Source organism: Leptothoe sp. LEGE 181152, from assembly GCF_032906605.1.
In the GTDB taxonomy this organism is placed as follows: domain Bacteria; phylum Cyanobacteriota; class Cyanobacteriia; order Phormidesmidales; family Phormidesmidaceae; genus Leptothoe; species Leptothoe turfae.
Window position 1 is genome coordinate 1 of sequence record NZ_JASATU010000026.1, and the last position, 54,491, is coordinate 54,491.

Below are 54,491 nucleotides of genomic sequence, written 5' to 3' on the forward strand. Positions count from 1 at the left end.
CCCAGATTGCCAGGGAGTTATACCACTCTGGTTTGCTAGGTCAGAGTGAGGCGGTGAAGTTAGGCCCCAGGGTAAACCAGCATAAGCCAACACCCAAGCAGTTAGAGGTTAAAGAACAGGTAGACAAGATCGGGACTGAGTTAGAGAAATGGGTTGAGGAGAACCCCGCCCCAATGAACCTGCTTGAGCGGCCACAGTATAAGCGAAAGGCCACTGAGTTCGTGAGAGAACGCCTGAGTGGGACAAAGCGAATTACGGTTTCCTGGGCTGAGGGGGTTGGCGCTGAAGAGGTAGCCGGGAAGCTGTTTGAGCGCCTAGATCATGAGCTGCTGGTTCAGGTGGTCGCGATTTTGAATAATGCGTTAGTAGATGAGGGCTAAAAGATGGCCAAAGGGTTTAGAAAGAACGAGATCTTCTCAAATCTAGCTGGCTTATGCGACTATCTCTATCAATCGTTCTCTACTGAAATCTCAATATGGAATCCATATCAATAGAAGAAAAGGCTCCTGTCCTTGTAAGAGTAGCAACTTGCCATGATGTTTCTATCCTTACGGGTCTTATCCTACTGTTTAGAGATTTTTTAAAGCAAGATAAGCCTTTGCGAGAGGTTCTTTATAGGTCTATTGAAATCGCACTTTCAGACACAAGTATTGAGTTCCTTTTGGCTATTTCGCATAACGGTAATGCTGTAGGATACACTCAGAGCCGAGACTACTATTCTATCTGGCTTTCTGGAATAGAAACTAAAGTTGAAGATGTTTTCGTAATTCAGGAATATAGAGGTCAAGGCATTGGCTCTTACCTTCTAAAATCTGTAATAGCACGTTCAAGGAAGAGAGGTTCTAAGTTATTGGCTTTAAACACTAACGAAAAAAATTCTGCTTCACTATTTCTGTACAGAAAGCACGGTTTGATTACCAACCGTTCTAGGTGGAATGGTGGAAAACAACTTTGGTTAGAAAGAGAGTTATAGGGTTCTGTTTTTGTTGTGCTATCCTCTGACCAAAGTCACCTACCAAGGGACAACGCCAACGAGCGCTTAACGTTTTGCTAACAAGCTTCAATACAAAAAACTAGGTAGTCCTGATAAACCCACCACTGCTAAAGAATGCCTGGCTGTCGTTGAGGTAGCCGCAAAAGCTGATCCGACACTAGAGAGAAGGCAAGGGCAGCGTACGGATTTACAACCTCGTAGTCATGACTACGAGGTTAAGCAAGAAAGAGGATCTGAATACCTCGCCCAACGCATAGCTGAGGCTGCCCCAGAGATCCACCAGAAGATGCTAGCCGGTGAATATACATCAACTAGGGCGGCTGCCATTGATGCGGGTATTGTCAAGCCTCGGCAGACATTTTCTGTAGGTCCTACGACTGAGGCTAGTGCGTTCGCGGGGCAGTTGTTTGAGCGTTTGGATCAGGGTTTTCTAGTTCAGGTGGTAGCGATTTTGACTGAGGCATTGGCATAACCCCGCCAGAGGTCACATGAGATCGCGATTCATCCCCGCATTTTTAAAGTGTAAAGTTAATCAACTGTGAGGATTTTTTATGGCCTATGATTCAAAAACTGACACAACTCGGCATGCGGCCTGTAGTCGTCGTGACTGCGTTGATATGGAAGCGCGAAATAAATGGAAGTTAATAGATGTTGAAACACTACCTAGCGCCCCATCATCTAGTTCAGTATTGAAGGTTAACTGTGTATTTCAGGGAGACTGTCAATTTGACAAAACCCGTATGGACCTGACTCAAGGAGACGACTGATGCCACGTAAGACTTACCTTTTCTATGCCAATAGCGGTGACGATGCTAAGGATGTATCGCGGCTAATAAAGCCTAATGGCAATGAAAGCCTGCATTATCTGCTTGAGCAGCATTTTGACTCTACACCAGAAGGCAAGATTCCTGAGATGGGATATCGCTTGTCTGAGCGCAATGCAGAAGGCACTCATATCCGTCCTGGCCCATGGGTGGTTGAGTCGGTAGACTCGTACCTACCAGATTTACCCGTAGGTTCAGGATTCGCTGAAGTCGTTATTTGCGAGTGTGGATATGCTCCTTTGCCTGAGGATGAAAATCCATGGACTGAGATTGCTCGCAGCAACCAGGTAACGTTTGATGACTCCTTTGGCGGTAATGAAGAGTTATTTCTGAAGTTTCTGCAAAGTGATGAAGCCGCTCAGTATGAGCTTCGGGGACGCATTCCCGTTAAGTTCAAAGAAGAAATAGAAAAGTCGGGCATAGCTGTAGGCTGAAAAGTTTGGAAACGGGCCAAGTATGTGTCGCGAATCGGTTGGAGTGTAAATGCGATCGCGCTAGCCCAAACTTTCAGAGCAGTAGAGGGCAGCGTCAAAGGTTGGTTGGGGAGTGAGAACCAGGCACAAAAAACCCGGCTGTCTGGGACGGGGCCGGGTTTATTGGTTGGGTTGAGTTGGGGGGTTGGTTTTTGTAGTAGATCCCTCAACTAAGATAGTTTCAGATTAAGACTGTACATTACTGAATACAAAATACTGCATTTACTCCAGTATTTTGTCTGACTTATCTGGCTGAGAATCCAATCTAAAACCTAAAAAAGCAGTAACACCAGAAACAGCAAGGGATATGCCCATAACATTTGTTAGCACGTTCTGGGTTTTTTCATCCTGATCTGTCAAGTCTCTTGTGTTGCGCGCTAGCCAATCACTCTCTAATTCTCTCTCATAAGCACCCTTTAGATAAAACATAAAACCTCCGACACACAAGGAAATAGCGGAGACAGCTAGGACTGCTCCTTTTGCAACTTTTCTATTCATAAATAATTTTTTTATTTATTGACTATCGCAATAGCCATAACACTTAATGATCAATATATATCAACAATTTTATTTGTATGTGTGCATTGGGTGAAGAAGCTACGAAATAATAATATAGGTGCTATTTACCCCGATCACGCTGAACGCTGAAGCCATGACCCTTGTCGTAATCAGCTACCTCAGGGTGGACCACAAAGTCAGCCTTGATAGTGCCATAACGGGAGCCGGACAGGTATCTAACGTTGGCCTCAGACAGCCGATACATCTGCCCTAATTCTTTGCCTTCGTTGTAAGCCTGAATAGCCTCAATCGCTTGCCTTCATTCTCGGCCAGACCTTAGTGGAGAGTTTTGGAGACTTTAGGGCTGAGATATGAGACTAAGGTCGGGGGTGGGGGTATCTGGGGGGGATGTTAGTTAACTGAAGGTCTGAATGTAGTTATCTAATGCTAATTGTTTTGACACCCTGCTGAATAATAAGAGCGCTGGTTTCTGTGTTCTCTTATGTCTGACGGTCAAAAGTTCAAAGCCAAAAGCTTGGTTAGTAAACCCGCTAGCAACTGGAAACGTCCTGCGCTCATTACAGCTGGCTGTCTAGGATTTTTGATCTTGGTCGGCGGGGTGGGCGTTGCCTGGCTGGAGCATCGTCAAACTGAAGTCAGGCGTGCTGAACTTAGATCTGAATGGAAAGCTAGTCAGGGAAACGCAGAATTACAAGAGCAGGCTAGGGCAGCAATAGCAGCACAGCAGGAAGCAGAAAGGGAAAAGAAGGATAAGAGAGGATTTGATGCTGAAGAAATTAGAGCTTTTAAGGATGTGATTTCAGAATTAGACCCTACAGAGGCTTTGATTAATGAGATCAGTATTGAAAATGGCAGGGGACTGGTCGATGTTGTAGTAACTCCGTTGGCTTATAAGCAGAGTGATTTAGAGCTAAAAGAATTTGGTACCAATATGCAAAATGCTGCATCAAAAATTTGTGAATGCAGCCCGATAGTTAGATTTAGGACAGCTAGCGGTAAAACTGTGATTATAGTAAACGCGTTTGGTTATAGCATTAGGGAGAAAAACCGCTAAGCCGAGTAACATATAGGGAGTTCAGAAGGGCCGTGCGTCATGCGTATGCCCTGTTTTTGTGTGGGTAGTTTCCCCTTTCGGGGTAGTGTGTTCTGAACATTATGAAGCGTTGCTTTTGGCAATCGAATTGAATGGTGTTTCCGTCCCCTTGCGGGGTAATAGATTCTGAACCATACACCATCCCTATCAAAAGTACCTCCAACGTAGGTTTCCGTCCCCTTGCGGGGTAATGGATTCTGAACGCATTCTTAATCGTAACTGGCATGCGCGGCATTACAGGTTTCCGTCCCCTTTCGGGGTAGTGGATTCTGAACCAGAACTGGAAGACCTGCTCCACACTGCACAATTGAGGGTTTCCGTCCCCTTTCGGGGTAGTGGATTCTGAACTTCCTGACAACGCAGCAGCTCTTCACCTATCCAGAGAGTTTCCGTCCCCTTTCGGGGTAGTAGATTCTGAACCCTTTAAACTACCAATATCTTGTTTGGCAGCACCGAACGTTTCCGTCCCCTTTCGGGGTAATAGATTCTGAACGCATTCCGGCACAGACTTTAGGTGGGTGGTTGCTAATAGTTTCCGTCCCCTTTCGGGGTAATAGATTCTGAACCCCGAGCCTCCTACGGTAACTCCTGAGCCTCCTACGGTTTCCGTCCCCTTTCGGGGTAATAGATTCTGAACCCCCACCTTCTGGAACCCTTACTATACAGGTCCTCTAGAACCCGATTTCTGAGGGGGTCTGGAAAAGCCCAGATAAATAGAAGTTATTCCCAATAAAGCCCTGTGGAAAACGTCTGAAGCCCTTGCCCAGCAATTAATCTGAGGGGGTCAACGAAATAATGCAGTTTTCGAGGTTCGGCAGACCCCCTCAGAAAATGAGGTGGTTTCGCCCAGCATAGCCAACCCATTCAGCTATGTCCATAGGCTTTCAGGAAACCTAGAGACAACGAGGGCTGAAGCCTAAGCATCCCGTGATTATTACGTACATATTAAGCATAGTTGCGCGGTTCTGGTCGACTGGGTTAAGGTGATCGCTAGCTGAGGTACACGCTTCAGTCAGATCCTTGAAAACCGCATAGCGTCGTTGCGAAGTGTGTAGGCCTTGGTCCGTAAGGCCTCTGCATCGTAGGGTTAAGGCTTAAGGCTATCAGAGGCCATGGATTGCGCTTCGGATTTCTGACGTGTGTATTCGGTGGCTGAAGTCGTTGAGCGGTAAGGCGTCTGAATAGGTGCCTTTCATTCCACTTACCCCGAAAGGGGACGGAAACATGTTATGGCAGCTTGATAGAGCTCTCTGACATATTTTAGCTCTTTCATTCCACTTACCCCGAAAGGGGACGGAAACAATCCCAAAGGGATAACCCAATGATGACGCAAAACCCTAGACTTTCATTCCACTTACCCCGAAAGGGGACGGAAACAATCCCAAAGGGATAACCCAATGATGACGCAAAACCCTAGACTTTCATTCCACTTACCCCGAAAGGGGACGGAAACTATCTGGCCTAATGTTACCTGCATAAGTAAGGGCAGATGACCCTTTCATTCCACTTACCCCGAAAGGGGACGGAAACCGATCAGCTTCCGGCACAGTAACGCTGAACCGACCAAAGTTCAGAATCTATTACCCCGAAAGGGGACGGAAACGAAGTGGTGCGCATTGTAACTGGACAAAACCATGTGAACTTTCATTCCATTTACCCCTCACGGGGATTGAAATTTAGATAGCAAAAAAGACGCAGATTAATCGAAATAGCCTACGCCTTTTTGTTTTAGAGTGACCTTGTTTTTAGCTATTCATCTCGTAAATTCAAAAGCATCAACCAAGGAGAGATAAAGCTTTCAATACCTAAGAGGCATTAAAGGCCATTTCAGCGCTTCCATACAAGGGGACTAACCAGTTCACAACCCCCGCCGAAACAGAGCCAACATTCCCCCGTAAGCCCCAACAAAAAGCCGCCCCCGAAGAGACGGCTGAGATGTGCGCGTGTAGGGGGTGAGTCAGTCTGTGACGTCCTGGGGTGCCTCTCGGCCATTGATCCACCGAGACTTAACCTGATCCTGGGCGTAATGCAGCCAGAAATGCCGTTGAAACGGGAAGACAACACCCCAACTACTGCTTGGGACTGCCCAATTCTTACCCAGTATCTTTTTGCCAGTGTGGATGAACGGGAATGGCAGATCGTCGGACAGTACATTTAGCGGGGAAGACTGCGCCCACTGGTTGATCGCGATCGCTGTTCTGGCGTCAATGTCCTCGACTGTTGGCGTTTTTGTAGCCTCAGCGATCGCCCTTAGCCCAACCCTGGTGGCTAACTTTCTCCAGTTCAAGCGGCATCACCTCCTAGTTTCTCGCCAAAGATCTTGATTGACCATAGTTGAGCTGCACTCTTGATCAGTTCAGCGACCTGGCCCTCAGTCAGGGAAGTCGTCTTAGCGATACTCTCGGCGGCTTCTCTGGCAACATCCACAATATTGATACTACCAATCTCTAAATCAGCCCGACCCACGAGCAACGTGTCCATGAGCCCAAGAATCTGGGCCAATACTTTAGCGTCCGGGTTGAATTGAGTGAGTTTTCTATTGATAAATGGCAGGGCTTTAGTGATCAGCACCATGCCAAAGCCAGCGACCCCAGCCACAACAGCATCATGCAGCGTGGGGGAAGTGAAGATTGCAGGAATGTTCATGTGAGAATCCTGGGTGAAAGCGGAGACACATTAAGAATAGCTCATACGTCCTGAATAGTTGTTCTTCTTTAAAGACATGAAAAAACAGCCGCGATGAGGACGGCTGCTGTCTTAGATATAAAGTTTCTTGATTCTAACAAAGAAGCGCCACCCTGAGAGGCAGCGCCGCGAGTTCCCTATTCACTCGGATCTTAGATCCGTGTAAATTTACGCCCCCATTCTAGCGAGAAAGTTGGGTGGTTTGGCTCACAGGCATCCGCACCACCAGCCCCTCACACATAGGCTCGCCATCTTCCACGACGACAAAAACAGCCTTCCGTTCGCTGGGAATTGTATCTGCTGTAATGCGCCAACTTAGGTTTGTGCCTCCTGGGCACCACTCAGCCTTGACCTCAAATGAAGAATCAAAGTTTTCAACTATTTCTCGGCATTCCTGGACAGTTGTAGGCTCAGCAGATTGCAAAGATCCATCTTCGTTTATCTCTAGGAAACCATGACTGCCAAAGCGTGCTGTCCTTCCTTCCCAGGCACTGCATTCATCACGGATTAACCCGTCAACCTCTAGCAGATCGTCGCTCTGCCCCCACAGGACAATCAACATGTGGTGCTTGGCTAATTCTCTATCTTCCAATTCAAACGGGTATTCCTGCCCTGTAATTTTTTCTGCAAACTCTTGTGGGGTCATAGCCCTATCCTCTAAATTTCAAAACCAGAAATCACTCGAAAAGATCGCATTCAAACGGAAGAATTACCTGTCCTTGGTCATCCTTTTTAGCCTCGCAATCAAGCGTAGCCTCATTGTTGGTTGTTCGGATGCGCACATCTTCAGGAGTTTCGGTTCTCGTAGTTACGACGCCCTCCTGATCCGTGGTGGTCGTTGTTTGACTGCCTTGAGAATTTTGCTGCCCAGGGCGATCGGCAATAGCTGGTGACGCTAAGCCGAGGACTGCCAACATTAGGGTAATCTGAACTATTTTTTTCATCGAAAAAATCCTCAAAAAACAATTAACATCATCAACGCCACCACCCCAAAGCCTCGCGCCATCATCGGCAGCCGACACCAGCAATGGAAAATCCTCTGCACTGGATTCGGATATCGCCACAGCCATGGGCAAGGTAGCCGCTCAGCTCTGCGATTTTGGATCGTCACCGCTCGCTTATCCATGCCCAGCATTGGCACACCGCCCAGAGTATGGACTAGTCGGTGAGCCTTGGGGGTGAGTAGCAGAAGATTCCAACCAGGCTTCTCATGTCCATAAGCACCGCTGTGAGTGTGGTGGAAGTTATACCCACGGTACTTGCCCTGGTGGGTCTTCCCCACGGGTGCGCCAGTGAATTGGCAGGTGTGGCGGAGGAGATCGAGCCAGGCGTGGTGGTGGCGGCGGAGGCTGTAGTATTTAGGCATTTGATTTCCCTTAGCTAAGCATTCCGGGCCCAACACGAACCGCTGGATTCTCAATCTCGTATTCTTCAAAGCGGGGAGCACGCAACGCCCACCCACGCTGGGGGTTATAACCTTCGACAATACGAATCTGATCGTTAATAAGCAAAGCATCCCCAGGTTGAAGCTGAGCGGGGGTAATTTGTATCGTTTGGCCATTTCTGACCACTTCGATGACATCCGAGAATCTAGTGTTATTCATTGGGTTTAACCGCGTATAGGCCAGGTTTGGATGGTAGGTTGGCGCGATCGCTCAGGGGGATTGTGCGCCAGAGAAAAATGGGTTTCATCGATTCTCCTCCACCTTGTAATTGGGCGACTTGAGATAAGCAACGCGCCACTCGCTGGCGATGCCCTGGAACACCTTGAACTCAGAAGGGTACATAGATGCTAAGGCTTGGCAGTATTCAGGCATTTTGGGGTAGTATTCTTTTCTCTTGCTCCCCTGGATGAACTGAGCCGCATCTCTAACAGTGATGTGCCCTTTCTTTTTCTGGGATGTTTGCTTTTTGATCTCGTTAGCGATTTTCGCTAGTAATTCAACTAACTCGCTGTCTTCTTTTTTTTTAGATTCTTTCTTGGAGCTACCTAACCCGCACCATGATCCATCAATCCAAGCGATCCGAGACTCGCCAGGGACCATGGCAGCCGTAGGCCATGAAATAACATTCCCAAAATTACGATTAACTTCGGTATGCAAACTAGAGTCAAACGTCAGCTGTTGCCCTTGCCATTCTTCGGTATAACCTGGAGCGATCGCAACGACTACTGGCTTAAGTGACTTGATTCGCTTACCAGCCTCTTGAAGCTCACTTGCTACCATGCTTGGGGATAGCGCCCAAAGCGCATGCTCTCGTTTCATCCCTGACGATGCAATAGCGCCTAGTTTATCCGCGATTAGTGTCAGCAGGGGAGCGGTTTCAGGAACGGCTAATGAAGCTGCATAAGCATATTCATCAAAAATTAAAATCGCTTCGCCATCATAGTCCCACCACTGCTGAACCACCTTGATGCAGTCAGCAACAAGAATAGACCGCTTATTCGAATCAACTTCATGACTGAAATCAGCTCTAATGGACTTCTCGCAATGAGCTGTATACTGAGCATCCTCATCACCTTTACCTGTATAGCTAAGGAGATTGATGTGGTATATCTTGGTGCCTTTTTGAGCCAACTTAGAGCTTGCGACCGCAACTAAGTTGGTCTTGCCCGTTCTCTGTCCACCAAAAATAACTCGCGACAAATAAGGGCTTAACAATAATCGTTGCAAAGCGGTATCCGGCTCTACTTTATTTTTTTTCTTGGTGTCTGAATCCTGTTCTTTATTTTCTGAACCTGCCAAGGTTTCTGACTGATCGGCAACTTCTTCCGCCTCAACATCAACAGCAGGACTATCGCCAGCCTCGTTGAATTCGTCAGGTGAGTTAAACAATGAATCTAAGGTCAACTTTTCTGCTTTATGTCCCGCTAATTCCAGATATTTTTGAGCAGCCTTAGTCAAAGGGTGTCCGTCCTGGCTAGCCTCCATAAGCTGATGGGCTACGGAATCTTTCCCGATAGCGTGCGTGAGTTGGACTAACTCCGACTCCTTTAGTAGATGCGCAAAATTAGCAGACTTCCTAAGGTAGATCGCCTCTTGGCCATTTTTTAAAGCTTTTTTGATAGCGCTGACCAACAGAGGGCTTGCCGCTAAACCTGCAATATAAAGACCCAGTGGCCCAACAGCCAGAACAAACACACCTACACTCCACAGGATTCTCCCAGTAGGTGATTCGTTGGTGCGAGATAAGGCAGAGCCTTCCAGGTCTTCTAAAAGATTAACTTGCTTGTTGTTCAGCTCTATTTCAGCGCCGTCCGTTGGCCTCACGTAAACCATTTGCCTATACTCCCTGACTCCGGTGATACTGCCATTGCGCTACAACCACGGTCGGTATAAGCAAAAGCTCAAACGAAAACATCATAGTGAGCAATTGCAATACATTTTTGCCGTCGATCTGATTGGTCATTCCACTGCCCAGTGCAAACAAAAAAGTTTGCAAGCTGTCAGCTGGCGGGAACACAGAAACGCCTAAAACCCCATCAAAGGCATAGGCTCCTAATGCCAACAATGCGGACCACTTCAAGAAGAAAAACGGAATGGCTTGAGCTTTTTTACTCATTCGCTTTTCGTAGCTAGTCGCGTCCTTGTTATCCACACGAGAAGCACGGGCCTCTCTCAACGCATTGCCATGGGCGCGACGATCGAGCCCTACGATCACCCATAGCGTTTGAAGGGCTTGCACCAGCCCCCATAGCAAAATGCCTGCAATGCCATGGACAAAACCCATAAAGCCTTTGTGCAATGTCCCTATCACAGGTAAATACTCAACCCACATCTGGTTTGTTTCATGCCCAAAGTTCTTCACAAACCAGATGTACGGGACGATATTCATGCTAGCCAGCTTGATAAGCGCTACCACCAAGCCCAGTAGAACAACCCATGAAACAACATTAACTACCCAGTGGTCTTTGATTTCGTCAATCACTTTATCTGTCATTGCCATACCTCTAAAGCGCAGACAGCTCTTTTGAGCCGCCATTTTCTTCAATAAACGTCTCAATCCGCACCCGATCACTGGTGGAGGCTAAAGGCCCTACCACAGGTATTTGCGCCGTCTCTTGAATCAGCGCAGTATTGCCATACGCATCGCAAACCGGTGTACCAGCTGGCAGCACATTGGATCGGCTCAGCGTTGCGTCGGGGTTTTCGCGAAAATACGCGACCGCATCCCCTTTGATGACCGGCTTCCCTGGCGTCAATGCGGTGTAGATCCCTTCTTTGTCAAGGGTGAAGATTGCTTCGCAGTAGCCGTCATAACGAAGGTTTGCAAGCTCCTCAAATTGTTTACGAGATGTTTCGCTAGCTAGCTGTTGATTGAGTTCCACCTGCTGGGAGGCAACATAGTCTCGCAATTCAGCATTCGCAGCCATATAAGCACGAATGTCTCCAAAATTTAACGACGCCATCACAACAGCGCCAGCAGCCAAGACGCATTCCAACCGGTGTTCTGAGAAAAAACTTTGAATATCCATAGGTAACAGGAAAATACAGGAGCAGGAGCAGGAGGTCACAGGAGCCAACAGGGGGCACCCTATACCCCCTCACCCTTAGGGCTCCTGCTCACATTGAGGGGCCAAGAACAGCCTGATCTAGTCGAGCTTTTTGAGCAGGCGTGAGGTACTTAAGCATGCTGTCAGTAGACGGAAATGCACGCTTAGGGGCCTCGGTCATTCCCTTAAACTCATCTTCCAAAGCCTCAAACTCAACCGTGATAACGGCTTGATCTACAGCATTTTCCGCTAAATACTGTTGGCGTCTTTCAGCCAACATCGACTCCAGCGTGACACCACTGACAATGTTTTGCTCACGTTGCGCGATCGCTTCAGCCGCATTATCTAACATGTCTTCAATCTCTCGAAGCCCTGAAACCTTTGCAGCAAGCTGGCTTCGTAGTGAATCTTTAGCGATTCGAGCCATATCACCCACGTGTTCCTGTGCAGCGGCAATACCTTGGTTAGGTTGGAACATACTATCCTTGCCCTGCGGTGGTGTACTGGGTTTGGTGGCTCCACTAAACCCCTGGCCTTTAGTTGTTTTTGCCGCTTTTGCGTTCTTTAAATCTTCAGTCGTCTTCATAATCAAAGCTCCATCAATAAATCGAAATGGACATCAAGGAAGTGATTAATACTTCTGCCTGTACTCAGCCAACCCGCTAGGCTGACCAGAGCGTCAAGCTGTTTGCTGGTGTAGGTTCCATGCTCACAGGGACGAATATCCAGCCTTTGCCGCCAACGGCGAATTGTTCTAGAAGCAACAGATTGACCAGTCTCTGACTTAATGCAGAGCTTCAATTCTGCTGCTGTAAAACCGTCTTCTAAGACCTGGACGTTCATTACCCTAAAACTCTCTCCTTTAAAAGGCTTCAGCGATTTGGTGACCTACCTGTGTCCGCCTGGTGACCTAGGTCTGACCTAGGTCATGCCGCCACTAAAGACAAGGATAGTGCAGCGAACTAGAAATAGCAATGCTTTTTCTATGCTATGCCTATACAATTGCCTAAACACCATCTAGCAGTCAGAATTGAAATGCCCAAAAATATAGAAAAAGCGATGCCTGGGAAGAACCAAGTAAATATCAGCTTGTCGGATGGCGCTGAGTCCGAGTTCGAGTTAGTTGCCAATTGGTTGGGAGTGCCCAAAGCATCACTTTTAAGGCAGAAGCTTGAAGAGGTGCATCAGTCTCCAAATTTTGCCTCTGTGCTGAGGAGAGCTAAGGCTGCACAGCAAGCTAGGGTTGAAATAGAGGCGTTAACGCAAAGTCTTAGAGAGCATGTTGGTGGCGACTCCAAGGCTGTTGAATTAATCAATAAATTAGAAAAACAAATTACGGCTTTAGTTAGCGGTGTCCCTAGGGCATAGCCACATCCTAGGGACACCGCTAACCCCCCACCAAAAAACCTGGGAGCCAGTCAACCCCCAGGCGAAGTGTGAGTTGCAGCCAGGGGCTCGCCGCGTCTTAGCTATGTAATTCAGGCTACCCAAAGTAACCTGATGTATGTCCTATAGTATGACAGTCATTTGCCACCCATAGTGGTTGCGCCCGGTCTTGTACTGGGCTTTTTTGTGTGTGGGCTGACACCCGATCTCGTCCGCTATCATAAGCGCACCGACTGATGGAGAACCTGAATTATGGCACTTGGTAAGCTAGCTGCTGTCTGCTGCTCCTTTTTATTGCTGTGGCCATCCGCTGCAAAATCTCAGCCAACTGAAGGGCCGTGCAACGCCCTGCATCAATTTTCTTCAATGATTGAGCGAGCGAATGCCCCTGGTGTAGATCTTAGCGTTGAGGACACTGTTCTCCTCTCGGACAACGATGCAGATCCACTGACTGAGGATTGGGTAATGATTGATGTCACTCAAGCTACAGCTGGCAGCTACCCGTATGCTGTCACACTCATGATTGAATGGCGGCACAGTAGTCCAGAAGAAGCGAGGGCGACTTACAGCGACTTTGTAGTTAAGGGCATAGAACAGGCACACAACGCCATCACAACTTGTGCAAACGTCGTTGACACATTGCCAAGTAGTACGCGATACCGGTTTTACGACAACGGCGAAGCGTATGGCGTGTTCCTTGAGCCTGAAGAACCGGCTGATTTCTCAGATTCACGGAATACGCTTACCGTGACAATATTCCGTGAGTAATCCACCCCAAACAAAATAAACCCCCAGGGGCGTATTCCTAGGGGGATCAGGTGCTCCGCATTGCGGACGTCTTTTCATGGCCCAAAAAAAGCGCTGTTCCTAGGAGCAGCGCTGGGGTGGGGTTGTGTTGTGGGTGGCGACGATCATTGTTGTAATCCCGTGATCAAGGGTTGGGTATTCCCATTGGCTAGCGGCTCATCAATCCACGCATCCCCGCGTGGCTCATCTCCTGTCCATCCTTTTGGCCAAACTTCTTCACCAATGCATTTACGAATAAATAATTCTTCCATGCTGTTGATGATGGAAATTTGAGGCCTTCCCTGAGCGATCGCAGCAATATTCACACGGGTCTGAACACCTAAAACCTGCTTCAGTAATTGCTCGCGCACATCCAAGCAGATGGGGCCAAATCTCCCCTGGTTTTTAACTAAGCTGCCATCCTTACGAGTTTCACCACCAGGTTTTCGTAGCCGATTCGATAATTTCCGCGCTTCAGCATGAACCGCCCGCAATTCTTTCAAAGGTGATAAATACGCCCATTTCTCCTGAGCACAAACCCGAGCTAGAGCCGTGTCTTCTGTGGACACCAGTGGGCAGCCAATACAGCCGGTGCGTGATGCGATGGGCTCGTCACCCTGCTCAATACTCTCGGTCATTGAGTAGGCTTCAGCTACCGCCATTGTTGGGAAGCCATGCTCAACATCGGCCTGTACCAGCCAATCCCACACATGACAAACCCGCCAGTGCAGCAGTGGGGCAACAGTGTCAGTCTGTGGGGCCGTCATTTTCTGAAACCACCCCTGCCCACACTCGCCGCCATCTTTGGTGCAGCTCATGGCAATTCGCTGATCACGTGCTGCACTCTCCCCCAAACGAACGCCAGTCACCATGAGCAGCCTTTCATCAGAGGCTAATGTCTCCCGGAGATCAGCCAGCGCTGCTGTCATGGGGTCTACCTTAATTTGTCTCGTACACCACCGCAGGGTGCCGTTGTTGGGGCTCGGCACTCCCCTGCCCAAAATGTAGGGCCAAAATCGCTTTTCAAGTGGAGCGCAAACAATATGGGTTTTAAATCCACGCCGTTTGCAGTCTTCTAACATGGACATTGCCGCAAAGTGCAGTGGTGGTAATTCCTGGCGGGTATCTGCATAAAGAACATGCACCTGGCAATCATCAGGCAGATGGACTCGCCCTGTTTTGATCAGGTGAGACAACAGAGTGAGGGTGGCCGACGAATCCTTGCCACCGCTGTAGGCAACGGCAATATGCTTGTGCCCTGGAATATAGGCATTCAAGGATTGTGCAGTGAGTTCAATCGATTCAGTCAAACTCAAGCGCGAGCTGTCGAACAGTGTTTGTTGTTGTCGCATTTATCAAAACTCCTTCTCTTTCAGGCACGATCAATGGTTTTGCTAGCTGAAGCGGTAATTTAATTCTTGGCCTATCCCAACTGTGGCGGCGAGTGTAATCAAGGCTGAAATCATCAGGCGGCGGGACAATTTGCAAAAGAGAAGTGATGATATCTTCATGCCGCAAGCTGGCCAAAACAAAGCTCAATTTATACACCGTGTACTTCCCCGACTTAGAAGGACCCAGTGGAACCCCGCTAACCCGCTTCCTAGACCATTGACCTGTATCGTTGTCCCATCGCACCAAGCGCTTCCAAAATTCCGGCTTACCGTAGTAATCGACCGCGAAAGTATGCGGCTCACTGTAGGCGGGTAGGCGTTTGGAGATCATGTCTAAGCCCCAAACAAACTATCCAAATACACCTCGCTCACCTGCGCTTGATTCGTCCCGTTCTGCAACAGGAACAGAGAAAGGGCTGCCTGCATAACCCGCTCCTGGCTCCATGCGGGGTGAGCTTCAATGTATTGCGTGACTGACGTATGTAGCGCTTCAGGAATCGTGGCCATGATGCTTACATCGCCAGGTTGTTCAGTATTTAAAGTTTTCATTTCTTCTTTTTCCTCCGTGGTCTAAACGTTGCTTGAAATTTACTGGCAGACTCCACCCCTGGCATGAACCCTGGTGATCTCTGCGGCCCCAACGACTGAACGATGGGATCTTCAACAATGCTGTAGTTCTCTTTGAGGAAACCTACGTCCCACCATTGGTTCAGAAGCCACGCCTGCCCTGTAGCAGGATCAAACCCAAGGTTGCGATGTTTATTAGTCTTCAGATTCTTGAATCGTCTTTGAAGCATCGGATTTCATTTTCTCCACAATCTGATCTGCTTTCCTAGAAGCTTTTACCGGATCAGCCCCTCGACTTACCCAGGTCGCTACTAAGGTGTTTTTCAATTTCTGCTCTTTGGTTGCCATTGTTTTTCACCTTTAATTTTTCTTTTGCATGTAGCTTTAAATCCATCAAGTCGGGTCTGGCCCCACACCAAATCTCATCAGCGATCGCAGGGCTCAATTGCAATTCGTAAGCCAGCGCATTAAACATCTGGCGGTGAGTTTGGATGGTCGGTGCTGGCTGGTAGCGTGTGATTAGGTTTTGCATTTCGTTGCAGTAACTGCTGTCGTCGTTGGTTTCGCTGTTTGGCTACTGCGATCGCTTTCTCTAAGCAGCAATCCGCCAGTAGCAGCGCTCCTGTGATTGTCGTGAAGTCGTACATGGCATTTCTCCTGTGATTTGTGGAGATCAGCCTCTGTGATTCTGAAAGCCTTAATTTCTGCGATCGCCCCACGGGCCATCTTTGATGTAATTCACGGACTGCAAGAATCGGCCCCTTGCTTGATGCCAGTCTTTAGGGATGCTTTTAGAGGCTTCCATTTGCTGAACAGATTGCATTGCGGAAGCTCTAGCCGCTAAATTCACCCTAGCGGAATCGTTTTGATAGTAAGAGAGAAGGATTAGGTCTTCTTCAGTCATCACAGCACCTTCACCCTGTCTGGATGGATATAAATCGGCGGATCAGGCAGTCGGGGTAGTGTTGGTCTAGCCGACGTCAGTAGCTTTGGATCGATCCTCTTTTTGACAGGCGGCTGCCATGGTCGGATGGGTTGGTGTTTCATAGCGTTGTTGCTCTACTTAGGTAAATCAACCTCGACTTGATAGCCCTGCTCCTTCCATGTTTTGGAAAGTGCGATCGCCACCTCTTTCGGATCGAAAACAGTGCTTTTCAGATCCAGAGGCTTAAACGTAGCGGTCGAAAAAACCTCCAAGCTGGCACCAACCCCTATCAACCGAGATACAGGCTCTAGCTGGTCTTCGGTGGGAATCTTGCCAAACGAGATATCGACTCGCTGGATCTCCCCTGAATTTACAGCCACCACACGGATGACCTGCTCTTTGCTAGTCAGTAATTTGCTTAATGCATCCATGGTTTTCTTCTTTCCTACTACTACTTGTTCCGGTGCCGGTTGCGGCGTCTTTGGCGCTTAGGGATCAGTTTCCCTGGCATACATCCAATTGCGCTTAGGCTCAGTTCTGTTTCGTAACGGTCGGGGTAGAGCAACACTCGTCCCCCGTAGTCTCGGTACAGCCTGCGCACTGGCCACCACGGGATGTACTCGCTTGAGGGTCCGTATAGGTTCATCACTCCTCTTCCTCCGCGACCTCAATCGTGACTGCGGGCACAATTCCCAGATACTGGATGGCTGCCAAAACGCAAGGGACAGGGATTTCTAGCCATTCATCTGGCTTCTCTACGTCCGGCGTGAGGATGAAGTTCTTTCTGTCAGGAGTCAACTCCATCGCAATTTTCACCTCCTCGCCATCGTGATTCTCTGCCTGTAATTGCACAATCTTCGTTAGTCCTTCCACAATCTTTCCTCCAAAAAACTCAAAACAACACACCCCATCGGCGGGGCTAAAAGGGCACGTCCTCGTAATCAGGAGCCCCATGAGGCTGATTGTTGTACCCTTCCACCGGCTTAGCCTCTGGCGCAGGGGGGCGGGGTTGGGATTTCTGCGAGTCTTGAGGTTTTCCGCCGATCAGCTCAACAAAATTGCCCTCAATAACGTGCTTACTCCGAGGGTTGCCAGTAGTTCTGTCGGTCCACTTTTCTTGTTTAAGCTTGGCGTTATAGATGCAGACCTTAGAGCCTTTCTTGCAATGCTTGGCTACGACCTCGGCAGCCTTACCCCAAAGCTTGCAGTCGATCCATGTAGTCTCTTCTTGGCCATTGCGGTAGTCAGTAACAGCCAAAGTGAACTGAGTTACGGCTTTTTGGTTGGTACTGGTATAGCGCATTTCGGGATCTGCCTTAAGCCCGCCGCTAATGGAGACGCTGTTGATAGCCATCAGTCAATCCCCACACCGTTAAACGTCGTCGGCTGTTCTTTTGCCGCCGGTCGAACATGATTGGGCAGCTCGCTAACGAACATCTCAGCCAATCCTTCATCAACAAGCCCTAACTCATCCTGAAGGCGTACCATGAGCTTCGTTGCATCACGCTGCTGAACCATATGGCCCTCAGCGTAGTGAAGTAGCATTAGCTCGATATACTCTGAAGCGATCGCGGTATCATCGCCGCTGGACTGATCAACGCCACCCCACAGATCTTTGAGGATCTCTGCCTCCAGCTTCAAAACCTTATTCACCTCACCAGCCCGAACCCGTGGCTCACGAGAAAGCATTTCCTCCCGATACTCTGCGGCTGCATCCTGATCGGCGGCTTCGAATGTATCCACAACTGGCTCTGCTGCGATCGCTTTCTGTTCTAAAACCTCCATCTCCTGAAGGATTGGATCGTTGCTAGTGGATGGCGCGATCGCTTTCTGCTCAACTTCAGTAACGGGCAAGGCCTGAGGCGATGCCATGGGAAGCTCTAGAGACTGCATCTCTTGAAGAATCGCGCGATCTTCAGGCTGCAATAGCGCTGTATGACCATCTTGAACCATCTGCAAAATCATCTGACGACGCATATGGTTTTGCCAGAATTCCAGCCACTCAGGGTCTTCAGTGATCACAATGGGATACGCTGTCCCACGACCATAGCCACCTTTGTAGGCCTTAGCCTTGGAATCATACAGAGGGCGAGAGATATCCTTGGGCACCCGTCGCAGAACGAAAGGCACGTAGTTCCAGGTATACGGCGATGGGATCGATGACTTACTAAGGCTTCCGTACTTCTCTTCAAAAGCTCTGAGCTGCTTGGTTACTCCAACTACATCGTTAATGCCCGTGACTGTCTGCACAATCACTTGCTGCATGCCAGTGACGCCAAACAACTCTCGAATGTAAAACTTCAGGTAACCAGTAGAAACACACTGCTTGCAGATCACTTCATCCGGACCTTTCAGGCATGGGCGATCGCAGCCCTGACGATGACGCTTAGGGTAGGGTTTGCCAGCTCTGTAGCTGGTCTTAGTGACAACCTCTTTAGTGATTCGCTCACCGTTACAACGATGTTGCAGACCCTGAATAGTGACCGCATCGTTCCAGGTTTCAAATACTTTTTCCGTCTCCTCATGAGGAAAGAACACTCGAAGCTCGGTAGGCAGCATCGTTCCATATTTCGCCAGGATCACCTTGTCATATGGCGCAGGAATCTCAAGCCGGAACTTATCTTTAAGGTCTTCGCCTGCTCGGTTCTGGGTCTTTTTCTTACCCTTCCAAGCCTTGCCCAGCTGGCTGGTCTCAATCGGCGTGTCTGCCTTCGTCGTTAATCCTAAAATTGGCATTATTCAGAAATCTCCTATAGTTAAGCTTCTGGCAGTTCGCTGTTTTCCAGCAGATATATGTAGCTGTTCTGCTCGTGTACTACCGAACTAAGCGCCTCAGCCGCCAGCACATCAGTGTCGTACTGGCCAACGATTTCGTCTCCGGTAGTCGTGGCAAGGTAGGCTGTCCAGTGTCCCTGAGGTTTGCGACACACCGATCCGATGTACTCGCCGTCGCTGTAAACGTCGTTGCCGATTAGCTCAATCATGGTTAAAAATCTCCTTTATTAATTGCAGAAAAGCCCCAACCAATAAGCCCTCTGGCTGGGGCAAACCCTACGCGGCAACAGCAGCCTGATCCTGTACCCAATCCCGAACAAACCCTTCTGCTTGCTCCATAGTCCCTGCGGGCGATGACGGAACCCCTTCTAGGCAGGCAATAAACCGCCATTTAGCATCAGACCAATACATCACCCAGTCCTCTGGGGTGACACACGTTATATGGCCGATCAAAGTCTTTTCGTCGTCTGCCGCAATCCCGTATACAGGGCGGTCTTGAAGGGGTTGGTTGACGATAAAGTCCTTCATCTTACACACCCTCCACAGCAGACCACAAACCCCAATCCATAAGCTCATGACCGGGGTGGGTCTCATTCAGCCACTTACGCAGAGAAGAGTTTTGCGCTGTCCCGTGGTTGATGTGCAGCCGGAAGACTTGATGTTGGGATTTAACAAACAAATCCACCACTTTGGTGTGGCTGTTTCTGTAAACGGAAGCGTGGGTTTCGATAGTGGTCATAATAAATAATTGCTGTACTACGAATGAGGCGATGGGGCCGAAGCCCCCGAGGCTTACTTAATCTCAGCCGCTTCAATAGCCGCTTCTGTCTGAAGGCGATTAGGCCGACCCTCAGGCAGAACCAACAGCCGGTCAACGTACCAGCCGTTCTCTTCCCAACAAATGTCGTCATCGGTCTCCCAAACAACAACGCGACCAGAGACCAACACACCATCTTCGGTGTCCTCGGCGGTGAACCAGTCGCCCCAAGTAGCGGCGTCTAACTGGGCTTGGATATCTGCGGCGGTGATTGTGGCGGGGGTGACTGTGGAGGGTGTCATGGTGTGGCGGGGTGTGAGTGTTTTGTATCGAGCACATTACTAATGTATATCAACAATATACAAATGTCAAACAGAGAATACAGGCCTACCAAGGCTAAAATCAGAGCCCGTCAGGTCGATACTGCCTGACGGGCTCTGATTTTGCGGCTTTGAGATCAGTAGGGATGGCTAACTTGCGGCCTTCTTGATAACTCGGCTTGACCTTTAACTATTCGGTCTATGAGTAATTAGTTTAAGTGCTAGCCTTTCGAATTTGCTGGATCACTTTCAAGAGTTGTAATTTTTCTTGGCTGTCGCCTTCCAAGAATTTATTTAAAAGGATGCTAAAAACAACCTCAGAGTCAAACCCTAAAACTTTATCTGCAAGAAGCCGTAATCGCTCTTTCAGGTTTGCTTCTTGCAGTATTTCTTGTGGCAACTCTTCCCCAAAAATTTCCGCTGCTGCCGCTTCATCCCAAACCAAATGCTCAGGGGTAGGAGTAGGAAGAAAAAATACTTGCTCTCTAAGGAAAGAAAGGTAGCGTGTCATTTCACCTACATCTACAAAAGACAAACCTTTTTTGTTTTCGTTGAATGTAAAATCTTTGATCAGATCCTCTAACCCCTTCTTCCCTTGAGGCAATGCATCGTCTTTTGGGATTATTTTCTGAGGATCATGGTCTCCGTCAAAAATAATAAATACATCCTTCCTGCCACTATTAGCATAGCTTTGAATATCGCGATATATACGGGCAGTGCCACCTGGGCGAACCAATACACTGAACTCGTTTAGCGTATGACTTGCCGATAGCTCTAAGGCTGACATAACGATGCGCCTTGCTCGCTCATCTTCAACCAAAATTGTTTTCCCAGGCGCTAGAGTGGCGACTTCATGTAATGCTTCATCCGCCGAATAAGAATCTTTTATTACGACAAACCCTTCTTGTTCTCGAATCAGTACTCGAATTGCTTCTTGAGGAAGTTTTTGTGCAAGATAGGTGGAATGAGTGGCTATTACGACTTGAAGCGACTTTCGTACAGCCTGATGTGCAATAAATTCTAGTATTCGTTGTTGAGCCCTAGGATGAAGTGATGTTTCGGGTTCATCAAGCAGTATTAGAGAGCCATCTGGGGCATCCATTATGTTGTGAATTAATATTGTGGCCGCTGATTCGCCACTGCCAGCAAAAGCATCTGAGTAACCACCAAAATCTCCAGTTTCAAACAAAATAGTCCAGCCTTCATGACCATGAAAAATATTATGTTTTAATAGCTTTCCACTAACATAATTGCGCTCTAAAGCATATCTTATAATTTTAAGTTCATAGTTAGTTAAGTCAACACCACTCTTTTCAATTTCTTTTTTTAATTTACTGGATCGAGATCTCAGATAATCCTGCTTACTGTATTTAATAATACGCCCCGTAGAGTCAATCTTCTTTTTGCGATCACGATCACGTTCTGCTAAATGTTTGGGATCAGGAAAGTAAAAGTATTTATCGAAGGCTGGAAGCTCACCTCTAAAGTCAAGATGTCTTACATGAAGTCTTATCGGCCTAACTCGAACGCCAGATTTTTTAAAGCCGTAAAGGAGAACATGTCTTCCAGGTTCCCAGTATTCAGGATCTCCTCTCCTGGTATAACAAAGTTTAAGGCATTCAACTAATTCATCTTTATCTTCATCAAAGTAACGATGAATTACACTTTGGTATAAACCGTTTTTCATCCTTTGGATAGGGTCCATTCGGGTTTCAAACCAGAAATTGCCTATACTTTTACCTCTAACACTCCCGTAAAGAGCATGCAATATAGAGCTCTTATTAGTGCCATTGCGACCTAGTAAGACAGTGATTGGAAAATCAAATATTAATTCGGCATTAGGCTCAAGATTGCGATAATAAGGAAATCTAAGACTATGAATATGTATTTTTTTTGCTTTAAGCGCCCTAATACTTTTCTCCAAGGGATCTAAAGGTGAATTCATTTTTTAGATATCAACTCATGACTGATGACCTTGGCGATAGGCTTAATTAAATTTGGCGGAAAAGCATTTCCGATTTGACGAGCTACATGATCTTTTCCCCGCTCAATGCAGAATTGATAAGCCTCAGGGAAAGTTTGGAGCAATGCGGCTTCTCGTAACGTTATTGCCCTATCAGCTGTAGGATGCAAGAATCTGCCCTTAGAAGGATTAATGCAACCACTGGTGATTGTTGGCGATACCTGGTCCCAAGCCATTCGACCATAAACATCAAAATATCCTTCTTTACCAAGATGGCACTTACATTGCATATCTTCAGGCAAATCACGACGACTCCCTCCATCTTTAGGAGTTGCTTTTATCCGAGCCATCATAGCTGGGGTCCTTTTTTCAGGAATGTCATGCAACTGATCGCCACTAGAGCCAGCTGAAAGCTCTAAATGGGCAATAGCGTCTCTAACATGTTTTTCTGAAAAATGACGGTTATCCGACCAATTTTTGGGCACTTGTTGACCTCTAAAGGCAATAAGCACTAAACGTCGTCGTCGTTGTGGAACACCAAAGCTAGACGCATTCAAAATTGCATAATCAAAGCTATAGCCAGCTTTCTTTAAGCCTGCACAAAAGTTGGCGAATCGATAGTTCTTGGCTAAACCCGGAACATTCTCCATTAAAACTGCGCGGGGTCTTATAGAGCGCACTAAGCGTAAAATTTCAAAAATAAGCTCATTCCTAGGGTCCTCTGAAGATTTTGTAATACGCTTGGTGCGAAGCGTCGAAAACCCTTGACATGGCGGGCAGCCAGTTAAAAGATCTAGCTCGCCGGTGGCGATTCCAGCCCTCTTGAGTAACTGTGGACCGGTTAGGTTCCGTATATCATCAACGACAACCTCGGTATGTGGATGATTCAAGGAGTAGCTTTTCGCTGACACAGGATCAATTTCCACAGCTGAAATCACGTCAAACCCTTCTGCTGTCAGCCCACAGCTGAGTCCACCTGCGCCAGCAAAAAGATCAATAGATGTCAACAATTTCCCCACCTTGCATTAATGTGCAGATTATTAAACCTTACGGTCAATCTAAAAGCAAGCAAACTTCCTTCGAAAGTAATTCATTGTAAAAATAAAAAGTATAGATAGTATCCGCATATGGTCTGTATACGGATACCTAGAAAAAGTTATGCGGCTTTCTAGTAGGTAACTGGAGACTTATACCAAAGGCTAAAATTTACTATTTTCTGATAGAAAATCTAAGGGGCGAAGTATTAGGCTTTACTAATACTTCGCCCCTTATTCTCTTTATATTGATAGCTGTATTGAAAGGCGTCTATTCTAAGTATTGCGTCTTTGTAAGATCCTTTAAGTGTTTAATTAAAGGATTCACATGTATAAGCCAATTATGCAACAGGATTTTCTATGCAATAGTTAATATTAACGCCTTTCCAAATTCTTGAGCTTGGTAGAGAGCACCCTAGTATAACTGAGGAAAGATTATTCAATTCTCACAGCAAGATCAATTAACAAGTGAGTCAGCTTTATTCGATCTTCTCTTGAGAGGTTTTTTGCCGTCTCTAAAATGTTTTTGATTGCTGCCGACATCAAAGGGCCTTCAGGCCCACTTTCCTTTTCGGGTGATTTAATTTTCATGAGTGAGTGATTTCAGGATACTGGCATTTTTACTGCTATGCCTCCGATAGTTTTTACTCGAAGGAAGTCACTAAAAACACATTGTATAAAAAATAATCACTACGTATGTACGCAGGTACGGCGTCATACTTTGGTAGAGTCGGACTGCTGATGATCGAGAAGCATGTGCATTAGTCGTACCTGCTCTTTTTTGCTAATAGATACAGCTATTTCAAACACATCCTCAGCAGTAACGTAGGCTCTTAAGTCTTCCGGTTTTCGCCCTTGACTGATTGCCTTAAGTTCTACGTAAGTATATGGAACGACCTCTGAGATCGCCTCTAACACATCATCGGATACATCGCTTAGAGCTTTCTCAAGACGGTCAATCGTGCCATGGGAAACATCAACAAGGTCAGCAAACTTTCTTAAACTAAGCCCTCTGGATTCGCGAGCAGATTTAACTATTTCGGCTAATTTATCCAGCCCCTCTTGGGAGTCCATAGTCATTGGCAGCTCTAGTCTTTGCATTGTCAAACACATATCACCTCACCCCGTAATCTCCATATAGACAGCTGTATAGTGTTGCTATACAGATGGAAATGTATTACTTTATAGACAGCTGTATATCAACGTTAGACAGTGAAAGATTCAGGCCGCAGGAAAGGGCCAAAAACAAAGCCAGTCCCGATTAGGTTTACCTTGCAACAGCTTGCTTTGATGCAAGGTGCTGCAAGCATAGAAGGGATACCCTTCGCTACTTGGGCGAGAAAAGTTCTCATGAATGAAGCTGCTCAAATCAACAAAACCGAACAAGGGCAGGAAGCCGCTTGATCAATACATCAACAGGAGTCAATACGTTCTATTTAGTTTTGTCTATCTTACACGGGAGGACCTATGAAAGCGTCCGCAACGACAACAGTGTACGCCACAAAGAACGGAACCCCGGTAGGGATGCCCACACTGGGGGGTTTGGGGGTGAGGGGGTGTCGATCCTTTTTCAAGAACATCGCCAACGGGTGGTGGGATTGCAAGGAGGCTACGGCTGATTGGTGGGATTTGTTGTCCACTGAGATGCCAGATACGCGTGAGGAGCGTGGCGAGTTTCGAGTGTTCATGATCAAACCCTTGTTTGATACGTTGGGCGCTCCTTTTGCTCAGCCTGACTACGAGACTCCCTGGGATGCCTTTTTGTACGCAGAGACTTACCGAAAGAATTTACTGATTGCGCTGGGAGGGAAGAGATGATGCGAGAAGCACTCCGCAAGATCCTTGCAGGTTGGCATGGATGCTTTATTGATTTTCAGTATTGGCTAGACCTGATTGGGGTGAGTGACTCTCAGGAGTTCCCTGATGGTTGGGTGACGGATTCAGCCGACTTCTTTAATTACTTGGGTGCGTGGCTAGAAGAGAAGCCGCATAGCCCTACGCCATGGGCAAGTAGCGTTTTGTTTTGTCAGTACGCTTCTATCCAGTGGGTTAAGGGTAATGGAGGTTTCATTTTGAAGGCTGCCCCGAGAAATGTGGAGATAGGAGCAGAACTATGAGCATTCTATTCAGCCCACCAACCACGACCAAATTCGCCTCACTCCACGACAGCACCAATTCCTTCGCTCTGTGGAGTGTTGGGGCTATCGAAGACGATGATCTCTACTGGGTAATCGCAAGCCCAGAGGGTAAGCCGCTGATCCAAGAAACCTATCAACGGTTGAGAGCTGTGGTTGCCTTCCAGAATATTGCGATCGCTCAGAGTGATACGGGGAGGGTGTCATGAGTGTTTACACCTTTAACCTGGATGGCCCCATCGTCCCCAAGGCCAGGGCTCGTACTACGGCCAATGGCACCTACCACCCACACCGGTACAACAATTGGAAGAAAGGCGCGATCGCGTCAATCTCCAATCAGTACCAGGGACAGCCCTTAGAGTACGCCGAAATCACGATCAGTCTCAGTGGCAAGCACAACCGCCAAGGTGATGCGGATAACGTGGCAGGCTCTGTCCTGGATGCGTTGGTGCAGGCCAAGGTCCTGGTGGACGACAACATGAAACGGGTGCCCAGTCTGGCGATCTGCCTGGACTGGCAGAAGAAGGCTGAGCCTAAGGCTGTGGTTGTTTTGAGTACGGGGAGGAAGGCGGCATGACTCACACTCACCCACCCACCGAATGCGATCGCTCGCTAAAGGAACAGGTGATTACAGACGGAGACATCGCCAACTCTGTCTCATGGTACGAGCAGAATTGGGCTCAAATTTCCGAAGCCTTGCCTGTGCCCATCGGGGGCACGACTTACAGCAAGCGCTGGCAAGAGATATTTGACTATCAGACGTTGCCTCAGTGGCGTGCAGGACAGCTGAAAGGCTTGGCCAAGGCCTATGTCTATTTGGCGTTGGGACGGTTGTGGCGGGGGCTTAGAGAAAGGGCCAGCCCGTAGCCGCAGAAGCGTTATTCCTTTTGTAAATCTTAGCGAGAAGTGTCAACCATGAAGCAAATAAGCCAAGGGTGGGAAAGAGTGTATTCAAGGTTTCAATACTGGAAGCTCTTGTTGGCAGGTGGAACCAATGCTCGACTCTACATGAATAGATTAGGGGCTCATTGGACATGCGAGACAGGAGAGCCGCCGTGGGGCCATTGCGCCAATATCACAGCCATGATTAAAGACGGTGACGCCACTGGCATGGCTTGGGTGAAATTCACCAATGTTACGAAGGGCGAGACCTATTTTGATCTCATCCCAACAGGCTTAAACATATAGCCGCAGAGCGTTATTCCGTGCATCTACCGATTGTTGTTTAGTAAGTAATTCCTGGAAATGAAACGAACAGAACAGACCGTGCCCCTGGAGGTGCGGGGGGATTGTGCGGGAAATTTTCCATCGTTAACAGCCATCATCGAATCCGCAGACAAGATTTACCAAATGTTCGGCAGTAGAGATCCTATCGATGTCGCGATCCGACAGGACGCCTACAAGTTATACGACATCTGTTTTGGGGTGCAGTCTGGGACAACCAAAAGAATTTATGGGCTTCGTAGAGCATCGGAGCGTGGGTGGCTATGACAAACACTGCTACCAAAGTGGTCGATTTTGGTATAGCTACCATCATCAAAGAAGTTCAGCGCTTACCCAAGGAGTGGGCGTTGATACCGGTCGGCGGCAAGAAAGCACCTCTTTATTCAGGATGGCAGCAGTCTGGTTTCAAGGCTGGAGATTTTGAAAAAGCAGCTACATCTAATGTTTTTGAGGGCGCTATCTGTAAGGCTGACAAGCCCGACGCATTTACACTTCCTTCTAAATGGGTAAGGGCGGCTGGAGTACTTTGTGGTGAACCATCGGGAGGTCTGCTGTTTTTGGATCACGATGGTCTAACAGCTGATGCAAAAATCCTAGAACTGTCTGGCTGCGAAACTATTCAGCAAGCTTTACCAAGGACGCCAGTCGTAAAAAGTGGAAGGCTGAACAGATACCAAGCTATCTACAAAATAGGTAAAGACTTCTGGTCTGGGATTGAAACCAAAAAGTTTGGGACCAAGTTTGAAACAAAAGTCGATGAAAACGGAGAAGAAAAGCAAGTACCTGTAGAGATGCTTGAACTCCGTTGGACTGGTGCCCAATCAGTAGTTGTCGGCACTCATCCAGAGACTAACGGTTATTACTGGCATTACCATCCTGAAGAGACACCCATTGCCGATGCTCCCATGTGGATCATCGAGGCAATGCTAACCGACGGGGGCTCAACAGACACCCCTCAAAATTGGCCAGACTTTGACAAATCTTTTTCTCTGCCTTGCGATCAGCGTCCCCCTCTGCTAGTCGCCTGTAGCAAAAAAACTCGCGATGCTATCGAGTCTCATAAATACAGCGAAGGGCGAAACGATACCGGTGCTGCGATCGCTCGTGACCTGCTGGGGACTGCCAAATATCTCGACTCTGTTGGGCAGCAATATGACGGTGACCCACGGGCGATCTTCTTTGGGTGGTGTGATGACGTTGGGTTAACTCAGGATCAACCAAAAGGGCAACCCAAAACCATTTGGAAAAGTGCTGAGAAAAACCGCCCGAGCCCGAGTCTTAACCCTGACATGATCGAGGGCTGCATCAAGGCATGGGCATGGAAGAATAAGCCGGTACAGGGAGAATTAAATCTCGCCTCAGCCCCTGTCACTGCTCCAGATAAGGTGTCAACACCTGAGCATAGTGAAGCGCCAGAAACGCCAGACTACGACGACGTTCTTGACGTTGTAGATCAGTTAGAAGAGTCAGAACCTGACGAGTCTAGGCTGCACTGGGAGTTGTCCAACTTTGCCTACGAACAAGGGTTAAAGGCTCGTGGGTTTAACGCTGATTACTTACTGAAGCAAGCCAGGGCTAGACGTGACCGGCTTGGGGTCCTAGAACTTGAAGACACTCACGACATCATGGAGGCTAACCCGGAACGCCGTTGGGTTGTTGGGGGGCTTCTCCCGGCTAATTCAGTGGCCATTATTGGCGCTCCGGGTGGTATCGGCAAAACCGTATTGCTGTACGACATCGCTAAGGCGATCGCAACGGGACACAGTTGGAGCGGACTACCAACAGTGCACGGGAAGGTCTTGATCGTTCAGGTGGACGAACCTAAAACAGATACGTCGGATAAGTTGCACGAGGCTTGTTTTGATGCTGTCCCCAAAGGGGCAATTACCTGGTGTCGTCGTTGGCGGTTTACCCAAACTCGGCAACTGTTTCAAATCATCAACAAACTGAAGCCCAATTTAGTCATTATTGACTCAATTACAGCTGCTCACGCAGGGACTGACACAGACATGATCAGCTCCAAAGCTGGAGATTGTGTCTACAAGCTCAGAGACTTCGCAGAAACAGCCGATTGGGGCGTCTCCTTCTGGTTGGTTCACCATGTCAACAAAGGGGCTGTGGTCGGGCTTAGAGACTCGTCTACGTTCAAGGATAATGCCTCGGAGATTCAACTATTAGCCAAACCCAAAGATGGGGATTGGCCTAAAGATTTTTACTGCCTCAATATCGAAAAGTCACGAGCTGGCCTGCAAGGTGAGTACATGATCGAGCGTGACACACTGAATTATGGCTGGAAATTCATGGGCCTTAAGGATGCGCCAGCTAGTGTTGAGACTATCAGCAACTATCTAGGGAAATACCCCAACAGGCGATTTTCGCCCAAAGAATTAGGGCAGGAGATCGGCATTGAGACGGATGCAGCAGGGACCTGTTTAGAGATTTTGAGACGTATGTGCTCCGTGAAGTCAGAGCGGAAAACATACATCGACAAAAAAGATGGCAAAATGCGGGCCTTCCGCTTGTACTACGCCAATCCTGACGCCAAGCAAATGGGAGGGATACCACCGCCAAAAGCAAAAGCGGTAGAACCCGAGCCGAAACCTCAGGAACTACCGCTTGAAGATAAAGATTTGGATTGGGCTGGTTAACGACTCACAGGAATAAACCCTCAAAAAACAACCCTCAAAGTAAGCCAAACCATCAAAAGAGGCAGCATGACAATACCTTCCCCAAATTATACACAAGTTCCAAATTTGATATTGGACAACATGCAGGATTTGTCTAAAGGCGAATTCAAGGTAGTAATGGCGATATGCCGCTACACCCTTGGCTTTCACAGAAAAGATCATGAGCTAAGCCTGCACTTTATTCAAAGCGCCACAGGACTGTCGGAGTCTACAGTCACCCGAAGTGTTCAATCGCTTTTGCAGCGAAACTGGATTAACAAGACTCCCTGCGTCAATAGCCAAAAACAAAACTCATTTAAATACCAAATCAAATTCGAAGGACTCAAACTGAGTACCCCTAAAACAGGGGATCCCCTAAAACAGGGGATCCCTCATCATGAGGGATCAGGTTCCCCTAAAACAGGGGATCAGGTTCCCCTAAAACAGGGGATAAGAAATAAAGATCTAAATAAAGAAGAAAAAAAAGAAGAATCCCCCTACCCCCTTACCGAAGAATCGGGCGGCTCTGTTGAGCCAGCCGCCCTCATCGGCAACCAATTGGATGAAACAGAAGTAGACACCCCTCCCCAAAGCCCCTCCCCTCAAAAGCCGGTTTTGCGCAGCGAGCGTTACATGCACCCAACGGCGGCTATGGAGGCGCGGTTCAATCGCGACCATTCCGGTGGCAAAACTTATCACCCTGATTACAGCAACATGGAGCAATGGGGCGTTCAATGGATTTGGGATGCCAGTAAGGGCGACAGGCTAAACGGCTGGAGCGATGAAGCGATCAAGGCAGCGATCGCGCAGCTCAAGCAAACAAATCAACCAGCCTTGCGAGGTGATGCGTGCCGATGGCTTGCTATCCGAGTTGCGGGGCAGCGATGGTCAGAATTGGACTTACTAAAGCCACAGACACCTAAGCCTCAGCAAAAGACCGCTACCGATTCGAGGAGCAAGGGGAATATCACCGAAGAGGTCGAACAGGGCTGCATGGCTGAGCTTGATTTAAGCCTTCCTCTGCATCAGTCGTTCCAAGAGTTCCTGGACTTAGCTCATAGCGCCAACGTGACTGTTAGCTACAAGGACATCAGCCGCTGGGCCATCCACTTCTGGGTAGGAGATCGGATGAGAGCCTCTCGCCAGACGTTCTGTCAGCAATCGAAACGTGATGACCTGCGGAGGCTTGAAAGAGATATTGCTGAAACGAGATCCAGGAGGGCTTCAGCATGAGTGAGCTAACTATCGGCGCTTCTGCCCTCAACTACCGCCTTAGCATGATCGATCGCATCGCCAAGCTTGGCACCAACAAAACCACGGGCGAAGTCGAAAAAATCAAGACTGCCAGCGGACAGGTGTGGAACGTAGCCGACCTCACCCCTCAAGGCGACATTATCGGACCACTCGACAAGGAAGCGCTAGATACCTGCCTGCTGATCGTTCGCGAGTGTTGCCTGAGTGATGTCCAGGGGGGTCAGCAAGCCGCTCAAGACCTTGAGCTACTAGGATGCCTCACTCAAGGACAAAAACAGCAGGTGTGGGGGCATCTGAGCGGCGAAGAGAAAACGCAATTGAGAGAACTGCGGGAGGGTATTGCAAGATGATGAATTTACAGTACTGGGACGTAATCCGCGAAGGAAGCAACGTTTGGGTCACCTATGAGGTTTGCCCTGGTTATGTTTACGACCCTTTAGTCAGCTGCTTGGTGGGTAACCCCAAAGAGTTAGACGGGCTTTGCTTTTCAGTAGCTAGCAAGACTTGGGGTAATCAAGCAATGGCGGATGAACTTAGAGCGATTGTCGAGTCGTTGAAGCAAGAAAAATTAACCCCAAGGATTGGGTAGGAGGAGATCATGGATAATTTCCCATCAGCTCAGCTCTCAGTCTTCGACCCGCCGACGGCGGCGCAACCTGACCCCTTAACGAACACCTTGTCAGATCCGCTGAAACCTTTTGCTGGAAAGGATTTAAGACTGTTAACGAACGATGCTCAGGCAGTAAAAAGAGCCTCTACCCTGCCAAAGCCCGAACCTGTTCAAGCGGAATATTCACCCGGTGACCTCGTTGTCCCCAAGGCTCGGGAGGGTCATCCCGTACCGCTGTTTCCCGATCAGGTGTGCGAGGTTGTGAGCTTTGGCCACGATGAACAACGGGAGCCACAGGGACGATTGCCCGATAGAGGGTTTTTGGGAGTTCGGGGGGCAAAGGATGGCGGGGAGGTATGACCAGTTGAGTTTGTTGGAGGCAGCGTAATGAACCCCATCGAGAAGCAAAACATAGAAAACTTTCGGGCCCGGCTCGAAGCCCGGTGGGAACCCCGCCCATGGCATGCGCGCCTGAGATCCCTACTGGTCAGAGCTTGGCGCTTCGTGGTGTGGTGGCGGGCAAAACTGCATCTGGAGCGGTGTTGGGAGATGGCAGCAGCTAGGAGGGTGGAGCGGTGACATCAGCAAAAGAGATATTTCAAAGGCGAGCTAAAGAATTTTATGCAAAAAAATACGGGGCTAGCGATAAAACTCCACCTCCACTCTCCGTGAAAGTGGCAAAGACTTTGCCTTTACAACAGCCCGCTTGACCAGGGTGTCAAGAATTACCCGTAATTCATGCGGTTCTAGTTCTTCCCAAAATTCAGGGTCTGCCGCTACTATTTCATACATTTCGACATCTTCTCTAGTAACAGTTTCTTCAGCGTCCTGTCTAAGTTGAGACAACTGACTCTGTTTGATCCGTATCACTTCACTCAGTAGCGGGTCTTCCATTGACTGAAGTTTTTCGATTTCATTTCCCAGTTTGATTATTTTGGGATCTTCCTCTGTATTTGGTTCGGAAAGTTCCTGTGCGACGCTTATAGCGTGATCGCACACCTGTCTAATTACTTCTTTATAAAAGTCAGCTTCTTTGATTGAGTTTTTATACTCACACGTTCTTTTGATAGCTGAGTCTAGATTCCCTCGGCAGACCAAGTAAGAGTACCGTCGCCCTTTGGTGATTACGCTGCTCCCGTTATGCTTGCCCCCGCATAGCCCGCAAATTATTTTCCCTGCCAGTGGCCTGCGCTGATGCTGTACGTCGTTGACCGGGTTAGGGACTGACGATATGTGTTCAATGGTGGCCTTAACTGCTCGCCACCGGTCAGGGTCCATGATCGCTTCGTGCTCGCCCTCCCGCACTAATTCATTAGGAAGCCCTGGAAAATCAACCAGATAGCCGCGCAATGTTGGGCACTTGATCCACCGCTTCAGTCCATTGGCACTGGCAGGAAAGTTTTTAGCTACTCCTTTCCTATCAGGGTGATGCTCACCATATCGTTTTGCCATCTCCCGGCAAGTTGCCCGGTAGCCTCCGAGTTCAATTAGAGTATCGATCACCTCAATGGCTACTTCCCTGTAAGTTTTGCCATTGCCTCCAGGGAACAAATCCTCGTTGACAATCAATTTTTGCCCTGCATCTTTGGTGTACCCAAACCGAGGATTGACAATACGGTTTTGACTGCGCCGAAATGCATGTCCCTTAGTGCTGTGCTCCCTGGCTTGGTCGCGTTGGTACTGCGCGAAGGTGGCGTCTAAGTTTGCCTGAAGGTTGCCAGCAGCACTAACCAAATCGCGAGGGGATAGACCCTTATCGAGTTCGATTAGCTCGCATCCATTTAATAGGATGGCATCTCTAATCCGAGCCCAAACCCCAATGTCACGATGGAGCCTGGAGTGGTACGGGATTACAAAAAAACGTTTATCGGGCTCCTTTAATCGAGCGAGCGCTTTTTGTAGGTCTTCCCGCTCGTATTTGCCCCCAGATTCCGCATCAAAATATATATCGACTGGATTAATCCCTACGGATTCTAGCCGCTCAAGGTATCGCTCGGGACCATGACCCTCCTCTTCTTGGCGCTGGGTGGAAACCCGGTAATATCCGATAGCTTGGCCTGGATTAAATTCGTTCGTCGTCACTCAACCTTGCTCAGCTCACCACAAAGCAAGGTAGCATCAAGTTAGTGCATTGCGAACTTACCGCAGGCTGCGATCGCAACTAAACCACCGATCAATACAGAACCCAAATATTGTCTGGCTAACACCATCGCTTTTGCTTTACGTGAAAGTACTCATCCTATCAAGTAAGCCATGGCCCATTCTCCGCAATACACAGGAATGTTCACTTATAAAATCGCACCTGGACGTATCCTTAACCCTACGGATGCATTTGTGATTTTGAGAGCCCTATCATCAAAAAGTCTTAAAGGATTTTAAAGAAAATCTCTAAATTTTATGGATAACAACCTCACCCATGCTCTGCAACAGATGATTTTTTCCTATGGTTGGCGGGCAGTTCTCGCAGAATTAGCTCAGCTCTCCATTGACCAAGGTCAGCATACTAATGCTGATTTGTTGTTGCAGGTCTCCTATGATGGTCCTAAACATCCATTGGTGCGTTAAATCCGCCATCGGTAAGTTGTGCTGACCTAATGTTAACCATGTTAAAAAAGTTATGTTTGGCAGGAGAACTACTGGGCCTAGTATTGTTATTCAACTTGTTGCTAGTTCCAGCTATCCAGGCAGCACCCTTATGCCGAACGGTGGATAATCACCAGGTTTGTGTTCTAAAAATCACCCGGAGTGCTAAATATTACTGGGAGTACCGAGCTGTGGTGCAGGTAGACGATACCCGTCGTCCCATGGGTCGGTATAACTGCCATACCCATGAATATATCCGCCGTGATGGTCAGCCCGTAGCCGATGATATTGCGACCCAAGTCATCTGTGCTTTTTTCAAGTCCTAGGGGTTTGACTGTGGTCACCTGATGCAATCACCCCCTAAGTTAGGGATGACCAAGATAGACATTACTTACTACATATTTATTGATTTGTGGCATAACGAATTAAACAATGAGGCATTTATCTTCAATGCTCAAAGGAACTCCATTGACACCTTTCAATTCATCTGAGAACGCAACCACGCCATAGTAGAATCAAAACAATTTGTTAAGCAGCTCTAACAAATATTAAGCAGAGCTGCCCTCCCCGTTGCAGGGGGGTTGGTCCGGCGCATGGCAGCCGTTTCCGGTTGTAGTGTGCTTTTTAGTGGCGTTGTAAATGGCTGCTGAGGACTGCTAACCAAAAACGTCCCAGCACCACCTGGGCGGTAGTTTGCAACGACGATTGTCAATTCAGAGCGTGGAAAATTTTATGACCGCAACACTTGATAGGTTATCAACCGATCGGCTTTCTGATGGGCCGTTGGCTAATGTAACGCTGAGAGATGTGATCAACACCATACCGAAGGAGTGCTTTAAGAAAAATTCTCGCAAGGCATGGCAACAGGTGGGTCTAAGCGTTGTAATGACGATTTTAGGGTATATTGCGATCGCCCTATCACCTTGGTTTTTGCTCCCTTTTGCCTGGTTCTTTGCAGGTACAGCTCTAACGGGTTGGTTTGTCATCGGGCATGACTGCGGTCATCGGTCCTTTGCCAAACGTCGTTGGGTTAATGACATCGTTGGTTACATCTCCTTTGCTCCCCTAATCTATCCCTTCCACCCCTGGCGACTACTCCACGACCATCACCATCGCCATACCAATAAGCAAGATGTCGATAACGCTTGGCATCCCTGGACTATCGATACCTATACATCAGAAAGCAAGTTCATGCAGACGGCTTACTGGCTAATGCGTGGACGTCTTTGGTGGCTGGCTTCCATTATTCACTGGGCCGGCATTCACTTTAATCTAAATAACTTTGCTGAGCGGGATAAGCGTAAGGCTCAAGTATCCATTGCGGTCGTTGTTATATTTGCAGCTATTGTTTTCCCCACAATGATTGCCACCTTAGGTGTTTGGGGTTGGGTCAAGTTCTGGTTGATGCCCTGGATAGGCTATCACTTCTGGATGAGCACCTTTACGCTGGTACACCATACAGCGCCTGATATCCAGTTTTATCCTGAGGAAACCTGGAATGAAGTGGAATCTCAATTGGCCGGTACGGTTCACTGCGACTACCCTAAATGGATCGAATTGTTATGCCACGATATCAGCGTCCATGTGCCCCACCATATTTCTACAGGTATCCCAGCCTATAACCTGCGTATGGCTCACCAAAGCTTGAAGGATGCTTGGGGAGACCGGGTGCATATTCGTGAGGAAAAGTTCACCTGGAAATTTATGCGCAGCATCATTGACCATTGCCATCTCTATCACGCTGAAAAGGCCTATGTACCGTTCAAAGCCGTTCGTCGGTAATAGCCCAAGCTATTAAGTTCCAAGCGTCGATAGCCTTAAATAAGGCCCTGGAATATGCCGGGGCCTTTTTGCTGAACGGGCATCGACCAGCATTTCGTATTAAAGGTAACAAAATAAAGAAAAATGCCTAAACAAATGACATTTAAAAATTAATTTTGTCTATCAATGTGGCCCAGTTTAATCGTATTAATAGATAGCAAAATTATTAGGGTTTTATATTTACTCCAATTTCTTTGAGGGATTTTTCAATTTTTGATAAATCCATCTCTGACACACTTTCTGTCAAAGCACTGATTTGAGCGGACATTGTCAATGATGCGGCCACCTGAAGTCGCTCACCCACTGTCATCTTTTCGCCAAAATTACCAAGTAGCCACTCATCAAAACGACGGAAGGCAATAGTGGTATCGTAAAAAGCTGTATCGGTTACGCTGGGCATTGTCACGCTCTCTTGGGTGTTTACCGAGGCCATAGTTCTCAGGGTAAAATGCTCTTAGGATGAGCATTCCAGTGGCGGGTCAGATTACCTAGCCCTTGAGGATTTTACATAAGTCAATACTTAGCGTGCAAACGCTGCATAGTGCCAAACGTCTAATCCTCATATGAATAATACCCTGGGTCACAAGGTCCTTCAGGCTAATTTCAATCTCCCTATTACCCAAGCAACCGATGCGCCTAAACAGGTACCTCGGGCATTAATGAATGACGGTGACGCCTAATTTGCATCAAACATCCAATTATTTTAACTAGGAAACTGCCAGGTGACATTTACCGGCGACTGGGGAACATTCTAGTCAGTGCACTTCCCTAAGTTCCCATGAGTCAGCAGGTTCTACAGAGGCCTACGCCCTCTGATTATAAGCGTCTGTTTCGCGTCGCTGTTTTAACTTCCACAGCGGCTGGAATGCTTGAGCGGCAGCGTGCACGACTGCGCGAGCGGGTCGAAATTTTAGGGGTGGAAATTGATAATATCTCTCAGCGTCAGTTTTTAGCAGAGCTCACAAGAGGCGTGATTTTCACACCGAATGTGGATCATCTGATGAAGCTCCAGGACGATGCTGAATTTCAGGAAGCCTATCGCCAAGCAGATTACAAGGTATGCGATAGTCAAATTTTGATGTATGCATCTAAGTTGTTGGGCAAACCCTTAAAGGAAAAGATATCAGGGTCTGACTTACTCCCTTTGTTTTGCGATTATCACCGCAACAACCCAGGCATCACAATTTTCTTCTTGGGAGGTGCCAAAGGTGTTGCCAAACAAGCCCAAGTGAATATTAATGCCAGGTTTGGACGAGACATGGTGATTGCAGCCCACTCACCTTCTTTCGGTTTTGAAAAAGATGAGGCTGAATGCCAGTCAATCATTGACATTATTAACGCCTCAGAAGCTACGGTTTTAGCTGTGGGGGTGGGCGCGCCTAAACAAGAACTATGGATCGCAAAATATCGTAGCCATATGCCCAAGGTAAAAATCTTTATGGCGGTCGGGGCCGCCTTAGATTTTGAAGCAGGCAACAAACCCAGAGCACCGCAATTGTGGAGCAGTTTAGGCATTGAGTGGCTATATCGACTAATGTCTGAGCCTAAACGCTTGTGGAAACGCTATTTACTAGATGATTTACCGTTTTTTAAGTTATTGCTTAAACAGAAGCTTAAACAGGTTACGAAGGGAAAGGAGTAGGGGAGTGTTACTGGTTATTGGTTATTAGTTAGCTGTCGACATGGCATTGTGTCTGCGGAGTCACCAATAGCCATCAACCAGTAGCCAATAACCAATAACCAATAACCTCAGAATCTAACCTCCACCCCTTCCAATTACCGAATATTCTCCCCCTTAGAGAACAGCTTAAAGTAGAGCGACTGCATTATTTCCTTAATCGGAAACATGACATAGGTAATCGGGTTGATCGTGACGATAATGTTCCGAATATCTCGCTTAGCTAAAGCAACAATTGCGCCTGCAACCCAGTCAGCCGACATCACACCCACGGGGTTTAACTGGCTCTTAAATGGCCCCAGCACAAGTTTACGAATCACACAGGGTGAATCTTGACGGCGCAGGGTGATTAGATCTCCTAGCAGACGTTTTGATGTTTCGTATAGCGGGCTGAAAGCAGGATTTACCTCAGCTTCAGAGGTATTGATCCACAGCTCTTTCGTGGCAGGACCTAAGCGATTGTCCACAGTTTCTAAAAATACCTCCATCAATCGCCAGGCAGAGAGCGCGTTCACGTCAAGGGACTTGGCGATCGCATCTGCCGACCGCTCACCGTGCACATTGACCCCATGGTTAATTACCAGAATATTTACTCGGCTTAAGGCCTCCTTAAGTTCGTTCTCATGGCCTGAACGCCAGGGAATGACCTTAACAGCCCCTTCAATAACAGCATCCGCCGCTCGGCTGATGGCAATGGGCTTTGCCCCCTGGGCAGCCAGACGTTTAATCAGGGCACGTCCCAGGGTGCCAGAGGCCCCAGTCACAGCGACAGTTTTGCCCTTGAGAGACAGTGCCGTACCCATAAGCTTGTCCGATAGGGTGAAATAGCCTGAATAGTAGGCAGTAGTTTCATCAAAGTGATGCCGCCAGTGATACGCACGGTTAACAAACCATACCCGAGGTGGCGCATTGAACGGACCTGGCTTGTGGGTCAGGTCCGTGCTACGAAGAAACCCTTGCGATCTCAACAGCGCTGCGATCAAAAAAACAGCACCATAGAAAAATCCTAACCAAAATCCCCATATGGGAGTGAAAAGCGCCAACAACGCCATCACCGCCATCATCACCAGCGCCTCAGGCACATCGTTATAAAGCTGAGCCTTACGGTACAGCTCATCGCTCACAACAGAATAGTCCTTACGATAAACCTTGTGATGCCAATTATGGAGTTGAATAAATGGTTGCCAAAAATGGCCTACCACATGGTAGGTATCTCGCACCATCTCTACGAGCAATAAAGACAATAAGCACCATAAGCCTTGGAGCAGCCAGCCTGCTTCAAAGCTGATAACAACATCCCCCACAGAATTAAACCTCTACAGTGACACCGCGCCAGAAAGCAACATAACCTTTGATATTGTTAGCCGCTTCCTTAGGGTCTGCGTAGTACCAAGCAGCATCTTTGTTTTGTTGGCCATCCACGTCAAGGGTGTAATAGTTCGCCACCCCTTTCCAACCACAGGTTGTAGTCTTAGTGCTCGGCTTAAAATAGTCCATATTCAAGGTCTCAGGTGGGAAATATTGATTCCCATCAACCACCTCACAGTTGTCACTCTCGGCTAGCACAGCCCCATTCCAAGTTGCCTTGGGCATGACTCTTGTCCCTTCAGTGTTGCGAATTGTTTCGTATCTGATGGTAAATCTTAATCGAACTAGATGGAAGGGGAGTGGCAGGGAGAATAGGCCGTGGGGCACGGGCAATGGGCAGTCAATAACTTGCCCTGAGCCGGTTAGGGGAAATTTTAACTACTTGGTTTTGAGTGACTGAATTACCTATACTGGTCGCAACGGATTGAAGGTCAGCAGCTCAAAACTTAAAATTCACAACTTAAAGCTCTTCATCCGCTATTTCCTTTTCTCCTCCTGAGCTTTGCGCTTGATTCGCCATTGTTGTTCTAGATACTGAATAATTTTGCTGGCAATATCGATATCTGTTGCCCGCTCAATGCCCTCTAGTCCGGGGGAAGAGTTAACCTCAATGACAACAGGTCCTTGGCTAGACCGCAACAGGTCCACACCCGCCACTTTAAGCCCCATGGCCATGGCAGCCCTAACGGCAGTATCTCGCTCTTGGTTGCTGAGTTTGACACGGCGTACGCTGCCACCCCGATGAATATTAGAGCGAAATTCACCGGGCGCTCCCTGGCGTTTCATGGATGCCACGACTTGATTATTGATAACAAAGCATCGCAGGTCCTGGCCTTTGGCTTCCTTGATATATTCTTGGACCAAAATATTGGCATCCAAACCGCGAAACGCCTCAATTACAGACTTTGCCGCCTGGTATGTTTCTGCTAAAACAACACCGATTCCCTGGGTACCCTCCAGCAGTTTAATCACGAGCGGGGCTCCCCCCACCAGCTCAATGACTCCCTCTGTATCTTTAGTGGAATGGGCAAATCCGGTGACCGGTAATCCCACCCCTTCCTTAGAAAGCAATTGCAAACAGCGTAGTTTGTCACGGGAGCGCGCAATGGCATCAGAGCCGTTGGCACTGAGCACCCCCATCATCTCAAACTGGCGCACAACAGCGGTGCCATAGAACGTGTAGCTAGCACCAATACGTGGAATCACCGCATCAATATCGGTCAGCGGTTTGCCTTGATAAATTAACCGAGGACTATCAGCTGTTATTTCTATGTAGCAACGCATATGGTCGATGATTTTCATCATGTGACCACGTTTGTTGCCTGCTTCCAATAGCCGGCGGGTGGAGTACAAGGACGCATCACGGGACAGCACACCGATTTTCATAGGAAGCGCAAACTGAGTAAAGGCACCGAAAAACCTATTTAACCTATGATTCCATAGAGTGAGGTTGGAGAGGGCAATTGGCGATGGAGAATGGGGAAAAGTTCTTAGTTTTGAATGCTGAGGTCTACATACCTCCTTCTACATTGGCTCTTCACTCTTTGATAGCCTCCGACTGCTCTGCAAAAACGAATGACCAGGGTGGACTAAGAAGCGATCGCGAATGGCCTGACGCCCCAGCAACATACGAAATCCCATCACATCTCGATTGGCAAGGGTAAGCTCAATGGGCCAGGTGGCACCGCCAAGAGATACAGCGGTGAGCACCACAGGGCGTTTTTCTGTGTGGCCACCGGAATCCGTTACCGTCCGTTGGCAAAGGAGTTTTGCCTCGGCTTGCACCAGCTGCCGATCATCATGCTGAACCGGAGCAATTTGGAATCGCACTTTTTGGATGCCACCGGCATCAAACTGTTCAATGTTGATGGCATGGATCGACGAGGAACGAGCCCCTGTGTCTACTTTTGCCTTAACACTGGTGATCCCAAATTCAGGTAGCCTCACCCACTCACGCCACCCAATCAGTGGCAGCTGTTGGGACTCCATCTATTCCCTATGCTCCGATTGCGTACAACACCTTGCTCACTCTATGACAGGTGGTGCACGAGACAGCCATCACAGGGGTAGCAAATCCTGCTCATATTCAACGATGAAGACGTTGGAGTAAAGGTTAGCAATAATTTGCTTACCCTCTTGAGTTAGAGCTAGATAGCGTAGACTGTCATGGATATAAGGGTGAACAACTCCCCAGTAAAACTTAGGATAGTTACGGCGCAGATCGTGGGGAGTTTCATATTTCAACTCCTTATTTTGACCCGTTTCGGCAAACTCATAGAATAGGGCACTGATCTTTTTGAGGTAACGGGGATCACTCAGCTGACCAATTAAATCTGCTGCTCGAATTAACCCTGGATAGTTAATTGTGTCTTGATGGTCCTCTTCTTTAGGTACTGGAAAGCGAGTGAGTTCAATACTATGTTGAATCCGTTTAGCATCAATCCGCTCATTGTTACCAAAACGTTCTGCGACAAATAGCTTGCCACGGTCAACGTGATAGGGTGTCAACGCCGCATCAGTGGCACCGGGAGTAAGTTTAATCATATCGCCATGGCCCGTGGCATACAGGTGTTCATGGTCAAGGTCGTCACGACAGACACCTTTGACATAGCCAATGTCATGGCAAACCAGGGAAATGATGAAGTGCAGCCAATCTTCAGCGGTGACACCTCCTTCGCGAGTATGTTTACCCCTGAGGATTTCTTGACCCACCAGTGTGACTAAAATAGTATGCTCGACATTGTGGTACAGGGCATCGCTATTGGCAATATTTTCAAGGGCCATGCTGCCAGCCCAAGCAATAATTTCTTCGTAGTCATGGTGCAGCCCACCGTAGGTGCGTCGATAGCCAAGACGTAGTTTTTCAACAAAATCAGCGATTAGAATCTCGGTGACATTGAACATGGTAAGGGCTGCTTTTATGGGAGGAAATAAGGGCACTGCGTTTAAAGCTGAGCTAACGCTAACACACCGTAGGGCTACCCTTATATAGCCAAAGGTACTGTAACGGAATGTATGCGCAGCGCAGGTTGCATATGGTTTACTGACAAAAATTTAAAATTAGATATTGACAGCCTCTCCCAGCCTGATCCCACTGCTATATCCGAGGTCTTCTCTACAAAAGAACTCCAGGGTGTGGGCAGGGATTGTCTGGCTGCGATCGCAAGTGCGCATTTTTTCAATATGCACTGACTAAGCTACACAGCACGCCATGACACTGACTGGCATATCGCGGATAGATACCTGATGCCGACATGGGCGGCAGTATAGTTAGAAATTTTGCCCCATGCCTGACGTTAGGGTGCCAAATAAAACTGTCACTGGCTGTGATCAAAGTCATGCAAGGATACGCCATAATGGCAACAGGTTTACATTTGTTAAAGATTTCTACTGTTGCTGATCTAGGGGATACATAGCTCTGTCTGCATTGCCCCGGATCGTTATTTTTCAGATTCAAGCCTCCCAGGCTCAGCAACGTCAGATTTCTTATACAGGCATCCGATAAACAGGGGCCCTGTTTACAGGGGGTCCTGTAAACAGGGTTGTCCTTTAGTTGTACTGGTATTTTCTAGGCTGTGACGTATCGAAATTTTCAAGACGACCCTCAACTCAAAGAATCTACCAATGGTCAGTATGCGAATGGTGCTGCTTTGATTAATGCTTCACCCAAGCAGCGCTCTGCCCTGGTGGGGATACGGGGTTTAGGACTGGGACTACTGCTGGGGATTGGGGTTTCCTTTGTGGGAGGGAGACTGCTATCACGGCCAGCATCTGAGCCAGCAGAAATTCCAGCCGCAGCCACTACGGTGGATCCATCTGGCGCTACCAGTGTGACTGCACAACGGCTGCAATCGGCCAATATTCAACAGTCTTTAGCAGCTACGGGAACCGTGCAAGCATTTGACTTACTACAGATTTCTCCCCAAGTCAGTGGCTTGCAGATTCGTGATGTGCGAGTGCGCGCAGGCGATCAAGTGAGTACAGGACAGGTGTTAGCCGTTCTGGATGATTCAGTACTGCAAACTCAGATTGCTCAAGCTCAGGCCAACTATGCCCAGGCAGAAGCACAGGTGGTGCAAGAGCGGGCAGAGCAGGCCCAAGCAGAAGCAACGGCTGCCGAAGCTCAGGAAAACTTTAACCGCTACCAGACCCTCTACGAACAAGGGGGCATTAGTTCACAAGAGTTAAACAGCCGCCGCACTGAAGCCATTACGGCTCGCGAAGCCGTCGGTGTGGCCAAAGCCGCAGTCCAAAGTGCCCAAGCCACCGTAAACAGTCGCGGTGCCGAGATTAGCCGCCTAGAGACCCAGTTAGGCCAAACCGTCGTCACAGCCCCGGCGGCTGGTCAAATTGCTGAGCGACAGGCCACGGTTGGGGATACCTCATCCACGGGCACCGCTCTATTCACCATGGTTCAAGACGGTTTATTGGAATTAGTGGTGGATCTACCTCAACGGCAGCTGTCTAATATTCAGGTCGGCACTCCGGTGATGGTGACCGCCTCAACCAACAACCAAATTAAGATATCGGGGTCTGTGCGTTCTATTGAACCTTTAATCGATCAACAAACTCGCCAGGCAGCGGTCAATGTCAGTCTGTCGGCCAATAGCGAATTACGCACAGGGATGTTTCTACAGGCCGAATTCATGACGGGTCAACGCACCGGCATGGTGCTGCCAGCGACGGCGATACTGCCCCAGGCAGACGACACCTTTAAGGTCTTTACGGTGGATGAATCAGGAGCGGCAGAGCTGGTCACCGTCACCGTTGGAGCGCGACTCCCGGCAACCGCCAATCAGCCGGAACGACTGGAAATTTTATCGGGGCTAGATCAGGGTACTCAAGTGATTGTGGAGGGGGCAAGCTATTTGCAACCAGGCGATCCGGTATCTGTTGTGTCATCGCCCTTTACAGACCCATCAACTCAAACCACCCCAGCGGAATAATCGGAGACTAACCCATGAATTGGAATATTTCTGAGTGGTCGATTCGTCGACCGGTGCCGACGCTGGTGTTGTTTTTGGTGCTGACTTTATCAGGCTGGCTGTCGTTTACCCAGTTAGGCATTGATGCCAACCCGAATATTGATATTCCGGCAGTCATTGTGTCGGTGAATCAGCTGGGAGCCGGTCCAGAAGAGATGGAAACCCAGATCACCAAAACGGTGGAGGATGCGGTTTCTGGCCTTGGCAATATCGACAATGTGCGCTCGACGGTAACCGATGGTAATTCCACCACGGTGATCAGTTTTGACCTGGGAGTGGATACGGAACAGGCCACCAACGATGTGCGAGATGCCGTCACCCGAGTGCGGGCTGAACTGCCTCAAGATGCTCAGGAACCCCAGGTACGACGTCTCAAATTTGAAGGCGGACCGATGCTGACGTATACGGTCAGTTCTGGAACACGATCGGTGGAGGATTTGAGTGACCTGGTGGATCGCACCATTGCGACGGAGTTGCTGTCGGTAAAAGGTGTAGCCCAGGTACGCCGGTTTGGTGGGGTGGATCGCGAGATTATCGTCGATCTCAATCCCAATGAGCTAGACGCTCTCGGTATCACTGCTACCCAGGTCAACAATCAGATCCGTAATTCCAATATCAACCTGCCCGGTGGTCGCAGCGACATTTTGGGCCAGGAACAGGGCATTCGCACACTGGGTAGTGCACCCACGGTGGAACGTCTACAGAATCTGGGTATTCTCCTACCCGATGGCAATACGGTGCCTTTAAATACCTTGGGAGCCGTTGAGGATGACTTTGGTGAAAAACGGCAATCGGCTTATTTAGACAATCAGCCGGTGGTGTCGTTTTCTGTATTTCGCAGCAATGGCAGTCTGTTAGTAACGGTGGAAGATGGGGTGCAAGATGCGATCGCAACCCTTACCGAAACCCTCGACGACGTCGAATTTGACCTGATCTACACCCGTGCCACCGACGTTCGCGATTCCTATAAAGCCTCCATTGATGCCCTCATTATTGGCTCCCTACTCGCAGTTATTGTTGTTAGCGTTTTCCTACGCAACTGGCGCACCACATTAATTACCGCCACCGCCCTACCTCTTTCGATTATCCCCACCTTTATTGTTCTGCAATCCCTGGGCTATACCCTCAACAGCATGACCCTGCTGGCCCTCACCCTGGCGGTCGGCAACCTGGTGGACGACGCCATTGTAGAAATCGAAAACGTAGAACGGCACATCGACATGGGTAAACGTCCCATGCGGGCGGCCATGGATTCTACGGCTGAGGTGGGGTTAGCGGTGGTGACCACCACGGCCACCATTGTGGCCGTATTTTTGCCCGTGGCCTTTATGGGTGGGGTGCCCGGTCAGTTTTTCCAGCCCTTTGGCGTCACCGTAGCCGTCTCCACCATGTTTTCTACCCTGGTGGCCCGTCTGATGACCCCCATGATGGCGGCCTATTTACTCAAACCAAAACCAGTGCAAGAAAAGTCTCCCGGTCAAGCCGATGGCTACCGAGCTGGAGATATCTACGTACCCAAGGGGCTACTGCCCTACTTTCGACTGGTGCGGGGAGCACTGCGCCATCGAATTTTAACGGTAGGCTTAGCCATTGGCTTTTTCATTGCCAGCCTGATGTTGTCGCGGTTTATTCCCACCAGTTTGTTTGCCGCCGGTGACACGGGTTTATCTAGCCTGGCCATCGATCTACCGCCGGGCAGTACCCTGGCCAAAACAGAGCTGGTTACCCAGTACGTGAGTGATCGGCTTAAAGCAAATCCCGCCGTAGATAGCGTATACATTTCCCAAGAGCCCGCCGAAGCCTCAGCCGTAGCTCGACTAAAACCCAAACAAGAACGCCTATCGCGAGGCCAGTTTGAAAACGATATGCGCCAGGTGCTACGACAGATTCCCGGTGCCCGCATTAGTTTTGAAAACCAGGGTGGCGCGGGTGGTAGCGGTAAAGCCCTGGAGGTGACTTTGCGCAGTGACAATCCTGCAGCTCTCAAGGCCACGTCCGATGCCCTCACCCAGGAAATGCGCCAGATTTCTGGGTTGGTGGAGGTGAGTTCCAGTGCCAACCTGGTACAGCCCGAGATTTTGATTCGCCCTGATGTGCAACGGGCAGCTGACTTGGGTGTAACAGTCAGAGACATTGCCAGTACTGCCTCCCTGGCCACACTGGGTGATGCCGAATCTGACCTGGCGGAATTTGATGTGGGCGACCGCCAGATTCCTATTCGGGTACGGCTAGCCTCAGAGTTTCGCAATAACCTATCCACATTAGAAAACCTCAAGGTTCTCAATAACCAGGGACAGCTGGTTCCTCTGATTGCCGTTGCCGACATCGAGTTTGGCAGTGGCCCAGCCCAGATTGATCGATTAGACCGCTCCCGGCAGGTCACCATTGGTGCCAACTTAGACGGCATCACCCTGGGTCAAGGGTTACAGCAAGTTTATGCCCTTCCCTCCTTTGTCAATCTCCCCGCAGGGGTTTCTCAACAACCCTCCGGCGATGCCGAAATCATGCGAGAAGTCTTTAGCCGGTTTGGTATTGCCCTGGCGACGGCGATTGTCATGATCTACGCAGTACTGGTCTTGCTGTACAACAGCTTTATCTATCCCTTTGCGGTGATGGTCGCTCTGCCCTTGTGTATTGGTGGGGCACTATTGGGACTGATGATTGCCCAGAAACCCTTGGGGCTGTTTGCCTTGATCGGCATCGTTCTGTTAATGGGTCTGGTGACCAAAAACTCAATTCTGCTGGTGGACTATGCCCTGATGGCCCGAGAAAAAGGAATTGCCCTCCGGCAGTCGGTGATTGAAGCGGGTCTGACACGACTCCGCCCAATTTTGATGACCTCTATTTCCACCATGGCAGGCATGGTACCCATTGCCATGGAGTGGGGTGCTGGCGGTGAAACCCGTAGCCCCATGGCCATTGCCGTTATTGGTGGTTTCTCGACAGCCACCCTACTCACCCTGGTGGTGGTGCCGGTATGTTTCACCTTTATCGCTCAGTTTAATGAAGGTATTGGCTCTCTGCTAAGGCGGCTAACGGGGCTGGGTCGAGAGGAAGATAGTGATGAGAAACCAGAGGCGATCGCAACTGGTGTGAAATAGTTCTCGCAACACCATCAACAACGACAAACAGTGAACCAGGGATCTGGTTCACTGTTTTTTAATAGCAACCGACACAATCACCCTCTGAATATGAAACGGTGATCTCTCCTGAAACAATTGAGACAGCATTTAAGAATGGACACATGAAGATGTAAAAAGATGCAAATCCCTGATTTTCAGATGTGCAAACTCAACAAAGATATTGTTCTTCTATATCAATCTCGCATGTTAATCCATAGGATTTCCTGACATTTTTTCAAAACCCATTACGAACGCCAAAGGCTTCTTGCACAGGTTGTTGCAAAAAGTAATAGATATAGAAGCCACTAAAGGCCACAGCTGCCAAACTGATGGGGTTGACCATCAGTAGGCCCCCTAAATTGCCAAAAATACCCAGGGCCTGCAGCATTAGATTTAAGTACCAGGCCCATGACTGTAGCGCCCATAGGCCAATTGCGATCGCAGCGTTCGCCAATGCCAGCACTAGAAATATTCCCCCCATCACTTTAGGAAACGTTTCTATGACCTCTGGAGGCAGTTGCTCTAATAGCCCCGACATCTCAGGCTCTAGACGCATCTGCTCTAGAATTATTTTGCTTAGAAAAAAGGCAGCAATCCCCATCAGACCTAGCAATATGGCCTGTAAACCATCAATAATGGCCAAAATTGTCACACCTACGGGTCGTTTCATAACTCTGGGACAGCATCTGTAGTTTCACGGTATAGCAATTAAGGACGATTGGGGGCAAGTATGACTCGCTATAATCATGGCGACTTATTTTCTTAGAAACTCCCTATGCAGTTTGCTCCCGTCATTGCCAAGGATCTATCGGTTCGACCCGCTCAAGTGGAGGCAGCGTTAGAACTACTGGAAACGGGGGCAACGGTACCGTTTATAGCCCGCTATCGTAAGGAAAAGACGGGGGAACTGGATGAACGGCAACTGCGGCAGATCGAAGAGCAGTTTGCCTATCTGACGGAGCTAACGAACCGCAAGCAAACGGTGTTGGAGTCGATTGAAGGCCAGGGCAAGCTGACGGATGAATTACGCGATCGCATCCAGCGTTGTACCAGCAAAACTGAGCTAGAGGACCTTTACCTGCCCTATCGGCCTAAACGTCGTACCCGTGCCACCATAGCCCGTGAAAAAGGTCTAGAACCGCTAGCCCAGCAGATTGCTCAACTCAATAAAACTGGCGAAGCCGTGAAATCGCTGGAAGATCTGGCGGCTAACTTTATCACGGACGATGTGCCCGATGCAGCAACAGCGTTGCAGGGGGCGTCAGATATTTTGGCAGAGGGCGTTGCAGAGCAATCGGATCTGCGGGCCTATGTGCGGCAGACGCTGCTAAAAACGGGGGTATTTAGCTCGAAAATTAAGCCGGACTATCCCGAGGGCAGCACTAAGTATGAGATGTATCGCAAGTATGAATGTGCGATCGCAAAGCTTGCTCCCCACAATTTGCTGGCCCTGCTGCGGGGTGACAAAGAAGGCATCCTTAAGGTTCATCTCACCGGTGATGAAGACCAAATTCTTGACCATTTAGAGACCAGTCAGATCCGCACTAAGCAGGCCAATGTGCGACAGTTTTATCAAACTCTGATTAAAGATGCCTTCTCTCGGTTGATGAAAAACTCTCTCACCAATGAGGTGATTGCAGAGAAGAAAACCTGGGCCGATGGCGAATCGATTGATACGTTTGCGGTGAATATCAAAAACCTGTTGTTGGCAGCCCCAGCAGGGATGAAGCCAACGTTGGGAGTGGACCCTGGCTTTCGCACCGGCTGTAAGGTGGCAGCGATTGATGGAACTGGGAAGTTTCTGGAGTATAAGGCGATCTTTCCCCATACGGGTAAACAGGAGAGTGCGGCAAAGATTCTCTCAGAGATGATCTCTCGTCACAATATTCAGCTGATTGCCATTGGCAATGGTACTGCTAGCCGAGAGACCGATGCATTTGTTGCGGAGGTGATTAAAGGTGTAGATCCAAAGCCGATTAAGGTGATGGTGAATGAGTCGGGGGCATCAATTTATTCAGCCAGTGAGGTTGCGATCGCAGAGTTCCCCGATCTTGATATCACCGTGCGCGGTGCCATTAGCATTGCTCGACGACTGCAGGACCCGCTGGCGGAACTGGTAAAAATTGAGCCCAAGTCCATTGGTGTCGGGCAGTATCAGCATGATGTGGATCAGAAGCAGCTAAAGCAAAAGCTAGATGCCACCGTGGAAAGCTGTGTGAACTATGTGGGTGTGGATTTGAATATTGCTTCCCGCGAATTACTCACCTATGTATCGGGGGTTAGTTCGGCCATTGCCAATAATATTGTTGCCTATCGCAATGAAAATGGGGCGTTTAACAATCGGCGACAGTTGTTAAAGGTGGCAAAGTTAGGGCCGAAGGCCTATGAGCAGTGTGCGGGCTTTTTACGCATTCGGGATGGAAAGAATCCGTTGGATAACACGGCAGTGCACCCAGAGAGTTATGACATTGCTACAACAATTTTGAAGGATAAAGGAGTGGATGGGAAAAAGGGTTTGAGTGATTTGAACCTGGAGAATCTGGAGCTGCAACGGTATGTGACGGATGCAGTTGGTTTGCCCACATTGCGGGACATTGTGGAAGAGTTGGAGAAGCCAGGGCGGGACCCGCGAGCGGAGTTTACCTATGCGAGCTTCCAGGAGGGAGTGAATGAGATTTCAGACCTGAAGGAAGGCATGGTATTGGAAGGGGTGATTACCAACGTGGCAAACTTCGGAGCGTTTGTGGATATTGGCGTGCATCAGGATGGGCTGGTGCATATTTCGCAGTTGGTGAATCGATTTGTTAAGGACCCGAAAGAGGTTGTACAAGTGGGTCAGGTGGTGAAGGTGAAGGTAATGGAGATTAATAAGGAGTTAAAGCGGATTGGGTTGAGTATGAAGGCGGTGGATGGTGGCGTTGGGAAGGCTGCACCGAGACCGAGCAAGAAGCAGGCGGTGGAGAAAGCTGCGCCGAAGTCGGCTAGCTTGGCGGACTTGCAGGCGAAGTTTAGTCGGCCAAAACGACGGAAGTAAGCATTATCTGATGGGGCTCTTCTGTCTACTACGATATCCAATTTGCCAGACAGTGTCTGGCAAATTGAGTTGATCCCATTACACTGAGCTATTGATGATTTCTTTGGTATTTGGCTATTCCAATAGTTGCCGAAGAGCCTACCATTCTGGAAACCAAGTCCATGAAGTTTCAGCCCGCTCTAACTGAACAACAATTCGTTCTGTAAAGGTTTGGATGGATGTTTGGGGATTAGGCAGCCAGTTATCTAAACTTGGCTTCATAGCACAAAACAAATCTTTGCCAGAGAAATAAATCAGAAAATAATTGTACCGATGTCCAGATGGAGTGAATTCAGGTAATAGATCATCAAATTTCTGTAGAACATTGTCCGAGGTAATCAGCCGATCCCCTTTACTCAGGGTGACAATTTCTGTGATTTTGTCGCGACATGACTGCTGATCTAGGCTATTGGGAAATGTGTAAGCAGTGGGAAAACTACTGACATTCTACCCCAACGGTTCCTAAACCCAAAACAGGAAAGAGCTGTTCTCGCTACAGTATAGAATCGTAACCGCTCAACCGCCTGCATCAAAGCTTGATGGTAGTCTTCTAGGCTAAACCATCTCTTGGATAGCCAGGTTTGTTCAACGACGGTAGGATCGAGTAGATAGTTTTCGATTTCTTTGCGTTCCCATGTCCATCCCACTTGAATACTATTTTCAAATAGGGCAATAGGCTGCTGGGTAATGGTACTAGAAGCACAATCAAAATCTCTCCTCACAGTAAAGCTGTGTTACAGACAAAGGGCACCTCCAGTGAGGCGATGTAATTCATGGGGACTAGCAATGGCACTAGCAGCTTCAGAATGGGTGGTGATAATAAACTGACAGTTAGGCTCTAATCTCACAAGCTGTTTCATTAGATGCTGAGCTGCTGGAGGATGCAGATTCAGATCTATTTCATCAATAAGAACGATAGAGTGAGCAATTTGTTGTCTAACAAATTCATAAAGAATTGGGAAAATAGACTGTTCTCCCGCTGACATTTCAGCAATATCGTAGTGATGTTGTTGTTCATCTTCTAGGAGAAAGTAGGCAGTTTCTTCAGTAGGTGAGTCTAGTTTTGGTAGACTTTCAACACCGTAAAATTTTCGTCCAGGAAAGACTCGTTGGTACAGGGTTTCAAGCTGACAAAGGGATGACTGCTGCGCAAGTCGTCTGGCTGGTTAGCGTACCAGCGGTGAGCGATATCGCGAGTAGCCTGTCTTTCGGCAGGGGTAAAGGTGACAGTGAGTTCTATTTTGGGTGCGCCGTTGCGCCAGTAGCGCCCAGGGAGAAAGCCGCTCCAGTTGAAGTCGGCAATGTCAGTAATACGTCGGGTGGCCAGGGCCAGGGGTAGGGCAATGGCCTGCAATAGAGTGGTTTTGCCGGTGCCATTATCGCCAAGGATTAAGTAGCGATCGCTAATTTCGTCCAGGACCTGATTTTCAAAGGATAGATCCAGGGTCTCGAATCGCTTAAAGTTACGGATGGAAATCGATTTGACTTTCATGGGCGATTGACCGCACAGGGGATACCAGCAGGTGCTCCTAGTTTAGGTGAATCTAGTATAGAATGTGGCCAGCCTTGGGGCATTGATGGCCATGGGATGCATCAGATTGGAAAGAAAAGTCTATTCAAATCATGACTATATTTTTTGTTTGGGGCGGGACTATTATCCCATCCTTTTTTTCTTATCTATCGAGGGTCCCACAACACTTGGATACGCCCGTTTACTTGAGATAATGCCGATTTTAGTGCCGCTTCCATCAAGCAACCTATCTTCTCTCGTTAACTTAAACGAGTTCATAGTAAAATTGTCCTAATTATTAAACTGCTGCGCTCCAACTCTGTGGCTAGCTATTCTGGATGGTTACGAACAGCAGAGTAGCAGAGTTCAAAGATGATAGAAATTAAAGGTAGCCCGATTCCTATCTTGAGGATAAGCGCTAGTAACTGACTCTGCTGTATCGCGTTCTCCTTGAGATAGACGATAGAAGATATAGTAAGGAATGCTATCGACCAGAGTAATCCAACAAGAACTGTTGAACGAATTTTCTCTTGTAGCAATGCGTCTCGTCTTTCTGAACGAAAAATGATAGTTGCAGCATGAACGCACATGCCGCTTAAAAAGCCAACTGCTAAAGAGATAAAGAAGTACATGTACATGTCTTCGAAAAGTGAATTTCTTCCTTACAAGTCCTTGCTTGGAAGCCCCTGCAAAAAGAGGTTAGGGAAGACAATACTGATTATGCTTGAAGTTATTCCAGAAAATATAGCTAGTAAGGAAATTCGTACATATGAAACATCATTAAACAGGTAAATAGGGAAATCAGTTAATCTAACTAACAACCAAACCATCCCAGCAAAAATTACTATTAAAGCCAATGCTCTACTGAAGTATATTCCTATAAGCCTAGATACTGTTGGAAGGGGATCACTACCTTTACGAAAGACTCCTATCAAAACAACCGACATAAAGGAAGCAGTCCAAAACGAGAACCCAGCGAAGGCTGCTAGATAGATGACTTCACTCAAAGAACGCATATGGCTTGAATTCCAATTGCTGTCAAATTTAATTTTAATTATTAAGCCATAGACATGGCAACTTCAATTCAAAACTAAAGGGCCCAACATAAAAAAGATTACAGAGAGCCTTGAACATGCAACGGTTACTACACAACTAGGTTCGACCACATTAGAGATTAGGCCAAGGTAACACTCAAACAATGGCGATGGGCTTCATTGACCATTGAATGGTCATTAACAGGCCATTAACAATTGTTGAACTCTTCTTATGTAGAGGGCTTGAATATCTCACCCCTTAGCAAAACAGTGCCGAACATAATTGACAGAAACTATCATAACGATTCATAAGCTTAATACATGAGAAAGAACAATTTTGTTAGCATTGCCTCAAGCTTTGTCAGTATATTTCCCTAACAGCAGTGTTGTCCTTGACACAAATCCCGCAACGATTGCCAATTTAGTGGTTCCCAATTCACATCGCGTAATCTGATCGATTCGCAAAAACAACATGGCACGGCTGTTCTAGCACAATCTCGCAGGACACCTCCTTATGAATAGTCTCCGGGGGAAAATCGCCTTCAAATGGAGCGAACTCCTATTGGGTGTATTCGCAATTGCACTATGGTTATGGATTAGCCATGATGGCCGACTGCACTGGGATGAACCAGGCTATCTCTACACAGCCGCCTACATACCCTGGCAACAGATTCTCTACGAAGGCTTTGAACCCAGCGGTATACCCGGATTTAACGTTTCTCGCCTTGGCCACATAGCAATCATGAAAGGGATCGCCGCATTCCATGGGCCAGGGCTGGATTTTGTTAACTCAGTCATAGTAGTCTATTTGCTAATGCTTGTCGCTCTAGCTGTAGCCGGATATCTCACCCTGCGGTTACTCATGCCCGGTGCCAAGGGACTAGGTCAAGCAACACTTCTCTCCCTCTTTGCACCAATGACGGTGTTTCTCGCCTTTAAGACCTGCCCTGATATACCCGCTCTTTTATTTGCTGCCCTTTCCTGTCTCTTTCTACTAATGTCACTTGAACACCAAACGTGGCTCAGGTGGCTAATACTTTCCGCTATTTTCCTTGCACTCACTGGGTTAACCAAACACGTTCACGCATGGATATATATTTCATTCGCCGCAACTATTCTGCTCTTTGGCCAATATAAATGCTCATTACGGAACGCCATCTTGCGCATCGTCGCCATTGGCATTGGCTCCTTAATCCTCTTTGGCCTAACGCTATTTGTATTAAAAATTCCCCTTAGCCAATTTTTAGAATTTATGGCAGTGGCCAATCAGCAAACTAAGCCACTGGTCGCTAAGCTTTTTCAGCTATCGCTCACCTATGGTTTATTTTTACTAGCTCTACCCCTAGCGTTACTCAACCCTAACCGACGCTGGAAATGGTTTATGGTCGTCTGGCTTTGTCTAGCAACAGTACCATTCCTTGTAATTCTTTCACGATTGGAAACCCGATATCTGACCCTCAGCGTTATCCCTTTGGCTGGCCTGGTGTGGTTAGCCCTCGATACTCTAAAGATATGGGCCAATCGTATGCCTAAACCCAGTTATCGAACCCTTTGGGCGGCTGGCATGGTGAGTATTATCGTCAGCGCAGCCCTGATCCAACCCTTAACCGAGCACGAAGTCAGGACCGATCAGTTCGCAACAGCTATCGACAAGATTCAGCTTGACGCAGGTGACCAGCCATTTTCTGTTCTAGTCCCTTGGGAATATGCAGATTTTCATTACCTGCGTGTTGCCTACCCAGAGCTAAGTGTCTTTAGTGTCTATGAAAACAATAACCTGACCCCAGATGAGTTGATTGCTTGGCAACAATTTCAGGATAAATACTACGATGACCGAGTATTGCGCACGCTGGATGGAGTTAATGCTCTACCGGGATTAAAATACTACATTGGATTTGAGTCAACATTTTCAATTGAAAATCTCAGACAGATGCTAGAGTCTTTACCTCTGGGAAATTTCAACGAAAAAATATCAGCAAAGATCCAATCGATATCCCCCTTGAGACAGCTTGAGAAAAGCTGGATGTGGAACCATTCTGCTGTCAACATTCAAGCATTTAGTAGGGTGGGCCACTATCAAATTTTTAGAGTAAGCCTATTGCCACAGTCAGACTCGGCTTAACTGCCTGCACAAAACTAAAGACCCAGGTTGGGGATGTAGATGGGGGGATGAGTGATGGGGTAATGGGGTGATTATTTAGTGCAAGCGCTTTAACTGCCTGTGCTGGAGTGGTAGATTACTCTCGCAGTCGTTTTTCACTGGCTAAGCCGCAATTGATTTCTCTCTATCTTGGTCCTGTTTCAGGCTTCCATTTTTCGTGCTGCTGGTCTAAGAGCACTACAGTTTCTATTGACCTATCAGAGGACTATTACTATCGGCTTGGGTGCGATCGCAATTGCCGGTTTCTGCCAACAGGGTCTACAGAAATCGGCTTAGGGTCTGG

68 protein-coding genes are annotated in these 54,491 nt (G+C 48.2%); 29 read left to right on the forward strand and 39 right to left on the reverse strand.

All coding sequences use genetic code 11. From position 1 onward, the window contains the following. From QGP82_RS14615 to QGP82_RS14635, 5 genes are all read left to right on the forward strand, one after another. Positions 1-380 (forward strand): hypothetical protein (locus tag QGP82_RS14615; protein WP_499057489.1); only part of this gene is annotated, 380 nt, incomplete at its 5' end. A gap of 95 nt (positions 381-475) precedes the next feature. Continuing rightward, on the forward strand, positions 476-973 hold the full coding sequence (locus QGP82_RS14620; RefSeq protein ID WP_499059887.1) for a GNAT family N-acetyltransferase: 498 nt from the start codon (positions 476-478) through the stop codon (positions 971-973). 307 nt (positions 974-1,280) lie between these two features. Continuing rightward, positions 1,281-1,466, forward strand: coding sequence for a hypothetical protein (locus QGP82_RS14625; protein WP_499059889.1), 186 nt, complete (start codon positions 1,281-1,283; stop codon positions 1,464-1,466). Positions 1,467-1,545: 79 nt separating this feature from the next. Continuing rightward, complete coding sequence (locus tag QGP82_RS14630) at positions 1,546-1,761, forward strand: hypothetical protein (RefSeq protein WP_499059891.1); 216 nt, start codon at positions 1,546-1,548, stop codon at positions 1,759-1,761. After that, a complete protein-coding gene (locus tag QGP82_RS14635) occupies positions 1,761-2,252 on the forward strand; it encodes a hypothetical protein (RefSeq protein ID WP_499059893.1) in 492 nt (163 codons plus the stop codon). Before QGP82_RS14630 ends, QGP82_RS14635 begins: the two co-directional genes overlap by 1 nt. A 261-nt stretch (positions 2,253-2,513) precedes the next feature. On the opposite strand, the gene QGP82_RS14640 is transcribed toward QGP82_RS14635, so the two are convergent. Then, complete coding sequence (locus QGP82_RS14640; protein WP_163701592.1) at positions 2,514-2,789, reverse strand: hypothetical protein; 276 nt, start codon at positions 2,787-2,789, stop codon at positions 2,514-2,516. Positions 2,790-3,291: 502 nt separating this feature from the next. Here QGP82_RS14640 and QGP82_RS14645 point away from each other — a divergent pair. Continuing rightward, the gene (locus QGP82_RS14645; RefSeq protein WP_499059895.1) at positions 3,292-3,864 is read left to right on the forward strand and encodes a hypothetical protein; all 573 of its coding nucleotides are present in this window, start codon (positions 3,292-3,294) and stop codon (positions 3,862-3,864) included. A 1,996-nt stretch (positions 3,865-5,860) separates the two neighbouring features. Here QGP82_RS14645 and QGP82_RS14650 read toward each other — a convergent pair. The 11 genes from QGP82_RS14650 to QGP82_RS14700 form a co-directional block, all read right to left on the reverse strand. Further along, positions 5,861-6,190, reverse strand: a complete 330-nt coding sequence (locus tag QGP82_RS14650) for a hypothetical protein (protein ID WP_499059897.1) — start codon at positions 6,188-6,190, stop codon at positions 5,861-5,863. After that, positions 6,187-6,549, reverse strand: coding sequence for a hypothetical protein (locus QGP82_RS14655; protein WP_499059899.1), 363 nt, complete (start codon positions 6,547-6,549; stop codon positions 6,187-6,189). The genes QGP82_RS14650 and QGP82_RS14655 overlap by 4 nt, the downstream gene beginning before the upstream one ends. A gap of 220 nt (positions 6,550-6,769) precedes the next feature. Beyond that, the gene (locus QGP82_RS14660) at positions 6,770-7,234 is read right to left on the reverse strand and encodes a hypothetical protein (protein ID WP_499059900.1); all 465 of its coding nucleotides are present in this window, start codon (positions 7,232-7,234) and stop codon (positions 6,770-6,772) included. A gap of 31 nt (positions 7,235-7,265) precedes the next feature. Continuing rightward, the gene (locus QGP82_RS14665) at positions 7,266-7,532 is read right to left on the reverse strand and encodes a hypothetical protein (RefSeq protein ID WP_499059902.1); all 267 of its coding nucleotides are present in this window, start codon (positions 7,530-7,532) and stop codon (positions 7,266-7,268) included. Positions 7,533-7,543: 11 nt separating this feature from the next. After that, the gene (locus QGP82_RS14670; RefSeq protein ID WP_499059904.1) at positions 7,544-7,954 is read right to left on the reverse strand and encodes a hypothetical protein; all 411 of its coding nucleotides are present in this window, start codon (positions 7,952-7,954) and stop codon (positions 7,544-7,546) included. A gap of 10 nt (positions 7,955-7,964) precedes the next feature. After that, entirely contained in the window at positions 7,965-8,192 is a 228-nt protein-coding gene (locus QGP82_RS14675) for a hypothetical protein (protein ID WP_499059906.1), read from the reverse strand. Between the two features lie 84 nt (positions 8,193-8,276). Then, positions 8,277-9,866: a hypothetical protein gene (locus tag QGP82_RS14680; RefSeq protein WP_499059908.1), complete on the reverse strand. Its 1,590-nt coding sequence runs from the start codon at positions 9,864-9,866 to the stop codon at positions 8,277-8,279. A 4-nt stretch (positions 9,867-9,870) separates the two neighbouring features. Beyond that, entirely contained in the window at positions 9,871-10,527 is a 657-nt protein-coding gene (locus QGP82_RS14685; protein ID WP_499059909.1) for a hypothetical protein, read from the reverse strand. Positions 10,528-10,537: 10 nt separating this feature from the next. Next, on the reverse strand, positions 10,538-10,996 hold the full coding sequence (locus QGP82_RS14690) for a hypothetical protein (RefSeq protein WP_499059911.1): 459 nt from the start codon (positions 10,994-10,996) through the stop codon (positions 10,538-10,540). 154 nt (positions 10,997-11,150) lie between these two features. Beyond that, positions 11,151-11,666 carry a hypothetical protein gene (locus QGP82_RS14695; RefSeq protein ID WP_499059912.1) on the reverse strand — a complete coding sequence of 172 codons (516 nt, stop codon included), beginning with the start codon at positions 11,664-11,666 and terminating at the stop codon, positions 11,151-11,153. 2 nt (positions 11,667-11,668) lie between these two features. Next, complete coding sequence (locus tag QGP82_RS14700; RefSeq protein ID WP_499059913.1) at positions 11,669-11,923, reverse strand: hypothetical protein; 255 nt, start codon at positions 11,921-11,923, stop codon at positions 11,669-11,671. A 192-nt stretch (positions 11,924-12,115) separates the two neighbouring features. On the opposite strand from QGP82_RS14700, the gene QGP82_RS14705 reads away from it, so the two are divergent. Then, positions 12,116-12,448 (forward strand): hypothetical protein, encoded by a 333-nt coding sequence (locus tag QGP82_RS14705; protein WP_499059915.1) that lies wholly within the window; start codon positions 12,116-12,118, stop codon positions 12,446-12,448. A 270-nt stretch (positions 12,449-12,718) separates the two neighbouring features. Continuing rightward, positions 12,719-13,234, forward strand: a complete 516-nt coding sequence (locus tag QGP82_RS14710; RefSeq protein WP_499059917.1) for a hypothetical protein — start codon at positions 12,719-12,721, stop codon at positions 13,232-13,234. Between the two features lie 143 nt (positions 13,235-13,377). On the opposite strand, the gene QGP82_RS14715 is transcribed toward QGP82_RS14710, so the two are convergent. The 16 genes from QGP82_RS14715 to QGP82_RS14790 all read right to left on the reverse strand — a co-directional run bounded on the left by QGP82_RS14715 (position 13,378) and on the right by QGP82_RS14790 (position 24,064). Continuing rightward, a complete protein-coding gene (locus tag QGP82_RS14715; RefSeq protein WP_499059919.1) occupies positions 13,378-14,604 on the reverse strand; it encodes a phosphoadenosine phosphosulfate reductase domain-containing protein in 1,227 nt (408 codons plus the stop codon). Continuing rightward, complete coding sequence (locus QGP82_RS14720) at positions 14,555-14,974, reverse strand: hypothetical protein (RefSeq protein WP_499059921.1); 420 nt, start codon at positions 14,972-14,974, stop codon at positions 14,555-14,557. The genes QGP82_RS14715 and QGP82_RS14720 overlap by 50 nt, the downstream gene beginning before the upstream one ends. 2 nt (positions 14,975-14,976) lie before the next feature. Next, positions 14,977-15,192, reverse strand: a complete 216-nt coding sequence (locus QGP82_RS14725) for a DUF2811 domain-containing protein (protein ID WP_163668951.1) — start codon at positions 15,190-15,192, stop codon at positions 14,977-14,979. A 213-nt stretch (positions 15,193-15,405) separates the two neighbouring features. Beyond that, positions 15,406-15,558 (reverse strand): hypothetical protein, encoded by a 153-nt coding sequence (locus QGP82_RS14730; RefSeq protein WP_163668949.1) that lies wholly within the window; start codon positions 15,556-15,558, stop codon positions 15,406-15,408. 119 nt (positions 15,559-15,677) lie between these two features. Then, a complete protein-coding gene (locus QGP82_RS14735) occupies positions 15,678-15,857 on the reverse strand; it encodes a hypothetical protein (RefSeq protein WP_499059924.1) in 180 nt (59 codons plus the stop codon). 412 nt (positions 15,858-16,269) lie between these two features. Continuing rightward, positions 16,270-16,566, reverse strand: coding sequence for a hypothetical protein (locus QGP82_RS14740; RefSeq protein ID WP_499059926.1), 297 nt, complete (start codon positions 16,564-16,566; stop codon positions 16,270-16,272). A 214-nt stretch (positions 16,567-16,780) separates the two neighbouring features. After that, positions 16,781-17,008: a hypothetical protein gene (locus tag QGP82_RS14745; protein WP_499059928.1), complete on the reverse strand. Its 228-nt coding sequence runs from the start codon at positions 17,006-17,008 to the stop codon at positions 16,781-16,783. 46 nt (positions 17,009-17,054) lie between these two features. Further along, positions 17,055-17,489, reverse strand: a complete 435-nt coding sequence (gene ssb / locus QGP82_RS14750; protein WP_499059929.1) for a single-stranded DNA-binding protein — start codon at positions 17,487-17,489, stop codon at positions 17,055-17,057. Continuing rightward, a complete protein-coding gene (locus tag QGP82_RS14755; RefSeq protein ID WP_499059931.1) occupies positions 17,489-18,871 on the reverse strand; it encodes a recombination directionality factor in 1,383 nt (460 codons plus the stop codon). Before QGP82_RS14755 ends, ssb begins: the two co-directional genes overlap by 1 nt. A gap of 20 nt (positions 18,872-18,891) precedes the next feature. Next, a complete protein-coding gene (locus tag QGP82_RS14760; RefSeq protein ID WP_499059933.1) occupies positions 18,892-19,119 on the reverse strand; it encodes a hypothetical protein in 228 nt (75 codons plus the stop codon). A gap of 67 nt (positions 19,120-19,186) precedes the next feature. Further along, complete coding sequence (locus tag QGP82_RS14765; RefSeq protein WP_499059935.1) at positions 19,187-19,438, reverse strand: hypothetical protein; 252 nt, start codon at positions 19,436-19,438, stop codon at positions 19,187-19,189. A gap of 1 nt (position 19,439) precedes the next feature. Further along, entirely contained in the window at positions 19,440-19,649 is a 210-nt protein-coding gene (locus QGP82_RS14770) for a hypothetical protein (RefSeq protein ID WP_499059937.1), read from the reverse strand. Positions 19,650-19,702: 53 nt separating this feature from the next. Beyond that, entirely contained in the window at positions 19,703-19,969 is a 267-nt protein-coding gene (locus QGP82_RS14775; RefSeq protein WP_499059938.1) for a hypothetical protein, read from the reverse strand. 232 nt (positions 19,970-20,201) lie between these two features. Continuing rightward, a complete protein-coding gene (locus QGP82_RS14780) occupies positions 20,202-21,932 on the reverse strand; it encodes an ATP-dependent nuclease (protein ID WP_499059939.1) in 1,731 nt (576 codons plus the stop codon). Continuing rightward, a complete protein-coding gene (locus QGP82_RS14785) occupies positions 21,929-22,957 on the reverse strand; it encodes a DNA cytosine methyltransferase (RefSeq protein WP_499059940.1) in 1,029 nt (342 codons plus the stop codon). The genes QGP82_RS14780 and QGP82_RS14785 overlap by 4 nt, the downstream gene beginning before the upstream one ends. 741 nt (positions 22,958-23,698) lie before the next feature. Beyond that, complete coding sequence (locus QGP82_RS14790) at positions 23,699-24,064, reverse strand: helix-turn-helix domain-containing protein (RefSeq protein WP_499059941.1); 366 nt, start codon at positions 24,062-24,064, stop codon at positions 23,699-23,701. 387 nt (positions 24,065-24,451) lie between these two features. Between QGP82_RS14790 and QGP82_RS14795 the strand changes: the two genes are divergently transcribed. The 12 genes from QGP82_RS14795 to QGP82_RS14850 all read left to right on the forward strand — a co-directional run bounded on the left by QGP82_RS14795 (position 24,452) and on the right by QGP82_RS14850 (position 31,233). Further along, entirely contained in the window at positions 24,452-24,802 is a 351-nt protein-coding gene (locus QGP82_RS14795; RefSeq protein ID WP_499059943.1) for a hypothetical protein, read from the forward strand. Then, complete coding sequence (locus tag QGP82_RS14800; RefSeq protein WP_499059945.1) at positions 24,799-25,101, forward strand: hypothetical protein; 303 nt, start codon at positions 24,799-24,801, stop codon at positions 25,099-25,101. Before QGP82_RS14795 ends, QGP82_RS14800 begins: the two co-directional genes overlap by 4 nt. Next, positions 25,098-25,328, forward strand: coding sequence for a hypothetical protein (locus QGP82_RS14805; protein WP_499059947.1), 231 nt, complete (start codon positions 25,098-25,100; stop codon positions 25,326-25,328). The genes QGP82_RS14800 and QGP82_RS14805 overlap by 4 nt, the downstream gene beginning before the upstream one ends. Then, positions 25,325-25,696, forward strand: a complete 372-nt coding sequence (locus QGP82_RS14810) for a RusA family crossover junction endodeoxyribonuclease (RefSeq protein ID WP_499059948.1) — start codon at positions 25,325-25,327, stop codon at positions 25,694-25,696. The genes QGP82_RS14805 and QGP82_RS14810 overlap by 4 nt, the downstream gene beginning before the upstream one ends. Continuing rightward, positions 25,693-25,986, forward strand: a complete 294-nt coding sequence (locus QGP82_RS14815) for a hypothetical protein (RefSeq protein WP_163665392.1) — start codon at positions 25,693-25,695, stop codon at positions 25,984-25,986. The genes QGP82_RS14810 and QGP82_RS14815 overlap by 4 nt, the downstream gene beginning before the upstream one ends. Before the next feature lie 48 nt (positions 25,987-26,034). Then, entirely contained in the window at positions 26,035-26,307 is a 273-nt protein-coding gene (locus QGP82_RS14820; RefSeq protein WP_499059950.1) for a hypothetical protein, read from the forward strand. A 57-nt stretch (positions 26,308-26,364) separates the two neighbouring features. Then, positions 26,365-26,610: a hypothetical protein gene (locus tag QGP82_RS14825; RefSeq protein ID WP_499059952.1), complete on the forward strand. Its 246-nt coding sequence runs from the start codon at positions 26,365-26,367 to the stop codon at positions 26,608-26,610. After that, positions 26,607-28,991, forward strand: coding sequence for an AAA family ATPase (locus tag QGP82_RS14830; protein ID WP_499059953.1), 2,385 nt, complete (start codon positions 26,607-26,609; stop codon positions 28,989-28,991). The genes QGP82_RS14825 and QGP82_RS14830 overlap by 4 nt, the downstream gene beginning before the upstream one ends. A 66-nt stretch (positions 28,992-29,057) precedes the next feature. Further along, positions 29,058-30,242, forward strand: coding sequence for a replication protein (locus QGP82_RS14835; protein ID WP_499059955.1), 1,185 nt, complete (start codon positions 29,058-29,060; stop codon positions 30,240-30,242). Beyond that, a complete protein-coding gene (locus tag QGP82_RS14840) occupies positions 30,239-30,613 on the forward strand; it encodes a hypothetical protein (protein WP_499059957.1) in 375 nt (124 codons plus the stop codon). The genes QGP82_RS14835 and QGP82_RS14840 overlap by 4 nt, the downstream gene beginning before the upstream one ends. After that, on the forward strand, positions 30,610-30,852 hold the full coding sequence (locus QGP82_RS14845; protein WP_499059959.1) for a hypothetical protein: 243 nt from the start codon (positions 30,610-30,612) through the stop codon (positions 30,850-30,852). The genes QGP82_RS14840 and QGP82_RS14845 overlap by 4 nt, the downstream gene beginning before the upstream one ends. 9 nt (positions 30,853-30,861) lie before the next feature. Continuing rightward, entirely contained in the window at positions 30,862-31,233 is a 372-nt protein-coding gene (locus QGP82_RS14850) for a hypothetical protein (protein ID WP_499059961.1), read from the forward strand. Between the two features lie 279 nt (positions 31,234-31,512). Here QGP82_RS14850 and QGP82_RS14855 read toward each other — a convergent pair whose 3' ends face one another. Next, positions 31,513-32,955, reverse strand: a complete 1,443-nt coding sequence (locus QGP82_RS14855; protein ID WP_499059963.1) for a recombinase family protein — start codon at positions 32,953-32,955, stop codon at positions 31,513-31,515. A gap of 315 nt (positions 32,956-33,270) precedes the next feature. On the opposite strand from QGP82_RS14855, the gene QGP82_RS14860 reads away from it, so the two are divergent. From QGP82_RS14860 to QGP82_RS14870, 3 genes are all read left to right on the forward strand, one after another. Next, positions 33,271-33,438, forward strand: coding sequence for a hypothetical protein (locus QGP82_RS14860; RefSeq protein ID WP_163670752.1), 168 nt, complete (start codon positions 33,271-33,273; stop codon positions 33,436-33,438). Between the two features lie 38 nt (positions 33,439-33,476). After that, positions 33,477-33,782 carry a hypothetical protein gene (locus QGP82_RS14865; RefSeq protein ID WP_163670754.1) on the forward strand — a complete coding sequence of 102 codons (306 nt, stop codon included), beginning with the start codon at positions 33,477-33,479 and terminating at the stop codon, positions 33,780-33,782. Positions 33,783-34,188: 406 nt separating this feature from the next. Beyond that, positions 34,189-35,238: a fatty acid desaturase gene (locus QGP82_RS14870; protein WP_163670756.1), complete on the forward strand. Its 1,050-nt coding sequence runs from the start codon at positions 34,189-34,191 to the stop codon at positions 35,236-35,238. A gap of 205 nt (positions 35,239-35,443) precedes the next feature. Here the strand turns inward: QGP82_RS14870 and QGP82_RS14875 are convergent, their stop codons facing one another. After that, positions 35,444-35,710, reverse strand: coding sequence for a hypothetical protein (locus QGP82_RS14875; RefSeq protein WP_006519751.1), 267 nt, complete (start codon positions 35,708-35,710; stop codon positions 35,444-35,446). Positions 35,711-36,055: 345 nt separating this feature from the next. On the opposite strand from QGP82_RS14875, the gene QGP82_RS14880 reads away from it, so the two are divergent. Beyond that, positions 36,056-36,919: a WecB/TagA/CpsF family glycosyltransferase gene (locus QGP82_RS14880; protein WP_163670758.1), complete on the forward strand. Its 864-nt coding sequence runs from the start codon at positions 36,056-36,058 to the stop codon at positions 36,917-36,919. A gap of 134 nt (positions 36,920-37,053) precedes the next feature. Here QGP82_RS14880 and QGP82_RS14885 read toward each other — a convergent pair whose 3' ends face one another. From QGP82_RS14885 to QGP82_RS14905, 5 genes are all read right to left on the reverse strand, one after another. After that, positions 37,054-38,259 (reverse strand): bifunctional sterol desaturase/short chain dehydrogenase, encoded by a 1,206-nt coding sequence (locus tag QGP82_RS14885; protein ID WP_163670759.1) that lies wholly within the window; start codon positions 38,257-38,259, stop codon positions 37,054-37,056. Positions 38,260-38,263: 4 nt separating this feature from the next. Then, positions 38,264-38,548 carry a DUF427 domain-containing protein gene (locus tag QGP82_RS14890; protein WP_163670761.1) on the reverse strand — a complete coding sequence of 95 codons (285 nt, stop codon included), beginning with the start codon at positions 38,546-38,548 and terminating at the stop codon, positions 38,264-38,266. Between the two features lie 252 nt (positions 38,549-38,800). After that, entirely contained in the window at positions 38,801-39,709 is a 909-nt protein-coding gene (gene rimK, locus QGP82_RS14895) for a 30S ribosomal protein S6--L-glutamate ligase (RefSeq protein ID WP_499059968.1), read from the reverse strand. A gap of 138 nt (positions 39,710-39,847) precedes the next feature. Then, positions 39,848-40,312, reverse strand: coding sequence for an ATP-dependent zinc protease family protein (locus tag QGP82_RS14900; protein ID WP_499059970.1), 465 nt, complete (start codon positions 40,310-40,312; stop codon positions 39,848-39,850). Between the two features lie 69 nt (positions 40,313-40,381). Continuing rightward, positions 40,382-41,227 (reverse strand): Npun_R2479 family HD domain-containing metalloprotein, encoded by an 846-nt coding sequence (locus tag QGP82_RS14905; RefSeq protein WP_006519745.1) that lies wholly within the window; start codon positions 41,225-41,227, stop codon positions 40,382-40,384. A gap of 671 nt (positions 41,228-41,898) precedes the next feature. Here QGP82_RS14905 and QGP82_RS14910 point away from each other — a divergent pair. Together QGP82_RS14910 and QGP82_RS14915 are read left to right on the forward strand one after the other, a co-directional pair. Beyond that, on the forward strand, positions 41,899-43,269 hold the full coding sequence (locus QGP82_RS14910) for an efflux RND transporter periplasmic adaptor subunit (protein WP_499059974.1): 1,371 nt from the start codon (positions 41,899-41,901) through the stop codon (positions 43,267-43,269). 14 nt (positions 43,270-43,283) lie between these two features. Beyond that, positions 43,284-46,409, forward strand: coding sequence for an efflux RND transporter permease subunit (locus tag QGP82_RS14915; RefSeq protein WP_499059977.1), 3,126 nt, complete (start codon positions 43,284-43,286; stop codon positions 46,407-46,409). Between the two features lie 256 nt (positions 46,410-46,665). Here QGP82_RS14915 and QGP82_RS14920 read toward each other — a convergent pair whose 3' ends face one another. Next, positions 46,666-47,100, reverse strand: coding sequence for a hypothetical protein (locus tag QGP82_RS14920; RefSeq protein ID WP_499059979.1), 435 nt, complete (start codon positions 47,098-47,100; stop codon positions 46,666-46,668). A gap of 105 nt (positions 47,101-47,205) precedes the next feature. On the opposite strand from QGP82_RS14920, the gene QGP82_RS14925 reads away from it, so the two are divergent. Continuing rightward, positions 47,206-49,464, forward strand: a complete 2,259-nt coding sequence (locus QGP82_RS14925; protein ID WP_499059981.1) for a Tex family protein — start codon at positions 47,206-47,208, stop codon at positions 49,462-49,464. A gap of 138 nt (positions 49,465-49,602) precedes the next feature. Here QGP82_RS14925 and QGP82_RS14930 read toward each other — a convergent pair whose 3' ends face one another. From QGP82_RS14930 to QGP82_RS14940, 3 genes are all read right to left on the reverse strand, one after another. Next, entirely contained in the window at positions 49,603-49,725 is a 123-nt protein-coding gene (locus QGP82_RS14930) for a hypothetical protein (RefSeq protein ID WP_499059983.1), read from the reverse strand. A 512-nt stretch (positions 49,726-50,237) separates the two neighbouring features. After that, positions 50,238-50,621 carry an AAA family ATPase gene (locus QGP82_RS14935; protein ID WP_499060061.1) on the reverse strand — a complete coding sequence of 128 codons (384 nt, stop codon included), beginning with the start codon at positions 50,619-50,621 and terminating at the stop codon, positions 50,238-50,240. Next, the gene (locus QGP82_RS14940) at positions 50,561-50,995 is read right to left on the reverse strand and encodes an AAA family ATPase (protein WP_499059985.1); all 435 of its coding nucleotides are present in this window, start codon (positions 50,993-50,995) and stop codon (positions 50,561-50,563) included. Before QGP82_RS14940 ends, QGP82_RS14935 begins: the two co-directional genes overlap by 61 nt. A gap of 1,566 nt (positions 50,996-52,561) precedes the next feature. On the opposite strand from QGP82_RS14940, the gene QGP82_RS14945 reads away from it, so the two are divergent. Together QGP82_RS14945 and QGP82_RS14950 are read left to right on the forward strand one after the other, a co-directional pair. Then, complete coding sequence (locus QGP82_RS14945) at positions 52,562-54,169, forward strand: glycosyltransferase family 39 protein (protein WP_499059987.1); 1,608 nt, start codon at positions 52,562-52,564, stop codon at positions 54,167-54,169. 168 nt (positions 54,170-54,337) lie between these two features. Beyond that, positions 54,338-54,484: a hypothetical protein gene (locus QGP82_RS14950; RefSeq protein ID WP_499059989.1), complete on the forward strand. Its 147-nt coding sequence runs from the start codon at positions 54,338-54,340 to the stop codon at positions 54,482-54,484. Positions 54,485-54,491: the final 7 nt, after the last annotated feature.

What these genes read in the sequence shown, in the direction of transcription:
- QGP82_RS14840 (WP_499059957.1), top strand. Translation starts at nt 30,239, where the DNA reads ATGAGTGAGCTAACTATCGGCGCTTCTGCCCTCAACTACCGCCTTAGC.
- QGP82_RS14710 (WP_499059917.1), top strand. Translation starts at nt 12,719, where the DNA reads ATGGCACTTGGTAAGCTAGCTGCTGTCTGCTGCTCCTTTTTATTGCTG.
- QGP82_RS14765 (WP_499059935.1), bottom strand. Translation starts at nt 19,438, where the DNA reads ATGAAGGACTTTATCGTCAACCAACCCCTTCAAGACCGCCCTGTATAC.
- QGP82_RS14720 (WP_499059921.1), bottom strand. Translation starts at nt 14,974, where the DNA reads ATGATCTCCAAACGCCTACCCGCCTACAGTGAGCCGCATACTTTCGCG.
- QGP82_RS14625 (WP_499059889.1), top strand. Translation starts at nt 1,281, where the DNA reads ATGCTAGCCGGTGAATATACATCAACTAGGGCGGCTGCCATTGATGCG.
- QGP82_RS14795 (WP_499059943.1), top strand. Translation starts at nt 24,452, where the DNA reads ATGAAAGCGTCCGCAACGACAACAGTGTACGCCACAAAGAACGGAACC.
- QGP82_RS14620 (WP_499059887.1), top strand. Translation starts at nt 476, where the DNA reads ATGGAATCCATATCAATAGAAGAAAAGGCTCCTGTCCTTGTAAGAGTA.
- QGP82_RS14805 (WP_499059947.1), top strand. Translation starts at nt 25,098, where the DNA reads ATGAGCATTCTATTCAGCCCACCAACCACGACCAAATTCGCCTCACTC.
- QGP82_RS14675 (WP_499059906.1), bottom strand. Translation starts at nt 8,192, where the DNA reads ATGAATAACACTAGATTCTCGGATGTCATCGAAGTGGTCAGAAATGGC.
- QGP82_RS14695 (WP_499059912.1), bottom strand. Translation starts at nt 11,666, where the DNA reads ATGAAGACGACTGAAGATTTAAAGAACGCAAAAGCGGCAAAAACAACT.
- QGP82_RS14640 (WP_163701592.1), bottom strand. Translation starts at nt 2,789, where the DNA reads ATGAATAGAAAAGTTGCAAAAGGAGCAGTCCTAGCTGTCTCCGCTATT.
- QGP82_RS14860 (WP_163670752.1), top strand. Translation starts at nt 33,271, where the DNA reads ATGGATAACAACCTCACCCATGCTCTGCAACAGATGATTTTTTCCTAT.
- QGP82_RS14940 (WP_499059985.1), bottom strand. Translation starts at nt 50,995, where the DNA reads ATGAAAGTCAAATCGATTTCCATCCGTAACTTTAAGCGATTCGAGACC.
- QGP82_RS14850 (WP_499059961.1), top strand. Translation starts at nt 30,862, where the DNA reads ATGGATAATTTCCCATCAGCTCAGCTCTCAGTCTTCGACCCGCCGACG.
- QGP82_RS14740 (WP_499059926.1), bottom strand. Translation starts at nt 16,566, where the DNA reads ATGGATGCATTAAGCAAATTACTGACTAGCAAAGAGCAGGTCATCCGT.
- QGP82_RS14655 (WP_499059899.1), bottom strand. Translation starts at nt 6,549, where the DNA reads ATGAACATTCCTGCAATCTTCACTTCCCCCACGCTGCATGATGCTGTT.
- QGP82_RS14685 (WP_499059909.1), bottom strand. Translation starts at nt 10,527, where the DNA reads ATGACAGATAAAGTGATTGACGAAATCAAAGACCACTGGGTAGTTAAT.
- QGP82_RS14925 (WP_499059981.1), top strand. Translation starts at nt 47,206, where the DNA reads ATGCAGTTTGCTCCCGTCATTGCCAAGGATCTATCGGTTCGACCCGCT.
- QGP82_RS14800 (WP_499059945.1), top strand. Translation starts at nt 24,799, where the DNA reads ATGATGCGAGAAGCACTCCGCAAGATCCTTGCAGGTTGGCATGGATGC.
- QGP82_RS14665 (WP_499059902.1), bottom strand. Translation starts at nt 7,532, where the DNA reads ATGAAAAAAATAGTTCAGATTACCCTAATGTTGGCAGTCCTCGGCTTA.
- QGP82_RS14830 (WP_499059953.1), top strand. Translation starts at nt 26,607, where the DNA reads ATGACAAACACTGCTACCAAAGTGGTCGATTTTGGTATAGCTACCATC.
- QGP82_RS14875 (WP_006519751.1), bottom strand. Translation starts at nt 35,710, where the DNA reads ATGGCCTCGGTAAACACCCAAGAGAGCGTGACAATGCCCAGCGTAACC.
- QGP82_RS14725 (WP_163668951.1), bottom strand. Translation starts at nt 15,192, where the DNA reads ATGAAAACTTTAAATACTGAACAACCTGGCGATGTAAGCATCATGGCC.
- QGP82_RS14770 (WP_499059937.1), bottom strand. Translation starts at nt 19,649, where the DNA reads ATGACCACTATCGAAACCCACGCTTCCGTTTACAGAAACAGCCACACC.
- QGP82_RS14905 (WP_006519745.1), bottom strand. Translation starts at nt 41,227, where the DNA reads ATGTTCAATGTCACCGAGATTCTAATCGCTGATTTTGTTGAAAAACTA.
- QGP82_RS14690 (WP_499059911.1), bottom strand. Translation starts at nt 10,996, where the DNA reads ATGGCGTCGTTAAATTTTGGAGACATTCGTGCTTATATGGCTGCGAAT.
- QGP82_RS14645 (WP_499059895.1), top strand. Translation starts at nt 3,292, where the DNA reads ATGTCTGACGGTCAAAAGTTCAAAGCCAAAAGCTTGGTTAGTAAACCC.
- QGP82_RS14900 (WP_499059970.1), bottom strand. Translation starts at nt 40,312, where the DNA reads ATGGAGTCCCAACAGCTGCCACTGATTGGGTGGCGTGAGTGGGTGAGG.
- QGP82_RS14705 (WP_499059915.1), top strand. Translation starts at nt 12,116, where the DNA reads ATGCCCAAAAATATAGAAAAAGCGATGCCTGGGAAGAACCAAGTAAAT.
- QGP82_RS14825 (WP_499059952.1), top strand. Translation starts at nt 26,365, where the DNA reads ATGAAACGAACAGAACAGACCGTGCCCCTGGAGGTGCGGGGGGATTGT.
- rimK (WP_499059968.1), bottom strand. Translation starts at nt 39,709, where the DNA reads ATGAAAATCGGTGTGCTGTCCCGTGATGCGTCCTTGTACTCCACCCGC.
- QGP82_RS14890 (WP_163670761.1), bottom strand. Translation starts at nt 38,548, where the DNA reads ATGCCCAAGGCAACTTGGAATGGGGCTGTGCTAGCCGAGAGTGACAAC.
- QGP82_RS14845 (WP_499059959.1), top strand. Translation starts at nt 30,610, where the DNA reads ATGATGAATTTACAGTACTGGGACGTAATCCGCGAAGGAAGCAACGTT.
- QGP82_RS14700 (WP_499059913.1), bottom strand. Translation starts at nt 11,923, where the DNA reads ATGAACGTCCAGGTCTTAGAAGACGGTTTTACAGCAGCAGAATTGAAG.
- QGP82_RS14680 (WP_499059908.1), bottom strand. Translation starts at nt 9,866, where the DNA reads ATGGTTTACGTGAGGCCAACGGACGGCGCTGAAATAGAGCTGAACAAC.
- QGP82_RS14870 (WP_163670756.1), top strand. Translation starts at nt 34,189, where the DNA reads ATGACCGCAACACTTGATAGGTTATCAACCGATCGGCTTTCTGATGGG.
- QGP82_RS14920 (WP_499059979.1), bottom strand. Translation starts at nt 47,100, where the DNA reads ATGAAACGACCCGTAGGTGTGACAATTTTGGCCATTATTGATGGTTTA.
- QGP82_RS14775 (WP_499059938.1), bottom strand. Translation starts at nt 19,969, where the DNA reads ATGACACCCTCCACAGTCACCCCCGCCACAATCACCGCCGCAGATATC.
- QGP82_RS14755 (WP_499059931.1), bottom strand. Translation starts at nt 18,871, where the DNA reads ATGCCAATTTTAGGATTAACGACGAAGGCAGACACGCCGATTGAGACC.
- QGP82_RS14945 (WP_499059987.1), top strand. Translation starts at nt 52,562, where the DNA reads ATGAATAGTCTCCGGGGGAAAATCGCCTTCAAATGGAGCGAACTCCTA.
- QGP82_RS14835 (WP_499059955.1), top strand. Translation starts at nt 29,058, where the DNA reads ATGACAATACCTTCCCCAAATTATACACAAGTTCCAAATTTGATATTG.
- QGP82_RS14790 (WP_499059941.1), bottom strand. Translation starts at nt 24,064, where the DNA reads ATGACTATGGACTCCCAAGAGGGGCTGGATAAATTAGCCGAAATAGTT.
- QGP82_RS14815 (WP_163665392.1), top strand. Translation starts at nt 25,693, where the DNA reads ATGACTCACACTCACCCACCCACCGAATGCGATCGCTCGCTAAAGGAA.
- QGP82_RS14915 (WP_499059977.1), top strand. Translation starts at nt 43,284, where the DNA reads ATGAATTGGAATATTTCTGAGTGGTCGATTCGTCGACCGGTGCCGACG.
- QGP82_RS14715 (WP_499059919.1), bottom strand. Translation starts at nt 14,604, where the DNA reads ATGCGACAACAACAAACACTGTTCGACAGCTCGCGCTTGAGTTTGACT.
- QGP82_RS14780 (WP_499059939.1), bottom strand. Translation starts at nt 21,932, where the DNA reads ATGAATTCACCTTTAGATCCCTTGGAGAAAAGTATTAGGGCGCTTAAA.
- QGP82_RS14820 (WP_499059950.1), top strand. Translation starts at nt 26,035, where the DNA reads ATGAAGCAAATAAGCCAAGGGTGGGAAAGAGTGTATTCAAGGTTTCAA.
- QGP82_RS14930 (WP_499059983.1), bottom strand. Translation starts at nt 49,725, where the DNA reads ATGAAGCCAAGTTTAGATAACTGGCTGCCTAATCCCCAAACATCCATC.
- QGP82_RS14735 (WP_499059924.1), bottom strand. Translation starts at nt 15,857, where the DNA reads ATGTACGACTTCACGACAATCACAGGAGCGCTGCTACTGGCGGATTGC.
- QGP82_RS14730 (WP_163668949.1), bottom strand. Translation starts at nt 15,558, where the DNA reads ATGGCAACCAAAGAGCAGAAATTGAAAAACACCTTAGTAGCGACCTGG.
- QGP82_RS14670 (WP_499059904.1), bottom strand. Translation starts at nt 7,954, where the DNA reads ATGCCTAAATACTACAGCCTCCGCCGCCACCACCACGCCTGGCTCGAT.
- QGP82_RS14865 (WP_163670754.1), top strand. Translation starts at nt 33,477, where the DNA reads ATGTTAAAAAAGTTATGTTTGGCAGGAGAACTACTGGGCCTAGTATTG.
- QGP82_RS14630 (WP_499059891.1), top strand. Translation starts at nt 1,546, where the DNA reads ATGGCCTATGATTCAAAAACTGACACAACTCGGCATGCGGCCTGTAGT.
- QGP82_RS14635 (WP_499059893.1), top strand. Translation starts at nt 1,761, where the DNA reads ATGCCACGTAAGACTTACCTTTTCTATGCCAATAGCGGTGACGATGCT.
- ssb (WP_499059929.1), bottom strand. Translation starts at nt 17,489, where the DNA reads ATGGCTATCAACAGCGTCTCCATTAGCGGCGGGCTTAAGGCAGATCCC.
- QGP82_RS14880 (WP_163670758.1), top strand. Translation starts at nt 36,056, where the DNA reads ATGAGTCAGCAGGTTCTACAGAGGCCTACGCCCTCTGATTATAAGCGT.
- QGP82_RS14760 (WP_499059933.1), bottom strand. Translation starts at nt 19,119, where the DNA reads ATGATTGAGCTAATCGGCAACGACGTTTACAGCGACGGCGAGTACATC.
- QGP82_RS14810 (WP_499059948.1), top strand. Translation starts at nt 25,325, where the DNA reads ATGAGTGTTTACACCTTTAACCTGGATGGCCCCATCGTCCCCAAGGCC.
- QGP82_RS14660 (WP_499059900.1), bottom strand. Translation starts at nt 7,234, where the DNA reads ATGACCCCACAAGAGTTTGCAGAAAAAATTACAGGGCAGGAATACCCG.